This window comes from Stenotrophomonas geniculata (assembly GCF_034508895.1).
Lineage (GTDB): Bacteria > Pseudomonadota > Gammaproteobacteria > Xanthomonadales > Xanthomonadaceae > Stenotrophomonas > Stenotrophomonas geniculata.
Genome location: NZ_CP140571.1, coordinates 2,933,245 through 2,990,915, shown reverse-complemented (window position 1 = coordinate 2,990,915; position 57,671 = coordinate 2,933,245). Strand labels below are relative to the sequence as shown.

Annotated in this window: 46 protein-coding genes and 1 tRNA gene; 15 read left to right on the top strand and 32 right to left on the bottom strand. The window is 67.6% G+C overall.

The genetic code is table 11. The features are described 5' to 3' along the window. Positions 1-55: 55 nt before the first annotated feature. The 7 genes from RI032_RS13690 to pilG all read right to left on the bottom strand — a co-directional run bounded on the left by RI032_RS13690 (position 56) and on the right by pilG (position 12,087). Complete coding sequence (locus tag RI032_RS13690; RefSeq protein WP_010482710.1) at positions 56-520, bottom strand: chemotaxis protein CheW; 465 nt, start codon at positions 518-520, stop codon at positions 56-58. Next, positions 517-1,857, bottom strand: a complete 1,341-nt coding sequence (locus RI032_RS13685) for a chemotaxis protein CheB (protein WP_322547155.1) — start codon at positions 1,855-1,857, stop codon at positions 517-519. Before RI032_RS13685 ends, RI032_RS13690 begins: the two co-directional genes overlap by 4 nt. Then, on the bottom strand, positions 1,844-8,596 hold the full coding sequence (locus RI032_RS13680) for an Hpt domain-containing protein (protein WP_322547154.1): 6,753 nt from the start codon (positions 8,594-8,596) through the stop codon (positions 1,844-1,846). The genes RI032_RS13685 and RI032_RS13680 overlap by 14 nt, the downstream gene beginning before the upstream one ends. 100 nt (positions 8,597-8,696) lie before the next feature. Continuing rightward, complete coding sequence (locus RI032_RS13675; protein ID WP_010482706.1) at positions 8,697-10,733, bottom strand: methyl-accepting chemotaxis protein; 2,037 nt, start codon at positions 10,731-10,733, stop codon at positions 8,697-8,699. A 41-nt stretch (positions 10,734-10,774) separates the two neighbouring features. After that, positions 10,775-11,305 (bottom strand): chemotaxis protein CheW, encoded by a 531-nt coding sequence (locus RI032_RS13670; RefSeq protein WP_010482705.1) that lies wholly within the window; start codon positions 11,303-11,305, stop codon positions 10,775-10,777. Beyond that, positions 11,305-11,667 carry a response regulator gene (locus tag RI032_RS13665; protein WP_005410717.1) on the bottom strand — a complete coding sequence of 121 codons (363 nt, stop codon included), beginning with the start codon at positions 11,665-11,667 and terminating at the stop codon, positions 11,305-11,307. Before RI032_RS13665 ends, RI032_RS13670 begins: the two co-directional genes overlap by 1 nt. Before the next feature lie 18 nt (positions 11,668-11,685). Then, entirely contained in the window at positions 11,686-12,087 is a 402-nt protein-coding gene (gene pilG, locus RI032_RS13660) for a twitching motility response regulator PilG (protein WP_005418455.1), read from the bottom strand. Between the two features lie 240 nt (positions 12,088-12,327). On the opposite strand from pilG, the gene gshB reads away from it, so the two are divergent. Together gshB and RI032_RS13650 are read left to right on the top strand one after the other, a co-directional pair. Next, complete coding sequence (gene gshB / locus RI032_RS13655) at positions 12,328-13,275, top strand: glutathione synthase (RefSeq protein WP_019338700.1); 948 nt, start codon at positions 12,328-12,330, stop codon at positions 13,273-13,275. Next, complete coding sequence (locus RI032_RS13650; protein WP_010482701.1) at positions 13,275-14,159, top strand: energy transducer TonB family protein; 885 nt, start codon at positions 13,275-13,277, stop codon at positions 14,157-14,159. The genes gshB and RI032_RS13650 overlap by 1 nt, the downstream gene beginning before the upstream one ends. 488 nt (positions 14,160-14,647) lie before the next feature. Here RI032_RS13650 and tsaB read toward each other — a convergent pair whose 3' ends face one another. From tsaB to mrcB, 4 genes are all read right to left on the bottom strand, one after another. Beyond that, positions 14,648-15,361, bottom strand: coding sequence for a tRNA (adenosine(37)-N6)-threonylcarbamoyltransferase complex dimerization subunit type 1 TsaB (gene tsaB, locus RI032_RS13645; protein ID WP_049452717.1), 714 nt, complete (start codon positions 15,359-15,361; stop codon positions 14,648-14,650). A 9-nt stretch (positions 15,362-15,370) separates the two neighbouring features. Then, positions 15,371-17,419 carry a DNA repair helicase YoaA gene (gene yoaA, locus RI032_RS13640; protein ID WP_049481811.1) on the bottom strand — a complete coding sequence of 683 codons (2,049 nt, stop codon included), beginning with the start codon at positions 17,417-17,419 and terminating at the stop codon, positions 15,371-15,373. A 571-nt stretch (positions 17,420-17,990) separates the two neighbouring features. After that, positions 17,991-18,527, bottom strand: a complete 537-nt coding sequence (locus tag RI032_RS13635) for a hypothetical protein (RefSeq protein ID WP_071306674.1) — start codon at positions 18,525-18,527, stop codon at positions 17,991-17,993. After that, entirely contained in the window at positions 18,524-20,962 is a 2,439-nt protein-coding gene (mrcB, locus tag RI032_RS13630) for a penicillin-binding protein 1B (RefSeq protein ID WP_322547153.1), read from the bottom strand. Before mrcB ends, RI032_RS13635 begins: the two co-directional genes overlap by 4 nt. A gap of 96 nt (positions 20,963-21,058) precedes the next feature. Here mrcB and RI032_RS13625 point away from each other — a divergent pair, with 96 nt between their 5' ends. Beyond that, positions 21,059-23,158: a glycosyltransferase gene (locus tag RI032_RS13625; protein ID WP_322547152.1), complete on the top strand. Its 2,100-nt coding sequence runs from the start codon at positions 21,059-21,061 to the stop codon at positions 23,156-23,158. Here RI032_RS13625 and RI032_RS13620 read toward each other — a convergent pair. Together RI032_RS13620 and RI032_RS13615 are read right to left on the bottom strand one after the other, a co-directional pair. Further along, positions 23,155-24,720, bottom strand: a complete 1,566-nt coding sequence (locus RI032_RS13620) for a hypothetical protein (RefSeq protein ID WP_322547151.1) — start codon at positions 24,718-24,720, stop codon at positions 23,155-23,157. The two genes, RI032_RS13625 and RI032_RS13620, sit on opposite strands and share 4 nt — an antisense overlap. 30 nt (positions 24,721-24,750) lie before the next feature. Then, positions 24,751-26,907: a RelA/SpoT family protein gene (locus RI032_RS13615; RefSeq protein ID WP_019336379.1), complete on the bottom strand. Its 2,157-nt coding sequence runs from the start codon at positions 26,905-26,907 to the stop codon at positions 24,751-24,753. Between the two features lie 130 nt (positions 26,908-27,037). Between RI032_RS13615 and RI032_RS13610 the strand changes: the two genes are divergently transcribed. Beyond that, entirely contained in the window at positions 27,038-27,574 is a 537-nt protein-coding gene (locus tag RI032_RS13610) for a hypothetical protein (protein WP_322547150.1), read from the top strand. Between the two features lie 107 nt (positions 27,575-27,681). On the opposite strand, the gene hrpA is transcribed toward RI032_RS13610, so the two are convergent. Continuing rightward, entirely contained in the window at positions 27,682-31,764 is a 4,083-nt protein-coding gene (gene hrpA / locus RI032_RS13605; RefSeq protein WP_322547149.1) for an ATP-dependent RNA helicase HrpA, read from the bottom strand. 86 nt (positions 31,765-31,850) lie between these two features. Here hrpA and RI032_RS13600 point away from each other — a divergent pair, with 86 nt between their 5' ends. The 6 genes from RI032_RS13600 to RI032_RS13575 all read left to right on the top strand — a co-directional run bounded on the left by RI032_RS13600 (position 31,851) and on the right by RI032_RS13575 (position 38,762). Continuing rightward, positions 31,851-32,399 (top strand): Dps family protein, encoded by a 549-nt coding sequence (locus RI032_RS13600; RefSeq protein WP_005410730.1) that lies wholly within the window; start codon positions 31,851-31,853, stop codon positions 32,397-32,399. A gap of 554 nt (positions 32,400-32,953) precedes the next feature. Further along, positions 32,954-34,759, top strand: a complete 1,806-nt coding sequence (recQ, locus tag RI032_RS13595; RefSeq protein ID WP_057503046.1) for a DNA helicase RecQ — start codon at positions 32,954-32,956, stop codon at positions 34,757-34,759. A gap of 143 nt (positions 34,760-34,902) precedes the next feature. Next, a complete protein-coding gene (locus RI032_RS13590) occupies positions 34,903-35,283 on the top strand; it encodes a CopL family metal-binding regulatory protein (RefSeq protein ID WP_134731874.1) in 381 nt (126 codons plus the stop codon). A gap of 75 nt (positions 35,284-35,358) precedes the next feature. After that, positions 35,359-37,167: a copper resistance system multicopper oxidase gene (locus tag RI032_RS13585; protein ID WP_322547148.1), complete on the top strand. Its 1,809-nt coding sequence runs from the start codon at positions 35,359-35,361 to the stop codon at positions 37,165-37,167. Further along, positions 37,164-38,168 (top strand): copper resistance protein B, encoded by a 1,005-nt coding sequence (locus tag RI032_RS13580; RefSeq protein ID WP_322547147.1) that lies wholly within the window; start codon positions 37,164-37,166, stop codon positions 38,166-38,168. Before RI032_RS13585 ends, RI032_RS13580 begins: the two co-directional genes overlap by 4 nt. An 81-nt stretch (positions 38,169-38,249) precedes the next feature. Further along, on the top strand, positions 38,250-38,762 hold the full coding sequence (locus RI032_RS13575; RefSeq protein WP_322547146.1) for a GNAT family N-acetyltransferase: 513 nt from the start codon (positions 38,250-38,252) through the stop codon (positions 38,760-38,762). A gap of 54 nt (positions 38,763-38,816) precedes the next feature. On the opposite strand, the gene RI032_RS13570 is transcribed toward RI032_RS13575, so the two are convergent. After that, positions 38,817-39,137 carry a TFIIB-type zinc ribbon-containing protein gene (locus RI032_RS13570; RefSeq protein ID WP_322547145.1) on the bottom strand — a complete coding sequence of 107 codons (321 nt, stop codon included), beginning with the start codon at positions 39,135-39,137 and terminating at the stop codon, positions 38,817-38,819. 149 nt (positions 39,138-39,286) lie between these two features. Here RI032_RS13570 and RI032_RS13565 point away from each other — a divergent pair, with 149 nt between their 5' ends. Both RI032_RS13565 and RI032_RS13560 read left to right on the top strand, forming a co-directional pair. Then, positions 39,287-40,054, top strand: coding sequence for a CPBP family glutamic-type intramembrane protease (locus tag RI032_RS13565; protein WP_322547144.1), 768 nt, complete (start codon positions 39,287-39,289; stop codon positions 40,052-40,054). Between the two features lie 94 nt (positions 40,055-40,148). Beyond that, complete coding sequence (locus RI032_RS13560) at positions 40,149-40,574, top strand: response regulator (protein WP_019337551.1); 426 nt, start codon at positions 40,149-40,151, stop codon at positions 40,572-40,574. Positions 40,575-40,681: 107 nt separating this feature from the next. Here the strand turns inward: RI032_RS13560 and RI032_RS13555 are convergent, their stop codons facing one another. Both RI032_RS13555 and RI032_RS13550 read right to left on the bottom strand, forming a co-directional pair. After that, the gene (locus RI032_RS13555) at positions 40,682-41,620 is read right to left on the bottom strand and encodes an alpha/beta hydrolase (protein ID WP_322547143.1); all 939 of its coding nucleotides are present in this window, start codon (positions 41,618-41,620) and stop codon (positions 40,682-40,684) included. An 82-nt stretch (positions 41,621-41,702) separates the two neighbouring features. Then, complete coding sequence (locus RI032_RS13550; RefSeq protein WP_322547142.1) at positions 41,703-42,542, bottom strand: alpha/beta hydrolase; 840 nt, start codon at positions 42,540-42,542, stop codon at positions 41,703-41,705. Positions 42,543-42,824: 282 nt separating this feature from the next. On the opposite strand from RI032_RS13550, the gene RI032_RS13545 reads away from it, so the two are divergent. Both RI032_RS13545 and RI032_RS13540 read left to right on the top strand, forming a co-directional pair. Beyond that, positions 42,825-43,115, top strand: coding sequence for a hypothetical protein (locus tag RI032_RS13545; protein ID WP_322547141.1), 291 nt, complete (start codon positions 42,825-42,827; stop codon positions 43,113-43,115). A gap of 78 nt (positions 43,116-43,193) precedes the next feature. Further along, positions 43,194-43,511: a hypothetical protein gene (locus RI032_RS13540; protein WP_010481695.1), complete on the top strand. Its 318-nt coding sequence runs from the start codon at positions 43,194-43,196 to the stop codon at positions 43,509-43,511. A gap of 76 nt (positions 43,512-43,587) precedes the next feature. Here the strand turns inward: RI032_RS13540 and RI032_RS13535 are convergent. Next, positions 43,588-43,663, bottom strand: a tRNA-Lys gene (locus RI032_RS13535). Between the two features lie 178 nt (positions 43,664-43,841). On the opposite strand from RI032_RS13535, the gene RI032_RS13530 reads away from it, so the two are divergent. Further along, positions 43,842-44,798, top strand: coding sequence for a DUF2268 domain-containing putative Zn-dependent protease (locus RI032_RS13530; RefSeq protein ID WP_322547140.1), 957 nt, complete (start codon positions 43,842-43,844; stop codon positions 44,796-44,798). Positions 44,799-44,931: 133 nt separating this feature from the next. Here RI032_RS13530 and queC read toward each other — a convergent pair whose 3' ends face one another. The 14 genes from queC to RI032_RS13460 all read right to left on the bottom strand — a co-directional run bounded on the left by queC (position 44,932) and on the right by RI032_RS13460 (position 57,605). Continuing rightward, positions 44,932-45,597, bottom strand: coding sequence for a 7-cyano-7-deazaguanine synthase QueC (queC, locus tag RI032_RS13525; RefSeq protein WP_134957823.1), 666 nt, complete (start codon positions 45,595-45,597; stop codon positions 44,932-44,934). 78 nt (positions 45,598-45,675) lie between these two features. Continuing rightward, entirely contained in the window at positions 45,676-46,377 is a 702-nt protein-coding gene (gene queE / locus RI032_RS13520) for a 7-carboxy-7-deazaguanine synthase QueE (protein WP_134957825.1), read from the bottom strand. A 176-nt stretch (positions 46,378-46,553) separates the two neighbouring features. Continuing rightward, positions 46,554-47,372, bottom strand: a complete 819-nt coding sequence (gene ybgF, locus RI032_RS13515; protein ID WP_010481611.1) for a tol-pal system protein YbgF — start codon at positions 47,370-47,372, stop codon at positions 46,554-46,556. Between the two features lie 3 nt (positions 47,373-47,375). Then, positions 47,376-47,894, bottom strand: a complete 519-nt coding sequence (gene pal / locus RI032_RS13510; RefSeq protein ID WP_005410748.1) for a peptidoglycan-associated lipoprotein Pal — start codon at positions 47,892-47,894, stop codon at positions 47,376-47,378. Between the two features lie 64 nt (positions 47,895-47,958). Beyond that, positions 47,959-49,278, bottom strand: a complete 1,320-nt coding sequence (tolB, locus tag RI032_RS13505; protein ID WP_049411092.1) for a Tol-Pal system beta propeller repeat protein TolB — start codon at positions 49,276-49,278, stop codon at positions 47,959-47,961. Between the two features lie 284 nt (positions 49,279-49,562). Beyond that, the gene (gene tolA / locus RI032_RS13500; RefSeq protein ID WP_109814744.1) at positions 49,563-50,618 is read right to left on the bottom strand and encodes a cell envelope integrity protein TolA; all 1,056 of its coding nucleotides are present in this window, start codon (positions 50,616-50,618) and stop codon (positions 49,563-49,565) included. Further along, positions 50,608-51,036, bottom strand: a complete 429-nt coding sequence (gene tolR / locus RI032_RS13495) for a protein TolR (protein WP_005410751.1) — start codon at positions 51,034-51,036, stop codon at positions 50,608-50,610. The genes tolA and tolR overlap by 11 nt, the downstream gene beginning before the upstream one ends. 24 nt (positions 51,037-51,060) lie before the next feature. Beyond that, positions 51,061-51,840: a protein TolQ gene (tolQ, locus tag RI032_RS13490; protein ID WP_006438802.1), complete on the bottom strand. Its 780-nt coding sequence runs from the start codon at positions 51,838-51,840 to the stop codon at positions 51,061-51,063. Positions 51,841-51,850: 10 nt separating this feature from the next. Next, positions 51,851-52,282, bottom strand: coding sequence for a tol-pal system-associated acyl-CoA thioesterase (ybgC, locus tag RI032_RS13485; RefSeq protein ID WP_010481597.1), 432 nt, complete (start codon positions 52,280-52,282; stop codon positions 51,851-51,853). Beyond that, positions 52,272-53,312 carry a Holliday junction branch migration DNA helicase RuvB gene (gene ruvB / locus RI032_RS13480; RefSeq protein WP_010481595.1) on the bottom strand — a complete coding sequence of 347 codons (1,041 nt, stop codon included), beginning with the start codon at positions 53,310-53,312 and terminating at the stop codon, positions 52,272-52,274. The genes ybgC and ruvB overlap by 11 nt, the downstream gene beginning before the upstream one ends. A 358-nt stretch (positions 53,313-53,670) precedes the next feature. Then, entirely contained in the window at positions 53,671-55,590 is a 1,920-nt protein-coding gene (locus tag RI032_RS13475; protein WP_014038224.1) for a potassium transporter Kup, read from the bottom strand. A gap of 49 nt (positions 55,591-55,639) precedes the next feature. After that, the gene (gene ruvA / locus RI032_RS13470) at positions 55,640-56,233 is read right to left on the bottom strand and encodes a Holliday junction branch migration protein RuvA (protein ID WP_010481591.1); all 594 of its coding nucleotides are present in this window, start codon (positions 56,231-56,233) and stop codon (positions 55,640-55,642) included. 13 nt (positions 56,234-56,246) lie between these two features. Then, entirely contained in the window at positions 56,247-56,768 is a 522-nt protein-coding gene (ruvC, locus tag RI032_RS13465) for a crossover junction endodeoxyribonuclease RuvC (RefSeq protein ID WP_010481590.1), read from the bottom strand. Between the two features lie 105 nt (positions 56,769-56,873). Then, the gene (locus RI032_RS13460) at positions 56,874-57,605 is read right to left on the bottom strand and encodes a YebC/PmpR family DNA-binding transcriptional regulator (RefSeq protein ID WP_010481589.1); all 732 of its coding nucleotides are present in this window, start codon (positions 57,603-57,605) and stop codon (positions 56,874-56,876) included. Positions 57,606-57,671: the final 66 nt, after the last annotated feature.

The window sequence follows — 57,671 nt, the reverse complement described above, 5'->3', positions numbered from 1 at the left end:
GCCGAGCCATGCTCGGCTCGGTGCCGGTCGGCAGCCGGCACTACCGTTTGGTAGATCAGGCCGCCAGTGAATCCAGGGCGGCTTCCAGTGCGTCCAGGTTCGGCAACAGCGCGCTCTGCTCACCCAGCAGCACGCGCATGTGCACGATCTGCGGCAGGGTTTCTTCGGAGGCGTCGGCCAGCAGGCCGTCGCGCGGCACCGAGATCAGCTGCGGGAAATTCTGCGTCAGCAGCGCATAGTAGGGGCGCTGCGCGTTGCCGCTCAGGGCCTTCAGCACCACCACTTTGTTGTGGCCGGCCACCGCCTCTTCGCCCAGCCCCGAAAGGCGTGCGAACGACACCAGCGGCACCTGCCAGCCGTGCCAGCCGATTTCGCCAACCAGCCAGCGCGGCGCATCGGAGACCGGCTGCACCGGCACGCGCGACATCATTTCGGCCACGGTGGCATTGGGCAGCAGTACGCGCTCGTTGCCGGCCTGGATCAGGACGCCGCGGATTTCGTCATTGCTGGCGTAGCTCATGGTGCCTCTCCGATATCGTCTTCCGAGCCCCAGCGCGAGGCGATGGCCTGCGCCAGTTCCTGTGGCTCACCCGCCACCATGCCAGCGGCGACCACCGCCGTGGCTGCGGCAGGGTCATAGCAGCCCTCGCCGACCTGCCCGGCCACCCAGGCGCCGGCGGCGGCCAGATCCAGCGCCGGACCAACATGCGCAAGATCGGCACCGCTGAGCAGGACCAGCGCAGTGTGGTCAGCCGGCAGCGCGGCAATCGAAATACCCTGCGCGTCGCTGACGAAATGCAGGCCGTCACTGGCTGCCTGCACGCCAATGTCATCGGCCAGCACGTGCACTTCACCGGGTGTTGCACGCTGGCCGGCTTCGGCCAGCTGCACCGGCAACGGCGACACGCGTGCCATCTGCTTGACCAAGTTGCCGTAGCGTCCGCCATCCAGGCGCATGTGCACCAGGACCGGCACGCTCAGCGAAGACGGCAGCGCGCCGAGCAGGCGACGCAACGCGTCCGGGCCACCGATGCCGGCCAGCACCAGCAGCGATCCGGCGCGTGCGCCCACGGGCGCTGCGGCATCCAGGTCGACCAGGCTCAGATGACCGGTATCGAAGGAAGGCAGCGATGCCTCCACTGCAGCGTGGTGCGGAGCGGCGGCCGGGGCATCGGCCCCGTCTTCGACCAGGGACCAGGCGGTGTGGTCGAAGGAGACCGGCGGCAGGGGCGCTGCTGCGGGCGCGGTCTCTGCCAGCGACGGCAGTGCGGGCGGCTCCAGCGGCTCGGGCACGACCGGCTGCAACGCCGCCAGCGCCTGTTCCAGCGCGATCGGTTCGTGCAGCTGCGCGGGCGGCGAGTACAGGCTGTCAGCAGGGACCTCGTCGGCCCAGCTCAATGCCTGGTCCAGGTGCGGCTGCAACGCTTCTTCCTGCGGCGCCGGCGGTGGTGCCGGGTGGCCCGGCTCCAGCTGCAGGCCGGGTTCTTCTTCGGCCCCCGGCGGCAACACCTGCTGGTGGCCATGCAGCTTGGCGGCCAGATGACGGCCCCAGCGCTGAGCCTCCCAGCCATCACGACGTGCGGCCAGCTCGGCCTCGTCGAAGACCAGGGTCAGGCCCGGTGCGGACAGCACCGCTTCCAGGCGCTCCAATGCATCCTCGATGGCGGCCTCCAGCGCGATCACCACGAACTGCGGGCGCGCCTCCTGCAGGACCCGCACCTCCAGCGTATTGGGATCATCTTCCAGCACCAGCTGTACATCGGCGTGCGACAACGCCTCGCGCAGGCGCTCACGCGCCGCGCCGGGGCGGGCCAGCAGGGCAACGGCCGGAGCCGTTTGGGTTTCACTCACGGACACGGGCGATCCCCAGCAGGTCGTACACGTTACGCATCAGGTCCAGTTCCTGGTACGGCTTGCCCAGATAGCGCTGGACACCAATCTCGAAGGCGCGCTGGCGGTGCTTGTCGCCGCTGCGCGAGGTGATCATCACGATCGGCACATCCTTGTAGCGCGGGTCGGCGCGCATCGCGGTGGCCAGCTCGTAGCCATCCATGCGCGGCATCTCGATATCCAGCAGCATCAGGTCCGGCACGCGCTCTTCCAGGCGTTCCAGCGCCTCCACGCCGTCGCGGGCAACGCTGACCTCGAAATTGTGGCGTTCGAGGATGCGGCCGGTGACCTTGCGCATGGTCAGGGAGTCGTCCACCACCATCACCAGCGGCACCTGGCGCTCCTGGCGCGGCGCATTGGCCAGTACCGGCAGTGTCGGATTGGCGAGGAAGCGGCGCACCAGCGGCGCCACGTCCAGGATCACCACCACACGGCCATCGCCGGTGATGGTCGCGCCGTAGATGCCCGGCACCGATGCGATCTGCAGGCCGACCGGCTTGACCACGATTTCGCGGTTGCCCAGCACCTGGTCGATTGCCACGGCGGCACGCAGGTCGCCGGCGCGGACCAGCAGCAGCGGCACCTGGTCCTGGCCGTCGGCACGCGCCGGAGCCTGCCCGACCAGGCTGCCGAGGTCGTACAGCGGATAGTCCTCGCCGCTGTAGCGATAGCTGCTGTCGGCCGCTTCGAAACGCTCACGCGACAGGCGGCCGATGCCACTGACCGAGGCGACCGGCACCGCAAAGGTGGTTTCGCCGATCTGCACGAACACCGCCTGGGTGACGGCCAGCGTCTGCGGCAGGCGCAGGGTGAAGCGCACGCCCTGGCCCCGCACCGACTGGATGTCGACCGAACCGCCGAGCTGGCGCACTTCGTTGCGCACCACGTCCATGCCCACGCCGCGGCCGGCCAGCTGGCTGACCTGATCGGCGGTGGTGAAGCCGGACGCGAAGATCAGGTTGTCCAGCTCCTGCTCGTTCGGCTGCGCATCGGCGGCCAGCAGGCCGCGGTCGATGGCGCGGCGGCGGATCGCTTCGCGGTCCAGGCCGGCGCCGTCATCGGCCACTTCCAGCACGATTTCCGAACCTTCGCGGTGCAGGCGGATGGCGATCTCGCCCTCCTCCGGCTTGCCGGCGGCGCGGCGCTGCTCCGGCGCCTCCAGGCCATGGGCCACGGAGTTGCGCAGCATGTGTTCCAGCGGCGCGACCATGCGGTCGAGGACGTTGCGGTCCAGTTCGCCGTGGGTACCTTCCAGGGTCAGATGGACCTGCTTGCCGGTATCCATGCCGGACTGGCGGACCACGCGGCGCAGGCGCGGCACCAGGCCGTCGAACGGCACCATGCGCGCGCGCATCAGGCCATCCTGCAGCTCGGAGCTGACGCGGGATTGCTGCTGCAGCAGCGAATCGTACTGCCGCGACAGATCGTCAAGCACGCCCTGCAGGCCCCCCAGGTCGGCCGCCGACTCGTTCAGCGCACGGCTGAGCTGCTGCAGGGTGGAGAAGCGGTCCAGTTCCAGCGGATCGAATTTCTGGTCGGCCTGGTCCTGTTCGCGCTGGTAGCGGGCGACGATCTGCGCCTCGGTTTCCAGGTCGAGTCGGCGCAGCTGGTCGCGCAGTCGCGCATTGGTGCGCTCCAGTTCGCCCATGGCACCACGGAAGGCACCGAGCTGCTGTTCAAGCCGCGAGCGGTAGATCGCCACTTCACCGGCATGGTTGACCAGGCGGTCGAGCAGGTCGGCGCGCACGCGCACCTGCTCCTGCTGCGGACGCGCCAGCGGATCTTCATCGATCACGCCTTCTGCCGGCAGCGGTGCCGACAACGGCGCATCGAGCAGTGCCGGAGCCGGGCTGGCGACCGGTGCCGAGTCGGTTTCTGCGACGCTCGCGACGTTGGCCGCCGCTGCCGCAGCGATATCGGTGGTGGTACGCACTTCGAACGCGTCGACCAGGTCCTGCGCCGGTTCCACCACGCGATGATCACCGGTGCGGGTAAGCAGCTGGTGCAGGCGATCGAAGCCACGCTCCAGCAGCTGCACATCACGGCGCTCGATCTCGGTGCGACCGGCGGCGACGGCTTCCAGCAGCGATTCGATGCTGTGGCCGAGATCGCCGATGGCGTTGATGCCGGCCATGCGCGCGCCCCCCTTGAGGGTGTGCAGATCACGCTGCAGGCCGGCCAGCACCTCGCGATCCTGCGGTGCATCGCGCAGTTCGCTGATCAGGCCATCACAGTGGTCGAGCAGGTCCTTGCCTTCATCGACAAAGATATCGACCAGCTCGCGGTCGTACACGCTGAAGTCAAGTGCGTCGGCGCCGTCTTCGGCATCGGCCGCATCAGGCGCCTGCTCGAGGTGCGGCGCACGGGGCGTGACGTCGGCCTCTGCAATCTCGGCATCGGCGTCGGCATCGGCATCGGCATCGGCATCGGCGTCGGCATCGGCATCGGCATCGGCGTCGGCATCGGCATCGGCTTCGACCATGCCCTGGCCCGGCGCCTCTTCCATCTCGAAGAAGCGCACCGCAGCAGCGCTGCCCTGCGGGGACTCCGCGGTGATCTCCTCAATCACCGTCGCCGGGGACGGCTGATCGGCGCTCTCTCCTTCACCGACCGCCGCCTCCCCGCCGACGTCCGCATCCTCGGCAAAGGCATCTGCCTCGCCCGGCGCGAGTTCGCTGGCCTGGAGGCCGATCACGGGCCATTGCCCGTCGTCGTCCAGGGTCTGCTCTTCCTCGATCACGTGCAGGCCGGCCTCGAGCGCGGCTGCCAGTGTGACCGGTTCTGCAAAACCCGGCACAGCCATTTCATCCTGCAGGCTCGACAGCTCGCTGTCGAGTGGCAGTGCAGCAGCGTCGTCAATGACGCGGTCATCGCCACGGCCCGAATCAAATGACAGCGACGTATTCAGGTCGATCGCGTCAACATCCGCAGACACCGGCAGCTCTTCCGCGTCACGGTCATCCACCGGCAGCGCACTGGCGTCGAGGTACGGCGACAGATCGTCGGCCATGGTCAGATCAGCGTCTTCGACCGTCGCGATCGTGGGCACGGCATCTACGTCGGCCACTTCGACAACAGGCGCACTCTCGACCGGCTGGATCGATTCAATCGTGCCGATGTCCGCCACGGCAGGTTCATCTTCGCCTGGCACCGACGCCCAGCCGGCGTCGAAGTAACGCGAAAGATCGTCGCTGGCGGTCAGCTCGCCCACGTCCAGGCCGCTGTCGGCCGCGACATCCAGCGCCTGCGGCTCGGCTGCAGCTGGAACCGGTTCCAGCGCATCTTCGGCAAGCAGTTGCGGCTCGGCAATGAGATCGGGCTCCGCATCGAAAGCGGACGGCATGCCGGTTTCGTCCAGCGCGTCCAGCCCAGCCAGCGGCGCTTCGGCTTCGGATGCCGGCTCGACATCAGCCGCCAGCTCGACGCCCTCCTCATCCTCGTCTTCCAGCGCGAACAGCGGCCAGCGTGCTTCCGGCAGCTCGCCGGCCAACGCCTGCAGCCGCTGCACCAACGCGCCCTGCGGAACAATGCGCGGCTGTTCGGCCTGCAGCGCCTCCATGGTCGCGGTGATCGCCTGCGCAGTCGCATCCAGTGCGGCAACGCCTTCGTCGCCAGGCACCACGTCGGCGGCCAGCGCGCGCTTGATGTAGGACTCGGCACCGCCGGTAACCGCCGTGATTTCCGGCACTTCGGTCATCGCGAAGGCGCCGTTCATGGTGTGCACTGCGCGCAGCAGCGCGTCGCTGACCGGCTGCGGTGCCTGCTGCGCCGAGCGCAGCCAATCCTGCAGGGTGGCCTGGTGGACTTCCACTTCGGCTTCGAGGATCTCGCGCAGCACGCTGTCGATGTTGGCTGGCGTGCCCACGGCCTCGGGCACCGGCTCGGCTTCGTCCTGCACCGACGCGATGGCTTCGGCCGCCAGGATGCGGCTGATCTCGTCCTCGCCTTCGGCCTCGGCCACCGGTGCGGCCGCTACCGGCAGCGGCACGTAATAGGTTTCCTCACCGGCGCCGACACGATCGGCGATGGCTTGCATCGCCTGCAGGTCCACGCTGATGCGCTGGCCATGGCGCAGCGCGGCGTTCAGCTGCGGCAGCGCGGCATGTGCGTTATCGACCATCGCCAGCACGGCCGGAGTGGCCGGGCGGCTGCCATCAAGCACGCGGTTGAGCATGCCTTCGATCTTCCAGGCGAACTCGCCCAGGGTGCGCGCCCCCACCAGGCGGCCACTGCCCTTGAGGGTGTGGAAGATGCGCCGGATCGGCCGCAGCCGGTCCATGTTGTCCAGCTGCACACGCCATGCCGGCAGCAGCGTGCCAAGGTTGGCGAGCTCGTCGTCGAACTCTTCCAGGAACACCTCGCGGATGTCCTCGTCGATGTTCTCGGCATCGTCGTCGAAGCCGGCCTCGAAGCCGCCCTCGGTCCCAGCCACGACCGGGATGTCCGCAGCGGGCGGAGCCGCCATGGCCTGCGGATTGAAGTCGGCCGCCGCAGCGCTCAGCTCGGCAAAGAACTGCGCGTCGGCTTCGCTGAAATCGATGGGTGCGATGGTGTCGATATCAATCACCGACACCGCCGGTGCTGGTGCATCGGAGGCCGGCGCCAGCATCTCGGCCATCGGCGCGGGCACGTCCTCCGACACACCCGCCGGAACGGCGTCCACTCCGGCAACCACAGGGCTTTCGTCTACCCGCAGGGGCGTGGCGGCATCGACGATCTCCAGCGACGGATGCAATCCGGCGTCGTCGTCCAGCGACAGCGTCTCCATCGCGTGCAGCGACAGCACGTCGTCGGCATTGTCCAGCGCATCGGCGTCGAAGCGGAATACCACGTCCTCGCCGACGGCAACCGCATCGTGCTCTGCAGCGACCGGGTCGAACACCGGCGCGGCAAAGTCAGCGGTGTCGAAGGGCACCGAGGCGTCGACGTCGCCCTCGACGGCCATCACGGCCGCATCGGCCACTGCCGGCGGCGTTGCCTCCGACAGTGTCCACTGCGGCGCCGATCCCACTCCGGTTTCGACCCGTTCGAAACTGACCGGCTCGAAGCTGGCGAAGGTCGGACTGCGCTCATCTTCGGCACTCGCGGCCGGATCGGAGTCGGAATGGAACGGTGCGAGATCCCATTGCAGCACGTCGGGTGCAGGCGCGCTGGAGGCGGCGAAGACCAAGGGCGCATCTGCGTCGTCCTGCAGCGACAGCGGTGCAGATGCAACGGTCCCCAGCGCACCGAACATCAGGCTGTTGTCCACCACCTCCGGTGCAGGCGTGGCCGGTGGCGGATCAAAGGTAAAGTCCGGCAGCGGCACCGGCACAGTGCCGGCGGCGGGCGCGGCCGGCTGCACCGGAATCTCGATGCGCTCCGGCTGCAACGGCTCGGCCTGCAGCGCGACCGGCTCGCGTTCGATCAGCAGCGATGCGAACGGAATCGGCGCGGCGGCAACAGGTTCCACCGCGTTGCGGTCCGGCAATGGCCAGTAGCGCAGCGCTTCAAGGCTGCTGCGGGTGATGTCGAGAATGTCCTCGCGGCCCGGGCGGCGGTCGCGCAGTGCTTCGAGGTAGTACTCCAGGCTGGCCATGGCATCGGCCAGGGTGTCCAGCTGACGACCACTGGGCACGCGCTGGCGACCGATCAGCTCCGCTTCGATGTACTGCTGCACACCGCGCAGGTAATCGGCAGCCGTGCCCAGATCCAGCATGCGAAGCGCGCCGGAGACATCGCCCAGCAGGCGCGGCACGTCCTGCAGCTCGGCATGGTTCCAGCTGGTTTCAATGAACGCGACGAAGTGCTCGCGGGCGGCGGCGAAGTTGGCGATGGCCTCATGCGCCAGCACCTCAACCGTGCGCCGGTTCTCCACCGCGCTCGGATCGTCCTCGCCACTGCCGCCGGCGCCCAGATGAGCAACCTGGTCATCCAGCGAGGCATCCACGTACAGCAGTGCCCCGGCGATATCCAGCAACAGGTTCTCGTCGATCTGCTGGCGCCCTTCGACCACGCCACGCAGTGCATCACGCTGCTGCACGACCACGCCGCGGGCCACGCCCAGGCCCATCATGCCCAGCGTATCGGCCACCGCACCGAGCTCGTCGGCCTGGGTCTGCAGCTGCTCCGGCGCACCGCCGGTACGCAGGTGCAGGTCCAGTGCATCCTTGATGCGCAGCAGTTCTTCCTTCACTGCACTGCCCACGGTATCGAGCAGCTCGCGGTTGCGCCCGCTCAGACTGCCGCGGGCATGGTCCAGCTCGGCCTCGGTGGCGGTGACGCTGTCCGGTGCGAATGCCAGCAGTACGCTGTCATGCACGCCTTCTTCGCCACGTGCGGCGCGGATCTCGTTGAGCAGCGGCATCAGCACGATCGGGATATCGCGATGCCCGTTCTGCAGGCGCTCCAGGTAGTCGGGCAGCAGCACGCTGCCACGCATCAGGGTCGCGCAGGCTTCATCCCGATCGGCCACACCCCCAGCGCCGATGGCATTGGCCAGCTGTTCAAGCTCCTCGGCCACCATCGCCGGGGCATACAGTTCGACCATGCGCAGGGTGCCCTGCACCTGGTGCAGGTAGCCGGCGCAGATGCGCATGCGGCTGGTATCGGCCGGGTCTTCCGCGTAGTACTCGACCTCGTTGCGCACCTGGCGCAGGGTCTCGTCCAGCTCAGGCTTGACCCAACCCAGCGCTGCGTGGCTCATCGCATCGCGCAGACTGCTCATGGACGCGCTCCGTTCGCCGCCGCGCGGAAGCCGCGCGAGTTCTGGCGTGGGGAATGGAAATGCTTCATCGACTGGTTCCTTGCTCGCCGCCCTGCCCGCGTCACGCCGGCAGCTTGAAGTCGGCGACCGAACGACGCAGGTCGGCCGCCAGCTGCGCGAGGTGGCCGATCGATTCGGCGGTCTGCCCGGCACCCTGCGAGGTCTGGCCGGTGATCTGCCGGATCACGCCCATGGTGCGGGTGATGTCCGAGGCCGCGGCCGACTGCTGCTGGGCGGCGATGGAGATGTTCTTGATGAGGGTGTTCAGTGCATTGGACACGCGCTCGATTTCGGTCAGCGCGGTGCCGGCGTCCTCGGCCAGGCGTGCACCGGACACCACCTCGGCGGTGGTCTGTTCCATCGACGTGACCGCTTCATTGGTGTCGGCCTGGATGGCCTGCACCAGGTTCTCGATGCGTCGGGTCGCGCCGGAGGTACGTTCTGCCAGGCGCTGCACTTCGTCCGCCACGACCGCGAAACCACGGCCGGCTTCACCGGCCGAGGCCGCCTGCACCGCCGCGTTCAACGCCAGGATGTTGGTCTGCTCGGAAATGTCGTTGATCAGTTCCACGATCGAGCCGATTTCCTGCGACGACTCGCCCAGGCGCTTGATACGCTTGGAGGTTTCCTGGATCTGGTCGCGGATCTGGTCCATGCCCTGGATGGTCTCGCGCACCACGCCGGCACCCTCGGCGGCGATCACCACCGAGCGCTGTGCCACGTCGGCCGACTCAGCCGAGTTGCGCGACACCTGTTCGATGCTCGCCGCGATTTCGCCGATGCGGTCCGACGCCGACGTGATCTGGTTGGCCTGGTGGCCCGCCGCCTCTGCCAGCTGCATGGCGGTGGCCTGGGTTTCCTGGGTGGACAGCGCGACCTTGGCCGAGGTGTCGTTGATGGTGGTCACCAGGTGGCGCAGCTCGTCGACGGCGTAGTTGATCGCGTCGGCGATGGCGCCGGTCATGTCCTCGGTCACCGAAGCCTTCACTGTCAGGTCGCCCTCACCCAGCGAGGAAATTTCGTCCAGCAGCCGCATGATCGCCTGCTGGTTGCGGCTGTTGAACTCCACCTGGGTCTGGTAGCGCAGTTCCTGCTCGCGCGAGCGGCTGCGCACGTTGGTGGAGACGAAACCGATGATCGCGATCAGCGACAGCGCGCCGGACACCACGCCAATCCAGAAATTCGGGAACAGGCGGGTATCGGACACCGAACCGAACGAGGAGAACGCCTCGAACAGCTTGCGGCTGTCGTCCAGCATGTGCGCAGAACCCTGGCCCAGTGCGGTGGCCGCCGACTGCGCGGCGAACAGCTGGCGCGAGCTGGCCAGGATCGCGTCGGCGTCCTGCTTCATCGCTTCCCACTTCTGCTGCGACTGCTCCAGCGCGGCCACGGCGGCAGCACCGCGCACGGCGGTGATGCCCAGTTCCTCGTTGCCGTTGCGCAGGCCGTCGAGCACCTGCGAGAACACGGTGATGTCGCGGGCCAGTGCATCGCCCGAGGTGGCAGCGGCGCTGCCACCGGCACGCATTTCCGTCACGCGGCGGGCCATGGAGCCGGCCACCACCACCTGCTGCAGGGCGCTGTACACCTGCGACGACGGGGCGCCGGAAGCGGACATCGCACGCACCAGCTCGTTCAGCTGGGCCTGTAGCCCCGGCACGGCGCCGGTGAAGTTGTTGGCGTTGCCGGCCAGGGCCAGCACCGCCGGTTCACTGGCGACCAGCTGCCCGGCCTGCTTGCCCAGCGGCGCCCAGGTTTCGCCCAGGGTGGCGATCGCACCGGACACGCCCGGTTCCTTGCCGTAGCGCCCCTGCAGGGTCGACACGTTCTGTTCGATCGCGTTGCGGGTGGCCTTGAAGGCGGTGAACGCCTGCGCGTTGCCGCCCACCGCGTCACGGCCCTGGTTGGCCAGCTGCTGTGACAGCACCTGCAGGTCGGCCGCCTTGGAACCGGCATCGGCCAGGCGACTGCCCTGCCAGGTGGCGACGCCGGTGTTGACGCCGAACAGGATCATCGATGCCAGCAGCAGGAACAGCCAGAGGTTGCTGCCGCCCAGCCGCAGCTTGCCGGTCTTGGTGGCGTCCGAAGCAGTACTCATCGTTCAACCTCGATCTTCAATGCAGGGGGCGTTGCCCGGCCTCAGGCCGCGGCTTGCCGGAATTCAGGGGTACGCGACAGCAGCGAGAGCGAGAACACGCCCCAGTCGTGGCCGTCGGCGTGGAAGGCGCGATCGACGAAGTGGCCGTAACGCCCTTCGGCCAGCGTGCCGGCTTCGATCTGCTGGTCCAGTTCGAAACTGCGCTGGCCGAACAGCTCATCGATGGTCAGCGCGACGTCGCCGCCGGCCTGGCGCATGATCAGCACGCGCTGGCCTTCCTGCTGCACGGTACGCGTGCCTTCCAGGAAGTACTTCAGGTCGACCACCGGGAACAGGTTGCCGCGCAGGTTGCCCACGCCCAGCAGCCACGGCTGTGCGCACGGCACCGGGGTGACCGGCGGCATCGGCACGATTTCCACTACTTCGCGGAAATCGGACACCAGTCGACGCTGGCCGACGCGGTAACCCACGCCACGCCAGAGGTCCTGCGCGAACTGCCGCTCGGGCAGCTGCACCGCGTGGGCCAGGCTTCGCCGTTCGTAGGCTTCGAGGATGTCGAAGGGCGAGCGCATCAGGCCACCAGCTCGTTGATCCGCGCGATCAGTTCATCCTCGCGCGGCGGCTTGACGATGTAGTCGGCTGCGCCCTGGCGCAGGCCCCAGGCCTTGTCGGTTTCCATCGCCTTGGTGCTGACGATGATCACCGGGATGTGCTTGATCGCTGCATCACGGGCCATCGCGCGGGTGGCCTGGAAGCCGCTCATGCCGGGCAGGACCACGTCCATCAGCACCAGCTGCGGCACCTGGTCGCGGACCAGCTGCAGTCCATCCTCGGCGTTGTCCGCTTCCAGCACCTCGTGGCCGGCACGGCGCAGCCACTGGGTGAACACCGCACGGTCGGTCGGTGAATCCTCGATCAGAACGATACGAGCCATTGTGCCTTTCCCCCCTGGTCAGGCGTTGACGTATGTGCGGATGGCACCCAGCAGTTCTTCACGCGTGAAAGGCTTCGTCAGGTATTGCTCCGAGCCGACGATGCGTCCCCGCGCCTTGTCGAACAGGCCATCCTTGGACGAGAGCATGATGACCGGGGTCGCCTTGAACAGCTGGTTGCCCTTGATCAGCGCACAGGTCTGGTACCCGTCCAGGCGCGGCATCATGATGTCGACGAAGATGATCTGCGGTTGCTGGTCTGCGATCTTCGCAAGCGCTTCGAAGCCGTCGGTGGCGGTGACCACCTCGCAGCCTTCGCGCTTGAGCAGCGTTTCCGCAGTCCTGCGGATGGTCTTCGAATCATCGATGACCATCACCCGGAGTCCTGCGAGTTCCCCGCCCGCAGTCGTGTTTTCAGTCATTGCCTATCCCCAAGCGCACGGCCCGATCTCTGGCGGGGGCCGCTACGAAAGCGTATCTATATCGCACTTTCCGCGCCCGCTTCAAGGCCGCCCCATGGCGCGGGGCACGGCACCCTCCTGAACGTGACGGGTTTCGCAATGCGTGCGCGGGCGCCGGGCGGACGCTGCGTTGCAGTACGGCGGGGAGGCGCGCGGGCGGCGTTGCCGCTACCATCAACGCCTTGCCTGACAGGTGCGCCCATGCCGTTGAACGTCATCGTGGTGATGGACCCCATCGCCCACATCAAGATCGCCAAGGACACCACCTTCGCCATGCTGCTGGAAGCCCAGCGCCGCGGCCATGCCCTGCACTACGTGCGCCCGGGTGGCCTGGCCCTGGAGGGCGGCGTAGCGGTGGCCCAGACCGCGCCATTGCAGGTGCGCGACGACCCGGCCGGCTGGTATGAGCTGGGCGCATTCAGCCGCACCGCATTCGGCCCCGGCCAGATCGTGCTGATGCGCAAGGATCCGCCGGTCGACGCCGAATACATCTACGACACCCAGGTGCTGGACGTGGCCGCAGCGGCCGGCGCCTGCGTGGTCAACAACCCGCAGGGCCTGCGCGACTACAACGAGAAGCTGGCCGCGCTGCTGTTCCCGCAGTGCTGCCCGCCGACCCTGGTCAGCCGCGACGCCAAGGCGTTGAAGGCCTTCGCGCTGGAGCATGGCCAGGCCGTGCTGAAGCCGCTGGACGGCATGGGCGGCCGCTCGATCTTCCGCAGCGGCCAGGGCGATCCGAACCTGAACGTGATTCTGGAAACGCTGACCGACGGCGGCCACAGGATGGCGCTGGCGCAGAAGTTCATTCCCGACATCACCGCCGGCGACAAGCGCATCCTGCTGGTCGATGGCGAACCGGTCGACTACTGCCTGGCGCGCATCCCGCAGGGCGACGAATTCCGCGGCAACCTCGCCGCCGGTGGCCGCGGTGAAGGCCGCCCGCTGAGCGAGCGCGACCGCTGGATCGCCGCCCAGGTGGGCCCGGAGATGAAGCGTCGCGGCATGCGCTTCGTCGGCCTGGACGTGATCGGTGATTACCTGACCGAGGTCAACGTGACCAGCCCGACCTGCGTGCGCGAACTGGACGCGCAGTACGGCCTGAACATTGCCGGCACCCTGTTCGACGCACTCGAGGCCGGCCTGCGCTGATGCCGTCCGCACCTGCCGTCCTGCCCCCGCCGCCGCGCGAAGCGCAACGGCTGGGGGCGACCATCGCGCTGTCTGTGCTGGTCCACGCCCTGCTGATCCTGGGCGTGGGCTTTGCCGTGAAGGGCGATGCACCGCTGGTGCCGACGCTGGAAGTGATCTTCAGCCAGACCCGCACCGCGCTGACGCCGAAGCAGGCTGATTTCCTGGCCGCGGCCAACCAGGAAGGCGGTGGCGAACACGACCGCGCACAGCGTCCACGCGACAACCAGGCCGGCATCGTGCCGCAGGCCCAGTCCGGGCTGAGCCCGGTGCCGCAGCAGCAGCAATCGGCCGCGCCGGTTCCGCCGCCGCAGGCACGGGTGGTCAGCAGCCGCAATGGCGAAGAGGTGGTGGCGCAGGCACAGTCCCGCCCCACGCCGGATCAGCCCGAACCGGACGCACCGCTGAGCGCGCGCGAGCAGCGCGATGTGGAGATGGCGCGGTTGGCTGCCGAAGTGCATCTGCGCTCGGCGCAGTACGCCAAGCGCCCGAACCGCAAGTTCGTGTCGGCCAGCACGCGCGAATATGCCTATGCCAATTACCTGCGTGCCTGGGTCGACCGCGCCGAGCGCGTAGGCAATCTGAATTACCCGGACGAGGCCCGGCAGCGCCGCCTCGGTGGCCAGGTGGTGATCAGCGTGGGGGTGCGCCGCGATGGCAGCGTGGAGAGCAGCCGGATCCTGCGTTCGAGCGGGACGCCGCTGCTGGATGAGGCGGCACTGCGGGTGGTGAAGCTGGCCCAGCCGTTCCCACCGTTGCCGAAGACCGAAGACGAGATCGACATTCTGCAGGTCACCCGCACGTGGGTGTTCCTGCCGGGCGGCACCCTGCACGACGACCGGTAGGGTTCTGGTGCCCGGGCCTGCGGCCCGGGACCCGCTGAAAGGCTAGAGCAACGGCAACAGCAACAGCGGCGGTTGGTGTACTGAAGCGTGGCGAGGCGGTGTCGGGCGGCGGGGACGCCGCAAGTACGTCCGTGTAGGCTTAGCCGCGGCATCCATGCCGCGGATACCCCGCCGCCCGACACCGCCCCGCCTCTGACAGATCGCGGCGCACCATTGCTTTGGTAGGTGTCGACCTTGGTCGATACACATCCACGCCACGCGTGGATGCAAGCGAAGCGACCCGCTTTTGATTTTGACTTTTCTTTTTTTGATCTTCCGTGGCGGACGCGCACGGAAACTGTCAGAGGCCGGGCGGGTGGGCTGCGCAGGGGCGTGAGCCGCATGGATGCGGCGACCGAGCTTACATGGACGTACTTGCAGCGCCCCCTGCGCAGCCCACCCGCCCGGCCAAACCACGGCTTGTGCTTTCGCGCTCCGCCACGAGGGGCTCAGCCGTTGGCCTTCGCCTTCGCCTCACGCGCGGCCTGCTGCTCGACCAGAGTCAGTGCCACGTTGTCACGCAGGTACGCGGGCTCGACCTTCTCCGGCGCAATCGCCTCGCCACGCGCGAACGCCGGCACCGCGAGTGCCAGCACGTCCGACGCCCGCGGCAATGCCGTGGCATCGAATCCCCGAAGGCCACTGCCCAACTGCGCCACCAGCGCGCCGTCGGCCGCACCGAAGCCGGTGCCCACGCCATAGGCCGACAAACCTTCCGGCAACGCCACTGCATCCGGTGCGCACACACGCTCGCCATCGCGCGCGAGCGGCAGGCCGTCAACACGCTCGAAGCGCGCAACGTACAACTCTCCCATCCGTGCGTCGATCGCCGACAGGATCTGCGTTTCTTCTGCCGGTGCCCGCAGCGCCAGCACCTGCAGCGTCGATACCGGCAGCAGCGGACGGTCCAGCGCCAGTGCGATGCCCTGGGCAATCGCGATCGCCAGGCGCACACCGGTGAAAGCACCAGGACCGCGGCTGAGGGCGATGCCGTCCAGCTGGCGGCGGCTGATGCCGGCTTCGGCCAGCAGCGCCTCGGCCCACGGCAGGCTCAGTTCGGCATGCCGGCGCGGGGCGATCTCGAAGCGTTCCAGTACCTGCCCATCGACATGCAGGGCAACGGAACAGGCTTCGGTGGCGGTTTCAAAGGCGAGCAGTTTCATCGGATCGGGTCAGAACAGGGGGAACGTGGCACCGGGCGCCGGCTCGGGGCCGGTCGCAACAGCGGCCCGGGCAGCCGCATCATCGGCCACGGGCGCCCATTGTGGCGTAAAGAAGGCCTGGACATCGGCCAGGCTGCGGGTACGGCGGAACGGTGGCAGTGAATCGAGAAACACCCGGCCGTAACCCCGGTTGAGCAGGCGCGGGTCGCACAGCACCAGCACACCACGGTCGCTCTCGCTGCGGATCAGGCGGCCGACCCCCTGCTTCAACGCGATCACCGCCTGTGGCAGCTGCTCGTCGCGGAACGGGTTGCCGCCCTGGCTGCGGATCGCCTCCAGACGCGCCTCGTACACCGGGTCGTCCGGGGCGGCAAAGGGCAGCTTGTCGATCATCACCACGCTCAGCGCTTCGCCGACTACGTCCACGCCCTCGCGGAAACTGGCCGAGCCCAGCAGTACGCCATTACCCGATTCGCGGAAGCGCTGCAGCAGCGTCGCACGCGGCGCCTCGCCCTGCACGAACAACGGCCATGGCCCATCACGCAGTGCCTCGGCGGCCTCGCGCAATGCACGGTGCGAGGCGAACAACAGGAACGCCCTGCCCTGCGAGGCCTGCAGCACCGGCCGCAGGGTCTGGATCAGCGCGGTTCCGAAACCACGCGCGGCCGGATCAGGCAGGCCCTCGGGCAGATAGCACAACGCCTGCTCCGGCCAGTTGAACGGGCTGGGTTGGACCAGCGTATGCGGATCATCCAGGCCCAGGCGCGTAGCGATGTGATCGAAGCCCCCGCCAACGGTCAGCGTCGCCGAGGTAAAGATCCATGCGGCTCGGCTGCGCTCGCGGTGCTCGCGCAGCGGGCCGGACACATCCATCGGCGTGCGCTGGCAGCGGAAACCACGCGGCGTGAGCTCGTACCAGAGCACATCGGCGGCGCTGGCGGTCTCCTCCGGATCGGTATCGAAATCGAGGGTGGGTTCGTCATCCCCCAGCCAGCGGCTGAGCCGCGAAACCGCTTCGCGCGCACGCGCATGGCAGGCATCGAGGCCGGCAGCCGCTTCGCGCAGCGGCTGCAGCGCCTGCTCCAGCGTCACCAGGCCAGCCATCACCGTATCGAAGCCATCACGCACCTGCGGCATCGCCAGTGCACGCCATTGCGTGCCACGCGCTGGCAGCCCTTCCATTGCCGAGCGCAGCGCCAACAGCGCCTGCTGCAACTGGTCGACCGGTTCCTGCAGCGCCGACTGCGCGCCCCCGACGCCGCGCGCTTCGGCCAGGCAGTCGCGGCCCAGTTCCTGCCACGGACGCATGCCAAAACCTTCGCCGAAGAACTGCGCGGCCAGTTCGGGCAACTGATGCGCCTCGTCGATGACGAAGGCCTGCGCCCCAGGTAACAACTCGCCAAAGCCGTCCTGCTTCAGTGCCAGGTCGGCCAACAGCAGATGGTGGTTGACCACCACCACATCGGCGGCCTGCGCGCGTTGCCGCGCGCGCACCACGAAGCAGTCATCCCAGAACGGGCAGTCGGTCCCCAGGCAGTTGTCGACAGTGGAGGTGACCATCGGCAGCAGCGGCGAATCATCGGCCAGGCCTTCCAGTTCGGCGATGTCACCGAACTCCGAACGACCGGACCAGGCCAGGATCCGCTGGAACTGCGCGGCTTGTTCAGGGCTGGAGAACCGCGGCTCGCCGCGCGCCTGCTGCAGGCGATAGCGGCACAGGTAGTTCGCGCGTCCCTTCAGCAGCGCACTGCGCAGGCCAACACCGAGCGCCTGGCGCACCCGTGGCAGATCGCGGTGGTAGAGCTGGTCCTGCAGCGCGCGGGTACCGGTGGAGATGATGGTGCGCAACCCGGACAGCAGCACCGGCACCAGGTAGGCGAACGTCTTGCCGGTGCCGGTACCGGCCTCGGCCAGCAGCAGGTCACGCTGCTGCAGCGCATCGGCGATGGCTTCGGTCAGGTGCAGCTGTGCCGGACGCGGGACGAATGCGTCCAGATGCGAGGCGAGCGCGCCGCCGTCGCTGAGGGCTTCGCGGCTGGCATGGACAAGGTCGGACATCAGAGGGAAAGGATACCCGGCCGGGCGCTGCCCGGCACCCGTTTCAAGCCAGAGCACCAGCAAAAGCAACGGCAACAGCTTGGTTCATGGCTCTGGGTTTCTACATGCTGGGCGGGTCGGGAGGGGCAGGCAGGACACGCCGTAAACCCATCCCTGGGGGCTCGATGGCGCCATCCATGGCGCCAACGGTCCTGCCTGCCCCTCCCGACCCGCCTTCGACAGTTTCCCGGTGACGGATGGACGCACGTCGTAAGGTCGAGCTTGCTCGACTGGCAACTCAGAAGCTGTGGGAGGAACGAGGGAAGAAGATGGATTACTGCGAGCGCGCGCAGTGCGCGACCCGCTTTTGATTTTCTTTTTCTCTTCCGTGGCTGGCAGCACACGGAAACTGTCAGAGGCCGGGCGGGGTGGGTACGCGGGGGTGTCCGCGGCATGGATGCCGCGGCCAAGCCCCCAAGGACGGGTTCACGGCGCCCCCCGCGAACCCACCCCGCCCGGCCAAGCGCGGCTTTTGCTTCTGGCTTCAGCGACCAACCCACAGCCACGAGGGGCTGCGCCGTTGGCTGGAAATTCAGTACCGCTTGATCCCCGGCACCGTGCAGCCTTCAATCTGCGCATGCGCCGACACCGCATTTTCCTTCTCGCCGCGCGCCAGGCGCGACTGCTCGATCGTCGCCCAGTGCCGCCGGCACAGCGGCCCGGTCTTCGAGCCCAGATCCACCGCCTTGCGCGCGAACGTCTCCGCCTGCGCCCACTGCCCCTGCAGCAGCGCCAGTTCGGCACGTTCCTGCAGTACCGCCGGGTCGCCGGCGACGATTTCCAGCGCGTGGTCCAGGCTGCTGGCGGCACCGGCCAGGTCGTTCGCCTGCCGTTGCGCCTGCGCGGTCACCCGCAGGTCTTCCACCTGCGAATCACGCAGCGGCTGCACCGACAGCTCCTTGTCGTCCGGACCTGCGGCCGCATCCACCGCAGCCAGGCGCTGTGCCGGCGTAGTGGTATCCACCGGCGTGACCACCGGCGGCGCACTGGTCACGCAGGCGGCCAGGGCCAGGCTGAGGCCGGTCAGGGCCAGGGGCTGCAGCAGGGATCGCATGTTCATCGGCATCATCGGCTCGGGGGAGGAGTGGCGGCGGCGGGCGCCGTGGCAGGTTCGGCAGGCGCTTCCGGCTTGCGGTCCAGGCCGAACCAGCTGCGCCAGCCACCGCCCTCGCCTTCGGCACCCTGCCCGTCCGGCGACACCGCCGGCGCGCACGGTGCATAGGCCGGTGCATAGCCCACCACGAACGGGAAACGACGCGCGCCCGGGCAGCCTTCATCCGTGCTGTTGAGTCCGGTGGGCGCCACCGACTGCCAGTCCAGGCCCTTGTTGCTGACCCGCAGCGGAGCACTCGGCAGGCGCTGGAAGATACCCGACCAGACCCGCATCGCGCCGGTGGCACCGTACAGGCCGGCCTGCTCGTTCTGGTCGTTGCCGATCCAGATCACCGCCAGATGATCGCCGGTGTAACCGGCGTACCAGCTGTCGCGACCATCGTTGGTGGTACCGGTCTTGCCGGCCGGCTGCAGGCGGCCGAGGCCATCAGCGTTGAGCCGCTGCGCGGTGCCGCTGGCAACCACCTGCTGCAGGCCGACACTGATCAGGTTGGCGGCAATCGAGTCGCCCTCCTGCGCCGGTGCCGGGGTCTTGTCGTAACGCTTGAGCAGCTTGCCCTGCGGATCGAGCACGCCACGCACCGCGTGCAGCGGCTGGATCTCGCCGCCGGACGCCAGGAACTGGTACAGCTGCGCCATCGCGTACGGGCTCTGGTCGGTCGAGCCGAGGATCACCGCCGGGTTGGCCTCGGCCTTGATGCCGGCCAGTACGTGGATCAGCTGGGTCACGCGCTCCGGGCCGACCTGCATGCCCACGCGCACCGTGGCCTGGTTGTAGGAATGCGCCAGTGCGTCGATCAGGCGCACCGTGCCGTGGCTGCGGTTGTCCGCGTTGCCGGGACTCCAGTTGCGGCCGCGGCCGAGCTGCACCGTCACCGGCGAGTCATCGACCCAGCTGGCCAGCGAGTAGCGGTCCGGCTGTGCCAAGGCCAGCAGGTAGACGAACGGCTTGAGCAGCGAACCGACCGGACGCTGCGCCTCGATCGCGCGGTTGAAGCCGACCTCGGACACCTCGCGGCTGCCGATCACCGCCAGCACGTCGCCGTTGTGCACGTCGGTCAGCACCATGCCGGCCTGCAGCTCGGGGCGGCGCTTGCTTTCCAGCGACTTGATGGTGCGGGTCACCGCGCCTTCGGCGTAGGCCTGCGCGGACGGCGACATGCCGGTCATCACGCTCAGGCCGGCGCCCTGCAGCGCCGATTCCGGATAGTCGTGGCCCAGCTGGCGGCGGACCAGATCGACATAGGCCGGGAAGCGGTTGGCGGCAACCAGGCCCGGCGTCTTGGGCACGCCCAGCGGGGCCTTCAACGCACGTTGGTACTCGGCGTCATCGATCAGCGTGGCTTCGTGCAGTTTGCCCAGCACGAAGTTGCGGCGATCCAGTGCACGTTCCGGATTGCGACGCGGGTCGTAGAAGGACGGGCCCTTGACCAGGCCGATCAGCAGCGCGATCTGCTCGGTCTCCAGCGACTGCAGGTCGCGGCCGAACCAGAACTCGGCACCGGACGACATGCCATGGATCGCCTGGCTGCCACGCTGGCCCAGGTACACCTGGTTGAGGTAGGCCTCGAAGATGGTGCGCTTGTCGTAGCGCGCTTCCATGATCAGCGCGTACAGCACTTCGTTGAATTTGCGGGTGACCGTTTGTTCCTTGCCGATGCCGAGCAGGCCGCTGCGGGCCAGCTGCTGGGTCAGCGTGGAGGCGCCCTGGCGGCTCTGGCCACCGGAGCGAATGGTCACCCACACCGCGCGCGCAATGCCGGACAGGTCGATGCCGTGGTGGCGGTTGAAGTCCTTGTCCTCCACCGCCTGCAGGCCGGTCACCAGCAGGTCCGGCGCCTCGTCCATGCGGATCAGGCGGCGTTCTTCCTGCTTCTGGCCGTACAGGGTCGCGATGCGGGCCGGGTCAAGGCGCGCGGCCTTCAACGCCTTGCGGTTGTCGGCGTCGCGCAGCGAGGCGACCGCACCATCGGCCAGCGACAGCTCGAGCCGGCGCGGGGCAACCCGGCCATCGACGTCGTTGTAGCCGCGGCTGGAGATGACGAAGCGCCCGCCGTTCACCGCATAGGTGGCCGGCTCCTTGCCCTGGCCGTCATCGCGGTAGGCGGAGGCGGCCAGCTCGGTCTTCAGCGTGGAGGCATCCATCGCCTTGCCGGGGGTGAGCACCAGCGGGCGCGCATAGACACGCGTCGGGATCTGCCAGCGCAGTTCACCGAAACGCTGGGTCACCTGCTGGTTCAGGTACAGCGTATAGGGAATGAGGAAACCCAATCCCAACGCGACCGCAGCCATGCTCCAGGTGATCAGGCGACGCCGCCACAGCGGGCCGTTGTCCTGCTGGTCGTCGTCGTCGAAATCGTCGATGTCGTCGGAATCGTAGCGTCGGGGCACGGGAATGCGAGAATGTAGGGTCTGGCGAGTCTACCCCAGCCGCTGCGGCTGGCGGATTCTCCCGGGTTCCCCTGCTTAAGCTGGAGTTGCAACCGGATGGCGATGTCCCTGGCCGAGATCCGATACCTGATCAACCGCCTCACGGGCCTGGCCCGCCGGAGCCTGGCCAGCCTGCGTACCCGTGGGTGGCGGGCGACCTGGCAGCGCATCCGCGTGCATACCCAGCGCGCCGTTCCCGCGCCGCGAACGCCGCTGTTCCTGCCGCCGGCACAGGATTTCGCCCCCTTCACGGTGCCGTTCAGCGAGACGCCGGAAGTGAGCATCGTCATCCCGGTCTATAACCACGCCGGCCACACCCTGGCCTGCCTGCGCGCCCTGGCGGCACATCCGCCGCTGGCCGCGTGCGAGATCCTGGTAGTGGATGACGGCAGCAGCGACGCCACCGTGCAGTGGATGCCGCAGGTAGCCGGACTGCGCTACGAAGTGCGCGAGCAAAACGGCGGCTTCATCGAGGCCTGCAACGATGGCGTGTTGCGCGCACGCGGCCGCTACGTGGTGCTGCTCAACAACGATACGGTGCCGCAGCCGGGCTGGCTCGACGCTCTGCTGGACACGTTCGCCAGCACGCCCGGCGCCGGCCTGGTCGGCAGCCAGCTGCTGTACCCGGATGGCCGCCTGCAGGAATCAGGGGGGGTGATCTTCGCCAACGGCAGCGGCTGGAGCTATGGCCGTTTCGAGGCCGCGGACGACCCGCGTTTTGCCAGCCTGCGCGACGTCGACTACTGCTCCGGTGCGGCGCTGATGCTGCCGCGCGCCCTCTGGCAGCAGCTGGATGGCTTCGATACCCGCTACAAGCCGGCCTACTACGAGGACACCGACCTGGCCTTCCGCGTGCGTGCACAGGGCCTGCGCGTGCTGGTTCAGCCGGCCAGCCGGGTGATCCACGACGAGGGCACCAGCAACGGCACCGACACCGGCAGTGGAGTGAAGGCCTATCAGGTGCGCAACCAGGCCATCTTCGCCGCCCGCTGGGCCACCGAGCTGGCCCGCCATCCGGCGGTGGGCGAAGTGCCGTCACCGGCGCTGCTGCTGCGTGGCCGACGCCAGGTGCTGATCCTGGACGAGGAAGTACCGCAACCGGATCGCGATTCCGCGTCACTGCGCCAGGTGAACCTGATCCGCCTGCTGCTGCAGGGCGGCGCTCATGTGGTGTTTGTTCCCACCCGCCGCGAACATGGCGGTGCCGCCACCGAAGCACTGCAGCGGATGGGCGTGGAAGTCTGGTATGCACCGTTCCTCGATGGCGTCGCCAGCTGGCTGCGAACGCACGGTGCACGCTTCCACGTGGCGCTGCTGGTCCGCCACCATGTCGCCCACGAGTGCCTGCCGCTGCTGGAGCGCTATGCGCCACAGGCACGCACCGTGTTCGACACCGTGGACCTGCACTACCTGCGCGAACGCCGTGGTGCCGAAGTCGCCGGTGATGCCGGGCTGCTGCGCGCCGCCGAGCGCACCCGCGCCAGCGAGCTGGCGGTGATGGAGCAGTGCGACGTCACCGTGCTGGTCAGTGCCGCCGAGCGTGAGCAGCTGCAGGCCGACGCCCCGTCCGTGCAGGTGGAACTGATCTCCAACCTGCACGACGTCGCCGGCGCCGGCAGGCCGTTCGAACAGCGCCATGATCTGGTGTTTGTCGGCGGCTTCCGCCATCCGCCGAACCTGGATGCCATGGAGTGGTTCATCGGCGAAGTCTTCGCCGGCATCCGCGCCCGTCTGCCCGATGTACGCCTGCACTGCATCGGTGCCGCCACACCCGATTCGCTGCTGGCATTGGCCGCACGCCAGCCCGGCGTGCAGATGCACGGTTTCGTCGAGGACATCACGCCCTACATGGACGGCGCACGCATTTCCATCGCGCCGCTGCGCTTCGGTGCCGGCGTGAAAGGCAAGATCAACCTGAGCATGGCCCATGGCCAGCCGGTGGTAGGTACCACCTGCGCCGTGGAAGGGATGCACCTGCGCCCGGGCCAGGACGTGCTGGTGGCCGATGATGCGGCGGGCTTCGCCGATGCGGTGGTCCGCCTGTACCAGGATCCGCAGCTGTGGCAGCAGCTGTCCGATGCCGGCCTGGCCAACATCGCAGAGCACTTCTCGCTGGACGCTGCCAGGGCAACCGTGCAGCGGGTGTTCTTCACCTAATCCGGGCGCCCGCCTGCGCGGCGCAGGCGGTCTTCGAACGCTGGCAGCTCGGCCAGGTCCGGCTGCAGCAAACGGGCCTGTCCGGCGGCATGCGCCGCGAAAGCCAGGTCGCCGTTGCCGAGCCGTTCGCTGCCGATCGCCAGCCAGCGCTGGGCCAGGCGCAGGCGCGCCGAGGGAAGTCCGGCCGCGGTCGGCGACAGGGTCTGCCAGGCCTGCAGGCAGGCACCTGCGGCCTGCACGCGGTTCTGCCGCAGGTTGTCGTCGAAGCAGCGGCGGCTGGCGGGCAGCAGCCGCGCTGCGGCAGCCTTCACCCGTGCATCGCGTGGCGCCAGTGACTGCGCTTCGCGCAACGCGTCGAACGCACTGTGGCCGGGGGGGCTGATCCATTGCCCGGCACGTTCAGCGCGCTCGATCCTGCGCAGGTGGTCCCGCAGTTGGCGTTCGCGTTGCGTGTTGCTGACCGCCGGCTGCTGCAGCGCCTTCTGCGCCTGTTGTGCGCGCTGCAGGCGTTGCGCGAGCTGCTGTTGCGCGGCCGGCGAAGCACCCAGCTCAGCCGCCAGCGCGGAATCGGCCTGCGCCGCCTCGAACTGGAAGTCGTCGGCCCGCTTCTGGCTGCGCGCCAGCACCGCCTGCAAGGTCTGTTCGCGGCCGCGCTGGGCACTGGAATCATCAACCGCCACTGCCAGCACGGCGAGGAATCCCTTCGCTGCCGATTCCAGCTGCCGCCGCTGCAAGGCGCGCTGGGCCTGGCGCAGGCGCTGGTCGACAGCCTGTGCCAATGCTTCCTGGCTTGCGGGCAGATCGGCGTGGCCGGCATCGAACTGGCGCGCACGCTGCAGTATCGTCGCTGCCTCGGCCAGCTCGCCGCGCCCGGCCAGGATGCGGGCCTGCTGCAGCAGATCGCTCAGTGCGTCCTCGCGACCTTCCAGCGCCGGCAGATTGTCCGGCTGCAATGCCAGGATGCGCTGGAACAGGGGCAGCGCGCTGCTGTCACCTTCGTCCAGCCGGCCCGCTGCAAAGGCGTTGCGCGCCTGCGCCAGCAGTGCACCGATGCCGGTGCCTGCACTGCGACGGGCCTGCAGCTGGCGAGCCACGGCGTCCGCATCGGCCTGCGGCACCTGCAGTTCCCGGGCCAGTGCCAGCGCCTTCGCGCTGCCCTCGAGGTCGTTGGCCTGCAGTTTTTCGCTGGCCTGCTGCAGGGCCGCGGCGCCGGTACGGGCCAGGCCTTCGCGGGCCTGCGGACGATCACCATCCAGCGCCAGCACGGCCTGGTAGCGCTCGCGCGCACCAGTGCCGTCGGCCGCGCTCAACCGGCCGGTGGCAAGCGCGCGGTCACCTTCGGCCAGCAACTGTTCGATCTTCGGCTCATCCCAGAACCAGTCGGCCAATGGCTTGCGCAGCAGCACCAGCAGCACGAACACCGCCAGCGCCGCGACCAGCGCCCAGCGCCACACCCGGCGCGCGTGGCGTGCCTGCAGCCACCACCAACGGCCTTCGCGGCGGACGCGGTCCAGCGCAGGGTGTTCAGCGCCATGCGGGCGATGCGGGGGCTCGCGTTCCATGCGTGCAGGGTAGCCGGGGCAGCGTGAAGCTCAGCCGAGGCGACGCGCCTCGCTCACGCCGGGCAGCGCATCCAGCTTGCCGAGCAGGGTCGACAGCTGGCCGTAGTCGCTCACCTTCAGACGCAGGCGCAGGTGGGCACGGCCACTGTTGCGTACATTGTCACTGTGAATGTCGAGCACGTAGGCGTCTTCCTGGGCGATCAGGTTGGTGATGTCCTTCAGCAACCAGCGGCGGTCGACCGCAGTGACCACCACGTCCACTTCGTAGCCGCCGCCGGCCTGGCCCCACTCCACCGGCAGGATGCGCTGCGGGCTGGTGGCTGCCAGCCGGGCCAGCGCGGCACAGTCTGCACGATGCACGGTGACACCACGGCTACGGGTCAGGTAGCCGACGATCGGCTCGCCAGCCACCGGCTGGCAGCAGCGTGCCAGCTGCACCAGCAGGTTGCCCACGCCCTGCACGGTGAACTTGGACTTGCCCAGGTTCTCGCGGCGCGCGGTCGGCCGCGGCAGGGTCGGCGCGGGCGCCGGCTGGCTCGCTGCACGTTCGGCTTCCAGCAGGGTACGGCTGACCTGGTTCGGGCCGGTATCGCCCAGCGCCACCTGGATGTAGAGATCGTCAACGCTGTCGGCATGGAACTTCTTCGCCGCCACCGCCAGGTCCGAGTGCTGCAGGCCCAGACGCTTCAGCTCGCGCTCAAGCAGTTCGCGCCCGGCCTGCACGTTGCGCGCGCGGTCCAGCTTGTGGAACCAGCTGCGTACCTTTTCGCGCGAGCGGTTGCTGGCCAGGAAGCCGTTGGCCGGCATCAGCCAGTCGCGGCGGGGGTCGGCCTCCTTGCCGGTCAGGATCTCGACGCGGTCGCCGCTGCGCAGGCGATAGGTCAGCGGCACGATGCGACCGTTGACCTTGGCGCCCCGGCAGCGGTGGCCCACCATGGTGTGCACCTGGTAGGCGAAATCGAGCGGCGTGGCGCCCTGCGGCAGATCCAGCACCTCATCCTTCGGGCTGAGTGCATAGACCCGGTCTTCGGTCAGCTCGGCATCGAGCGCCCCGGCCAGCTCATTGCCCTGCCCGTCCTGCGCCTGCTCCAGCAGCTGGCGCATCCAGGTGATCTTGCGGTCGAAGGACTTCTCCGCGCCCTTGCCACCCTCCTTGTACTTCCAGTGCGCGGCCACGCCCAGCTCGGCCTGCGAGTGCATCTCATGGGTACGGATCTGCACTTCGATGGTGCGCCCTTCCGGGCCGACCACGGCGGTATGCAGCGAGCGATAGTCGTTGGCCTTGGGCCGGGCGATGTAATCGTCGAACTCGCTCGGCACCGGCGCCCACAGTGCATGCACCACGCCCAGCGCGGCATAGCAGGCGGCGACGTCGTCGACCATCACGCGCACCGCACGGATGTCATACAGCTGGTCGAACGCCAGACGCTTCTTCTGCATCTTCCGCCAGATGCTGTAGATGTGCTTTGGACGGCCGCTGACCTCGGCCTTGATGCCCTGCGCGACCAGCTCGCGCGACAGCACCTTCTTGACGTTCTCGACGTAACGCTCGCGGGCGATGCGGGTTTCGTCCACCTCCCGCGCAATGCGACGGTAGGTCTCCGGTTCCAGGTGGCGGAACGCCAGGTCCTCCAGCTCCCACTTCAGCTGCCAGATGCCCAGGCGGTTGGCCAATGGCGCGTGGATGTCGCGTGTCAGCTGTGCCAGCGCGCGGCGTTGCTCGTCATCCAGCTTGTCGGCCGCGCGCATCCGCGCCAGCTGCCGGGCCAGCAGGATGGGCACCACGCGCAGGTCGCGGATGATCGCCAGCAGCAGGCGGCGCAGGCCCTCGCTGTTGCGCCCTGCCTCACGGCCGGCATGCAGCGCCCACACCGGGTCGGCGGCGTCCTGGCCATCCAGCAGGCCGATCACCGCGGCCTTGTGGTTGCCCAGCGGCAGCTGTTCCAGGCTAGCCCGCAGGCCCGGCAGGTCGAACAGCAGGGCCGCGACCACCGCGCCTTCGTCGGCGGAGAGCATCGCCAGTGCGTCGAGGGTGTCACCCAGCACCGACCAGCTGGCGCGCATCTGGTGGTCGCATTCCGGCGCTTCCCAGTGCCCGCGCAGGGCCTGGCGCAGCGGAGCAGGCAGCACGGCTGCCGAGGGACGGTTCAACAAGGCATCCAGGCCGGGGACGGAAGCGCGGTTCACAGCATCGAGCAGGCAAGACAGAGGCCTCTACACTAGCGCCGGCGCCGTTCAGGGACAATCACCGCGGCCACCATCACCCGGCATAAAGACATGCCGTTACACTCGCGGTCAAACCCAGGAGAGTCCCGACATGTCCTCGATCGCCCCGCGTTTCCGCCTACGGCTGCTGGCCTGTGCCGCACTGTTGCTGTCCTTGTCGGCGCCTGCGCTGGCCCAGCGTGTGGTGGAGGGGGACCTGCAGCAGCAGATGTCACCGGCCGAGTTCAAGGCTGCTGGCCTGGACAAGCTCAGTGCGCAGGAACTGGCCACGCTGAACCGCTGGCTGCAGGGCAAGGTCGAAGCGGCCACCACCCAGGCGGTTGCCGCCGTACGGGAATCGGCACGCGAGGAAGGCCGTCAGGAAGTGATCGTGAAGAATCGCGGCTTCTTCGATTTCGGCAGCAGCGAGCCGATTGTCGGCGTGCTGCAGGGCGAATTCCACGGCTTCGGCAAAGGCCGCGTCTACGTGCTGGACAACGGCCAGGAATGGGAGCAGACCGATGCAAGCACCCTGGCCGGTGTGCGCAAGCAGTCCCCCGCCGTCAGCATCAAGCCCGGCGTGATGGGCGTGTGGTACCTGAAGGTCGACGGCGTGAACACCCAGCCGAAGGTGCGCCGTACCAAGTAACGCCGCCCATTGTGTAGAGCCGAGCCCACGCTCGGCTGCGATCTGCAGGGGAAGTGACGAGGCATCGAAAAGCAGCCGAGCATGGGCTCGGCTCTACAGCAACGACGTCATGCCTGGCGCAATGCGGTCACCCGCTGCGCCAGCTTCTTCGCCGAGATGCCGGTGCGTGCCCCCAGCTCCTGCGCGAACAGTGACACCCGCAGCTCTTCCAGATCCCAGCGCAGCGCCTGCCATTGCGGGCGCTCGCGCAGTCCCTGCTGCTCTCCCACTTCCAGCGCTTCCAGGAACGGGTGCAGTTCCAGCATGCGCGCCTGGTCACGTGGCGGATCACGCTTGGCACGCTCGGTGCGCAGGATCATCGCCTTCAGGTAGCGCGGATACTGCGCCAGCGCGTCAGCCGGCGTGTCGCGCAGGAAGCCGGGATGGATCAGGCCGGCCAGCTGCGCTTCCATGTCGTCCAGGTTGCCGCGCGCCCAGCCCATCAACGGTGCTTCCAGCATCGGCTTCAGTTCCGCCACCAGGGCCAGGATGGTTTCGGCCAGTTTCAGCCGCGACATCGCCTCACCGAACAGGGCCTTGGCCGCATGCTCGCGTCGCTGCTCGAAGGTCGCCGCATCGCGGATGTCTTCCAGGCCCTCGGCCAGCACCGCGTTCATCGCTGCATCGACCAGGTCGCCGCGCAGGCGCTCCTGCGATTCGATCGCGGCATACAGCAGGCCGGTCTTGGCACCGACCGGCAGCTGCTTGCGCGCCTGTTTCACCTTCTCGGCCAAGGCGATTTCCAGCAGGCGGCGCACGCCGAGCGGATGGGCCTCCAGCGCCTGCTGGCGGTCGGCGAAGATGCGCAACGCCACGCTGTCGCCCTCGTCCAGCAACGCCGGATAGGCCGGCACGCCCGCTTCACCGGGCACCTGCAGCGGAATCGGCGTGGCCGGGAACGTACGCAGGCCATCGGCCGCCATCTCGCGGCCGGCGCGTGCAGCGAACGCATCGCCGGCACGACCGCCGAATTTGGCGCGCAGTGCATCCAGATCGCGCGAGGTCGCCAGCACCTTGCCCTGCTCGTCGCGCAGCCGCAGGTTCATGTGCAGGTGCGGTTCGATCGAACCGGGCTCGAAATCGAGCGCGGTCACGGTCGCGCCGGTTGCGCGCGACAGGAAACGCGCCAGTTCGCCGGTGATGGCATCGGCGCTGGGCTGCGGGAACGCCTCGTAGAACGCGCGGCCGAAGTCCGGCGCCGGCACGTAGTTGCGGCGCATCGCCTTGGGCAGGCTGCGGATCAACGCAGAGGCCTTGTCGGCGACGAAACCCGGCGCCAGCCAACCCAGTTGCACTGGGTCCAGCGCATTGAGCAGGTGCAGCGGCACATCCAGGGTCACGCCATCGTCGTCGGCACCCGGTTCGAAGCGGTAGTGCAGCGGCAAGCGCGCCTGGCCCAGGGCCAGGTACTTCGGATAGCGCTCCTGTTCACCGCCCTCACCCGGTAACAGATCGACCAGCGACCAGTGCAGGGTCTTGCGCTGTTCCGGCGCCAGCCCCTTCCACCAGGTATCCAGCCCCGCCGCCGAATGGATCTGCGGCGGCACCCGGTCCAGGTACCAGCGCGCCTGCCAGTCCTCGTCGGCGACGATGCCGGCGCGGCGCAGCTTGGCTTCTTCCTCGCGGGCGGTCTCCAGCACTCTCTGGTTGTCGGCCACGAAGCTGGCGCGGGTGTTGATCTCGCCGGTCACCAGCGCCTGACGCACGAAGATGTCATGCGCTTCGCCCGGTTCGATGCGACCGTAGTGCACCGGCTTCTTCGGCGCCAGCACCAGGCCGAACAGGCTGATCTGCTCGGACGCCAGCACCTGTCCCTGCGCGCGCGACCAGTGCGGATCGAAGTGCTTGCGCAGCAGCAGGTGCGGCAGTTCGGCGATTACCCAGTCCGGCTCGATCGCGGCCAGGGTCATGCCCCACACCTTCTGCGTATCCAGCAGGTTGGCCACCAGCAGCCACGGCGGCGGCCGCTTGGACAGCGCCGAACCGGGGAACGGCAGGAAGCGGCGCTGGCGTGGTGCCTGGAAATCGCCCTTCTCGGTGCGGTGGCCGATCTGCGTCGGCAGGCCCGCCACCAGCGCCCGGTGCAGGGTCTGGTAGGCGGCGGCGCGCACGCGTTCACTGAAACCGCCGCCAACTGGCGTCTGTTCCTTCTGCGCACGCACGGCCACCGGCATCGGAGCGGCCTCGGCCTTGCCTTCGCGGGCCAGGCGCGCGGCACGGTGCAGCTGGCCCCGGGTGGCTTTCACCGCCGCGGCGTCGTCACGCGCCGGTGCCGGCGCACTGCTGCCGGCCAGCAACGGTGCCATCGAGGCCTCGTTGGCCTCTTCCTTCCAGCCCAGTTCTTCGCACAGCAGGCGAAGCTGGCGATGCAGCTCGCGCCACTCGCGCATGCGCAGGAAGCCGAGGAAATGACGGCCACACCAGTCGCGCAGCTTGGACTGGGTCAGGTCTTCGTGGGCCTGCCGGTAGCCATCCCACAGGCGCAGCACGCCGACAAACTCGGAGCGGCCATCGGCGAACTGCGCATGTGCGCTGTCGGCCGCACCGCGTGCTTCGGGCGGGCGTTCGCGCGGGTCCTGGATGCCCAGGAACGAGGCGATCACCAGCATCGGCCGCAGGCAACCGGCAGCCTGCGCAGCGACCAGCATGCGCGCCAGCTTCACGTCCACCGGCAGGCGTGCCATCTGCTTGCCGATGGTGGTCATGCGCCGCTCGGCATCGATCGCGCCCAGTTCGGTCAGCTGCTGCCAGCCATCGGCTACCGCGCGCTCGTCCGGTGCTTCCAGGAACGGGAATTCCTCGATGCGGCCCAGGCCCAGCTGCAGCATGCGCAGGATCACCCCGGCCAGGCTGGAGCGGCGGATTTCCGGATCGGTGAACTCCGGCCGCGCCTGGAAATCAGACTCGGCGTACAGGCGGTAGCAGATGCCCTCGGCGATACGCCCGCAGCGGCCCTTGCGCTGGTTGGCGCTGGCCTGCGAGATCGGCTCGATGTGCAGGCGGTCCAGCTTGTTGCGCGGGCTGTAGCGCTTGACGCGGGCAAAGCCCGGATCGACCACATAGCGGATGCGCGGCACCGTCAGCGAAGTTTCCGCCACGTTGGTGGCCAGCACGATGCGCCGGTTCGGCCCCGGGTTGAACACCCGGTCCTGGTCCTGGTTGGACAGCCGCGCGTACAGCGGCAGCACCTCGGTGTTGCGGTACTTGCGCCGTTCCAGCGACTGGTGCGCATCGCGGATCTCGCGCTCGCCCGGCAGGAAGATCAGCACGTCGCCGCGCGCATCCAGGCGGGTGATCTCGTCGATGGCCGACACGATGGCGTCGTTGACGGTGCGCTCGCCCTCCTGTTCGCCCTCGCCTTCCAGCGCGCGGTAGCGCACTTCCACCGGGTAGGTGCGGCCTTCCACGCTGATCACCGGCGCATTGTCGAAGTGCTGGGCGAAGCGTTCGGTGTCGATGGTGGCCGAGGTGACGATCAGCTTCAGGTCCGGGCGCTTGCGCAGCAGCTGCTTCAGGTAGCCCAGCAGGAAGTCGATGTTGAGGCTGCGTTCGTGCGCCTCGTCGACGATGATCGTGTCGTAGTTCGACAACCAGCGGTCGCTGGCGATCTCCGCCAGCAGGATGCCGTCGGTCATGAACTTGATGCGGCTGTCTTCGCTGACCTTGTCGTTGAAGCGCACCTGGTAGCCGACCAGCTGGCCCAGTTCGCTCTGCAGTTCCTGCGCCACGCGGCTGGCCACTGCGCGTGCGGCAATCCGTCGCGGCTGGGTGCAGCCGATCATGCCGGCCTGGCCACGGCCTGCGGCCAGGCACAGTTTCGGCAGCTGGGTGGTCTTGCCCGAGCCGGTTTCACCGGCGATCACCACGACCTGATGGTCGCGGATCAGCTTGATGATCGCGTCGGCTTCACGCGCAATCGGCAGCTGCGGGTCCAGAGTAATGGACGGCTGCTGCTGCGCCCGTGTCATCCGGCGCTGCACCGACGCCTGCAAGGCCTGCTCGAAGGTGGCGGCCAGTGCCGCATCCTGTGGCTTGGCCTGGCACCGCGAGAGCATCCCCAGCAAACGGCCCCGGTCGCGGCTCATGGCGCCGTCGATGGCGGCGCGCTGTTGGCGCAGGCGGGGCGATGGATTTTTATCGATAGAGTTCATCAATCGGTTCGTTCAAAACTTTGAAAGCGACCAGTCATCACGACCGGTTTATTGTGAAGGCCAACGATTCCACAAGGAGGAACCCCATGGCGAAGACCAAGAGCACGACCAAGGCCAAGACCGGCAAGCAGAAGCTTGCAGCGGCGGCACCGTCGGCGCCGAACATCGATATCGGGATCACCCAGGGCGACCGCAAGAAGATCGCCGACGGTCTGTCGCGCTTCCAGGCTGATGCGTTCACGCTCTACCTGAAGACGCACAACTTCCACTGGAATGTGACCGGGTCGATGTTCAACTCGCTGCACACCATGTTCGAGACGCAGTACACCGAACAGTGGGCGGCACTGGACGACGTGGCCGAGCGCATCCGCGCGCTGGGCTTCAATGCCCCGGGCTCCTACCGGGAATTTGCTGCGCTGACCTCGATCGCCGAGGAACCGGGCCTGACCGACAGTGCGGACTGGCGTGAAATGGTACGCCAGTTGGTGGTCGCCAACGAAGCGGTCTGCCGTACGGCGCGTGAAGTGCTGGAGGTGGCGGCCAAGGGTGACGACGCCCCGACCGAGGATCTGATGACCCAGCGCCTGCAGACCCACGAGAAGTACGCCTGGATGCTGCGTTCCCTGCTCCAGTAGGGGTTGGGAGTGGTTCGGCAGGGCTGCGCCCTGCACCCGCAGAGGCAACTGCGACGACAACGGCCGGAGCAAAGGCTGGTTTGCTGTGGGTTGGCGGGGTGGGTCCGGTGGCAGGGGACGCCGTAAACCCGTCCTTGGGGGCTTGGCCGCGGCATCCATGCCGCGGACACCCCTGCCACCGGACCCACCCCGCCTTCGACAGATTTCCGCGATCTGCCGGCAAAGCCATTGGGGTCAGATCCGTTTTCCGCAGGAAAACGGATCTGACCCCATTTTGTTTGTCGATATCTGACAGATGTGTCGACCAAGGTCGACACCCACCAACGGCCGCGGGAAACTGTCGAAGGTGGGGCGGTGTCTGATTGCGGGGTGTCAGCCGCATGGATGCGGCTGCCAAGCCTACAGGGACGTACTTGCGGCGTCCCCGCAATCCGATACCGCCCCACCAAACCACGAATCACCCCAGAGCCGGCTGTTGCCTTTGACGTTGCACTGGCTTGCAGCGGGTGCAGGGCGCAGCCCTGCCGACTCCCCCGCCGGGGTAAACTAGCCGGATGGCTTCCCGTCCCGCGCACGACCTGCTTCAACGCGTCTTTGGTTACGACGATTTCCGTGGTCCCCAGCAGGACATCGTGGAGCATGTGGCTGCCGGTCACGATGCCCTGGTGCTGATGCCCACCGGCGGTGGCAAGTCGCTCTGCTACCAGGTGCCGGCCCTGCTGCGTGACGGATGTGGCATCGTCATCTCGCCGCTGATCGCGCTGATGCAGGACCAGGTCGAAGCCCTGCGCCAGCTCGGCGTGCGCGCCGAATTCCTGAACTCGACCCTGGACGCTGAAACGGCCGGCCGCGTCGAACGCGAACTGCTCGCTGGCGAGCTGGACATGCTTTATGTCGCCCCCGAGCGGCTGCTGACCGGCCGCTTCCTGTCGCTGCTGTCACGCAGCCGGATCGCCCTGTTCGCCATCGACGAAGCGCATTGCGTGTCGCAATGGGGCCACGACTTCCGCCCGGAATACCGCCAGCTGACCGTGCTGCACGAGCGTTGGCCGCAGATCCCCCGGATCGCGCTGACCGCCACCGCCGACCCGCCGACCCAGCGCGAGATCGCCGAACGCCTGGACCTTCAGGAAGCACGCCACTTCGTCAGCTCCTTCGACCGCCCCAACATCCGCTACACCGTGGTGCAGAAGGACAACGCCCGCAAGCAGCTGACCGACTTCCTGCGTGGCCATCGTGGCGAGGCCGGCATCGTCTACTGCATGTCGCGGCGCAAGGTCGAGGAGACTGCCGAATTCCTCTGCGGCCAGGGCTTCAACGCCCTGCCCTACCATGCCGGCCTGCCGCCGGAAGTGCGCGCCAACAACCAGCGCCGTTTCCTGCGCGAGGATGGCATCGTGATGTGCGCCACCATCGCCTTTGGCATGGGCATCGACAAGCCGGACGTGCGCTTCGTGGCGCATACCGACCTGCCGAAGTCGATGGAAGGCTACTACCAGGAAACCGGGCGCGCCGGCCGTGATGGCGAAGCCGCCGAAGCCTGGCTGTGCTACGGCCTGGGCGACGTGGTGCTGCTCAAGCAGATGATCGAGCAGTCCGAGGCCGGCGAAGAACGCAAGCAGCTGGAGCGGGGCAAGCTCGACCACCTGCTGGGCTACTGCGAATCCATGCAGTGCCGCCGCCAGGTGCTGCTGGCCGGTTTCGGCGAGACCTATCCCCAGCCCTGCGGCAATTGCGACAACTGCCTGACACCGCCGGCCTCATGGGACGCGACCATCCCAGCGCAGAAGGCGCTGAGCTGTGTCTACCGCAGCGGCCAGCGTTTCGGCGTCGGCCATCTGATTGACGTGCTGCGAGGCAGCGAGAACGAGAAAGTGAGGCAGCAGGGCCACGACAAGCTGAGCACCTACGCGATCGGCCGCGACCTGGATGCGCGCACCTGGCGCAGCGTGTTCCGCCAGCTGGTCGCCGCCAGCCTGCTGGAAGTGGACAGCGAGGGCCACGGCGGCCTGCGCCTGACCGATGCCAGCCGTGACGTGTTGACCGGCCGCCGCCAGATCAGCATGCGCCGCGACCCGTCCAGCAGCACCAGCGGACGCGAGCGCAGCGCACAACGCACCGGATTGTCGGTACTGCCGCAGGATCTGGCCCTGTTCAACGCCCTGCGCGGCCTGCGTGCCGAACTGGCCCGCGAACAGAACGTGCCGGCCTTCGTGATCTTCCACGACAGCACCCTGCGCAACATCGCCGAGCAACGCCCGACCAGCCTGGATGAACTGGCCCGGGTCGGCGGCATCGGCGGCACCAAGCTGAGCCGCTACGGCCCACGCCTGGTCGAGATCGTGCGCGAAGAGGGTTGACGGTTACGCGTTGCCGCGCTGCGCGGCCGCCGGGCATGGCCCCAACGGCGCGCGGGCTCGGCTCTACGCTGGTGCAGGTCCAACCTTGAACCGGCCATTCAGCCGGAAGTGCATCCACAGCCGCTTGCGGCTAGATTAGCGCCATGTCCCTCGCCTCGACCCTGCTCCGTGTCGTGCTCATGCTCAGCCTGTTGCTCAACGGGCTGAACGCGGCCATGGCCAGTGGTCACGAGGAAATGGGCCGGATGGCCCACGCGGTAGCCGCCCTTGATGGCGGCGATGCCGACTGCCACCACCACGCCGCCATGCAGGCCGACGAGGCCCCACAGGCCAAGGCCCCCGCCCACGACGCCCACTGCCAGATCAAGGACTGCGTGCGCAGTTGCGCCCAGCACCCGCTGCTGGTGGTGCAGCCGTTGCCGTATCTGGCGGGCCCGGCACTGTCGCTGGCGCCGCAGCCGATGCCGGCCACTGGCCGGCCGGCGCCGCCGCTGCCGCCGATCTCCCGCCCTCCCATCGGCTGATTCCACACGCACCGTGCGCCCTGCGCACCGTAGCCGGCCACCTGCCGGCGTCTTTACGTGTCTGGAGTCACCACCATGAATACCCGCATTCCCCCCGGCCCGGGCGCCCTGCCCATGCCGTCGCGCCGCCTGTTCGTGCAGGGCCTGGCCGCCGGTGGCGTGGTTGCCGGCATCGCCGCTGTCGGCGTGCCGCAGCGCGCGCTCGCCGCCGCCACGGCCGCCCCACGCCTGGCCGGCGCCCCTGCCGTGCTCAGCGACACCCGCATCGAATTGGCCATCGGCGAATCGCTGGCCAATTTCACCGGCCGCACCCGCCCGGCGATCACCGTCAACGGCTCGCTGCCGGCCCCGATCCTGCGCTGGCGCGAAGGCCAGACGGTGGATCTGTTCGTGCGCAACACGCTGGACCGCCATCCGACCTCGATCCACTGGCACGGCATTCTGCTGCCAGCCAACATGGACGGCGTGCCCGGGCTGAGCTTCAACGGCATCGGCCCCGGTGAGACCTACCACTACCACTTCGACCTCAAGCAGTCCGGCACCTACTGGTACCACAGCCACTCGATGTTCCAGGAGCAGGCCGGCCTGTACGGTGCGCTGATCATCGATCCGGCCGAACCGGCGCCGTACCACCACGACCGCGAGCACGTGATCATGCTGTCCGACTGGACCGACATGGACCCGGGCGCGCTGTTCCGCCGCATGAAGAAGCTTGCCGAGCACGACAACTACTACAAGCGCACGCTGCCCGACTTCCTGCGTGACGTGAAGCGCGACGGCTGGTCGGCCGCGCTGTCCGACCGTGGCATGTGGGGCCGGATGCGGATGACGCCGACCGACATCTCCGACATCAACGCGCACACCTACACCTACCTGATGAACGGCACCGCCCCGGCCGGCAACTGGACCGGTCTGTTCCGCAGCGGCGAAAAAGTGCTGCTGCGCTTCATCAATGGCGGGTCGATGACCTACTTCGACGTGCGCATCCCCGGTTTGAAGATGACCGTGGTCGCCGCTGACGGCCAGTACATCCACCCGGTCAGCATCGACGAATTCCGCATCGCTCCCGCCGAAACCTACGACGTGCTGGTCGAACCGAGTGGGCAGGATGCCTTCACCATTTTCTGCCAGGACATGGGCCGCACCGGCTACGCCGCCGGAACACTGGCCGTTCGCCATGGCCTGCAGGCACCGATTCCCGCGCGCGACCCACGCCCGTTGTTGACGATGAGCGACATGGGGCACGACATGGGCAGTGGTGGCCACGGTGGCCACGACATGGCCGCGATGAAGGGCATGGAAGGCAGCTGCGGCGCCAGCATGGGCCACGGCGCGCACGGCGGCGATACCGCCAGCAAGGCACCGAAGCATCCGGCCAGCGAACGCAACAACCCGCTGGTGGACATGCAGAGTTCGGCCACCGAACCGAAGCTGGACGACCCCGGCATCGGCCTGCGCGACAACGGCCGCCAGGTGCTGACCTACGGCGCCATGCGCAGCCTGTTCGAAGACCCCGATGGCCGCGAGCCCAGTCGTGAAGTCGAGCTGCACCTGACCGGCCACATGGAGAAATTCTCCTGGTCGTTCGACGGCATCCCGTTTGCCAGCGCCGAGCCGCTGCGGCTGAACTACGGCGAACGCATGCGCATCGTGCTGGTCAACGACACCATGATGCAGCACCCGATCCATCTGCACGGCGTGTGGAGCGATCTGGAAAACGCACAAGGCGAATTCCAGGTGCGCAAGCACACCATCGACATGCCACCCGGTACACGCCGCAGCTACCGCGTGCGCGCCGACGCGCTCGGCCGCTGGGCCTATCACTGCCATCTGCTGTACCACATGGAAGCGGGCATGATGCGCGAAGTGAGGATCGAAGAATGAGCCGCTCACTGCTTTCCCCCAGCCTGCTGGCCTTGGGCCTGGCCGCCGCATTGCCGGTGTCCGCGCAGTCGCACGCGGGCCATGACATGGGCGCGATGAACGCGCCTGCGAAGGCCACGAAGTCCGCGAAGACGCCTGCCGAACCGGTCGATCATTCGAAGATGGACCACTCGACCATGGATCACTCGAAGATGAACCACGCCGCGATGCAGCCGGCGACGATGGACCATTCCGCGATGGATCACTCCAGCATGGATCACGCGGCGATGGGTCACGGCACGCCCGCACCCACCGAACCTCGCGAACCGATCCCGGTCCCGACCGATGCCGACCGCGCCGCCGCCTTCCCACCGATCGCGCATGGCGCGATGGAACACGCGCCGGAGATCAACAGCCTGCTGCTGATTGACCGCCTCGAACACTGGGACGGCAAGAGCAGCAACGGCCAGGCCTGGGAAGCCACCGGCTGGATCGGCGGCAACATCAACCGCCTGTGGCTGCGCACCGATGGCGAACGCAGCCGTGACCGCACCGAATCATCGTCGCTTGAAGCACTGTATGGCCGCAGCGTGTCGCCGTGGTGGGACGTGCTGGTCGGTGTGCGCCAGGACTTCCGACCGGCCGACTCCCGCACGTGGGCGGCGATCGGCATCCAGGGCCTTGCGCCCTACAAGTTCGAGAGCTCGGCCACGCTGTACATGGGCTCCGGCGGCCAGATGCTGGCCAAGGCCGAAGTCGAGTACGACGTGCTGCTGACCAACCGCTTGATCCTGCAGCCGCTGCTGGAAGCCACGGTGGCAGCCAAGGATGAACCGGAGTACGGCATCGGCCGTGGCCTGAACAAGGTCGAAGCCGGGCTGCGACTGCGCTATGAGTTCAGCCGCCGCTTCGCGCCGTACATCGGCATCAGCCACGAACGCAGTTTCGGCGACACCGCCGACTATGCCGGTGACCACGCGCGCGACACACGTTGGGTCGCTGGCGTGCGCATGTGGTTCTGAGCAGCGTTACGTGAGCAGTGGCCAGCCCCGGCAACCGCCGGGGCCGGCTACACTGCGCCACGTTCCAATGCAGGCACCGCCATGTCGTTGCAGATCCGCCGCGCCACCCTCGCCGACGTCGACACGCTTTCGGCAATCGCCATCGCCACCTACACCGAGACCTGGGGCGACTCGTATCCGCCGCAGGACCTGCACGATTTCCTGCAGGATCACTACAGCAGCGAACCGCAGCGCATCGAACTGTCCGACCCACGCAGTGCCATCTGGCTGCTGATGGACGGTGACGCCGTGGTCGGCTATCTGGCCGCCGGTGCCAACACCCTGCCGCACACGGATGCATGCGAGGGCGACATCGAACTGAAGCGGTTCTACATTCAGGCTGCACACCAGAACGGCGGCCATGGTGCACGCATGATGGACGCGTTCATGGCCTGGCTGGACCAGCCGCAGCGCCGCACCCTGTGGGTGGGCGTATGGGAAGAAAACTTCGGCGCGCAGCGCTTCTACGCGCGCTATGGCTGCAGCAAAGTGGGCGAGTACGACTTCATCGTCGGCGATACCCACGATCGCGAGTTCATCCTGCGCCGGCCGTGATCATGCGGTCCCTGTAGCGTCGAGCATGGCTATACGCTACAAAGAGCGAAGCGGCTAGAAGTCGAACAGCTCCGACAGGAAGCTGTCCTTCTTCTTTTTCTTGTAGCCCTGACCGTACTGCTGGCCACGGTTGTCCTCGTAGCGCTGGCCCAGATGGCGGGTGTCACGGTGCATCACCGGCGGCGGCGCGGCGGCCGGCTGCGACTGCGCCGGGGCGGGCGGCGGTACCGCACTACCCGCACCCGCGCGCTCGATGATCTTGTCCAGCTCGCCACGATCCAGCCAGACACCACGGCAGCCAGGGCAATAGTCGATTTCGATGCCATGGCGTTCGGCCATCTGCAGGGTCTGGGTCTTGCACACGGGGCACAGCATCGGCATTGCTCCTGTCGGTCTGGCAAGGACTCTACCTGCCCTGTGATGACTGTGCGGCAACACATGACCGATGGCACAGGGACTTCCGGCGCGTGCCAGCGTGCCCGGTCCCTTCCACACTGCATGCTGGTTCCGCAGGGAGTGCGTGCATGACCGTCCTGTCCCGCCTGCCCAGCGCCGCGCGCCTGCTGCTGGTGCTGCTCGGCGTCGGCGTTGGCCTGAATCTGCGCGACATCGCAGCCGCCGCAGGCACGCCGATTCCCGCCTTGCCCATTGCTTACGGCGGCAGCCTGCTCGACAACGCGCTGGCCGTGCTCGTGGCACTCCTGCTGGCCGCGCTGCTGCGGCCACGCGGGATGGGCCTGATGGCCAGCCTGGGGCTGCGCGGCAACGGCTGGAGCGGCCCGATGTGGGTACTGCTGGCCAGCCTGCCCTGCTGGCTGGGCCTGGCGCTGCTCGGTACACCGAACAAGGCACTGACCGTACTGGATGCCACCATGCTGGCAGTGCTGTTCCCACTGGCCGAGGAAGTGCTGTTCCGCGGCCTCGGCTTCGTGCTGCTGGTGAAGATCGTGCGCGCCCCCTGGCCATGGCTCGCACTGCCGCAGGCGCTGTTGTTCGGCTGGGTGCACTGGCTGGGTTTCGGCGGGTTCGACGGCGGCGGCCTCGCGCTGTTCGTCGGGGCGGTGATCGCCCTGGGCGGCTTCATCTTCGCCTGGCTCGACCACCTCGACGGTGACACCTTGTGGTGCGGCCTGGTCCTGCACGTGTCGATGAACCTGGCCTGGAACGTGTTCAGCCTTGATGACGCCGTTGCACTGGGCTGGCAGGCCACCGGCCTGCGCATCGGCACCGCCCTGTTCGCGGTCGCGATCCTGGCCTGGCACGTGCATCGCCGGCGCCAGACGCGGTTGTAACGCCCACTTAGCTTGCCGTGCACGCCGGGATCACTACCGGCTTGCGCATACTTGCGCGCCTTTCGCTCCCCCTGTTGTCCGGAGTTGCCGCGTCATGTTGCTGTCCAAGCGCTTTGTGGAACCGCGCGTCCTGCTCATCGAGGACGCCGAGGAAACCCAGGAACTGAGCCGTCTCGCCCTGGAAAGCCAGGCCTGCCAGGTCACCGCTGTCAGCAGCGCCGAGGCCGCGCTGGGCTTGCTCAACGCCGGTGAACCGTTCGACCTGCTGTTCACCGACGTCTGCCTGGGCGGCATCAGCGGCATCGAAACGGCCAACCGCGTGCGCGAGCACCTGCCGCAGCTGCCGATCCTGGTCACCTCCGGCATGGATCAGCATCGCGTGCTGCCGCAGCTGCGCGCCGGCATCCACTTCCTGCCCAAGCCATACAGCATGAGCGAGCTGCTCGATGCCATCCGCCTGTGCTTCCGCCACGCAGCGGATGCCGCGCTGATGCCGCCGCCGCGGGCCAGCGCGGCCTGAGGGGATCATCCACGCATGGCGTGGATCTACTGATTCCGTTTCTCGTCGGCGTGGACCCACGTCAACAACCCCGGTAGATCCACGCCATGCGTGGATTGAACCTGCGATCAACCGCTGCTGTACGGCCCGCTACCCGGGAACACCTTCAGCAGTGCGCGGGTGATCATGTCCGGGTAGACCGTGAAGTGATCCTCGTCATCGATCACCATGTTCTCCACCTTCAATGATCGCCCGCTGCTGCGCAGCTGCTCGGCGAATTCTGCGTTGTGGCGCAGCATGTCGTTGCGGGTGAAATAACGCGGTTCGGGCTTGACCGTTTCAAAGCTGCCCACCGACAGCACCACCGTGGTCGGCTGCGCCGGCGCCTTGGCCTCGGCCTGCATGCGCGGCACCCGATGGTCGTCGAACCACAGTGATGGGCTGGAGAGGATGTAGGTGCGGAACATGTCCGGGCGCGTGGTCAGCACATAGGCGCCGAACAGGCCACCATAGGAATGACCCGCATAGGCGCGCCGCGCCGGATCAGTGCGGTAGCGCGCATCGATCATCGGCAGCACCCGCTCGGCGAGGAAATCGCGATAGTGCGCCGCGCCGCCGTAGCTCACGTCATCGCTGTAATCACGCGGATCGGTACGCGCCGGGTCGCTGGGCGTGTAGTCGCGCGAGCGGCTCTGCTTGGAGGTCAGCCCTTCCTGCGGCGGCAGCCCGACCAGGATGAAATCCTCCAGGTTGACACCCTTCTGCCCCACCAGGTTGCGCACGCTGCGCACCAGCGGGAAGCTGTACAACGCATCGGTTACGTACAGCACCGGATAGCGCTTTTCCGGATGTGCGGCGTAGTCGGCCGGCAACGCCACCCAGACCGGATAATCGCGGCCGATCGGATCGTGCACGCGCAGCGCTTCGGTATCCGGCAGCACCACGCCCGACACAGCGGCGGCCGGGCTCTCCTTCGCTTCACTCTGCGCTGCCGGCGGCGCCACCGACATCGCACAGCCACTCACGGCCAGGCAGGCCGCCACACTCCATCCACGCACACGCTGCATCCACACGCTCCCATTGCGGGCGGCGCACCGGATGGCGCCGCTGCCGCATCCTTGCATGGTGCGCAACCCGCTGCCAGTGCGGTCAGGGCGAGGCCGGCGGCGCCGGGAACAGTGTGCGCAGCGCCTGCAATGCGGCCGGATGATAGATCGTAGCGTGGGTTTCTTCCGGCAACGGCAGGTACTTCACCAGCGGCGACGGCGAAGCCTGCTGCAGCAACTCGGCCAGTCGTGCAGTGGATGCGGCCAGCTCCGGCTGCCCACTGCTGGCCAGGAATACGCGCGGCTGCGCACGCGTCACCGCCGGCAGCTGCTTGGCCGCCCCGGCCAGCATTGCACCACGGTTCCACCACAGGCTGGGGTCCAGCGCGATGTAGCTGTTGAACAGTGTCGGTTCCTGCAGCAGCGTTTCGACCACGAACAGGCCAGCCAGCGACTCGCCGATCAACGCGCGTTCGTCGGTAGTCGGGTAGCGCTGGCGCACCTGCGGCATCAGTTCATCGCGCAGGAACGTGCGGTAGGCCGCCGAGCCACCAATGCGTGGCGCGATCTTCTGGTCCTGCGGGTCCTTGCTGGGGCCGGTCATGTCGCGGCGGCGCTCGGTGTTCTCGATGCCGACCAGCAGGAACGGGCGCATGCTGCCGTTGCCGGTCAACACCTGCACCAGCCCAGCCACATGCAGGAAGTCCTCGCCGATGCCGCCGTCGGGCATGTAGAGCACCGGCAGCGGCGTTTTCGGGTCCAGGCCCCATGGCTGCGGGCGGTAGACATTGATGCGGCGGGTTTCGCCCAGCGCCTTCGACTTGATGGTGAAGGTCTCGCCGATGACCAGAGGCAAGGCGGCAGCGGGCGGCGCGGTTTCGGCGGCCATCAGCGGCGCGGCGGAGACAGCGGACAACAACAGCGACAGCACGATAAAGCGCATGGAGCGGCCCATCCTGGGAAAGTGCCGAGCATAACGCCAAGGCCAAGGCGTCGGCCGATTCGGCATGCCTGCACGTATGCTACGGCGCTGCGCGATGCTTGAACTGTATCGGGAAATGACTGCAATCGCGTTTGCTAACATTCATCGTTTCCTACAAGGAGTTGGGACATGGGGGGATTCAGCATTTGGCACTGGATCATTCTTCTGGCGGTCGTCCTGATCCCGGTCGGCATCGCAGCCGTCATCGCAGCGATTGTTCTCAGGCGAAAGTAGATCCACGCCATGCGTGGATGCGCATTATGGGGATGCCTCAAGAGCATCCGCGATGGCGACGGCGCCGACGGTCTGCCCTGGCCGGAAATCGATCTGCCGCCCGGGCGGGAACAGGCCATGGCACACGCGGAGCGTGCCGCCATTGGCATGCTGACCGTGGCGGAAATGCTGCACGCCGCGGAACGCTGCCGGTCGAGGGCCACGCCCGACCGCCATCTGGATGAGGGGCTAATCGATGGGTTGTTCTTCGCCTGCCGCGGGCCGGCGGAACGGGTGTACCGGGATATCCGGCCGGCGTAGCCGCCGTTGCACCCAGATCCGGTCCATACTTGGGACGGACTGGTTGCCAGTCCCTTCGAAACCTACAAGGAGGTTTGCATGTTGAGTGCCCTGCTCATCGCCGCGCTGGCCGCCAGCTCGGCCGCGCCCGTACCGTATGCCGATTGCCTGCTCGGCAACATCCAGCCCGGGCTGTCTGATCGTGCCGTGCAACTGGTGCAGGAGGCCTGTGCTGCAAAGCATCCGGAAAGCTTCGCCGCAGCAATGGAACTGGAACGCAGAACCAGTCTGCAGCGGCTCACCTATTTCGAGGCGGCAAGAGCGGAGGCGGCACGTTCTGCGAATGCAGCAGCAACGGCCGCACAGGAGGCTGCTGACGCGGCGGCGGCTAAAGCGAAGACTGCGCGGACGAAGTAGTTGCCGTGGAGAAGCGCAACAAAAAAGGCACCGCATTGCGGTGCCCTTCTGAATGACCTGGGTCATTGGATGCAATTGGTGGGCCGTGAAGGATTCGAACCTTCGACCAAAAGATTAAAAGTCTTCTGCTCTACCGACTGAGCTAACGGCCCATTGCACTGCCCCAGCCTTTCGGCGGGGTGGGCATTCTACCCTACTTTGCCGGGCCGGGTGAAACCCTGGTGCGTCGAGGTTGCCAGCCAGCGGCCGGCACTACCCGATCTGGACCGCCGGCTTAAACCTTCCGGGCCGCCGTCGCATCCCATCTGTGATCCTTCCCCGGAGCCACGGATGCGCCTGCCCCTCTGCCTCGTTGCCGCCCTGCTGCTGCCCTGCGCGGCACTGGCCGCCCCGCCCCAGGTCGTCACCGACGACATCGGCCGCTTCTGGGCCACCTATGACGCGGTGCGCGCCGAGCCCGACGTTGAACGCCAGGCCGCACTCGTGCAGGAGCGCTACATCGATCCAGGCAGCCCCGGCCTGCATGCGCTGATGCAGGTCCGCAACTATAACGCCCGCGAATACGCCGAGGCCATGCGCGCGTGGCCGCGCTTCTGGACGTCGGTTCGGCCGTTGACCGCCAACGCGCAGCAGGCCAGCGCCACACTGGAACGGGATCTTTCCAAATTCCGGGCGCTCTACCCGGCTTTGCGTCCGGCCACCATCACCTACGCAGTCGGTGTGCTGCGCACCGGCGGCACCACGCTGGGTGACAAGGTGCTGATCGGTGCCGAGATGGCGCTGGGCGATGAGCGCGTGGACGTGAGCGAACTGCCGGAGAAGATGCGCGACCGCCTGCGGATCTTCTACGACAGCCGGCCGGGCGCGAACAACGCGCAGAACAACCTGCACGAGTACGTGCACACGCAGCAGCGCGAGACCACCGGCAGCCTGGCCCAGTACGCGGTGCGCGAGGGTGTTGCCGAGTACGTGGCCGAACGGCTGAGTGGGCGTCGGCCGGCGCTTCCGCTGTACAGCTACGGGCCCGCGCATGAGGCGGACATCCGCACGCGTTTCATTGCCGAGATGGACGGGGGTAACCTCGACAACTGGATCTACAACAGCGCCCGCAATCCATTCGGGGTGAGTGATGTGGGGTACTACGCTGGGTACCGTATCGCGCAGGAGTACATGCGCCAGCAGGCCGACGAGAAGGCCGGTATCGCGCGGATGATTGAGTTGGACTATGCCGATCCGAAGGCGGTGCGGGCGTTTATTGACGCGTCGGGATGGTTGCAGCAGCGGTAGCGCCTGGCCATGCCTTGCGGGCCAGGGGGTGCGAACCAAGGTTCGCACCCACCGAGGGAGCGGTTGGCACACACCAGGTCCATCGGGTTCGCACCCACAGGGAAGCCGGCCAGCGGCCGGCTCTACCGAGCGATCAGGCGTACAGCGTCGGGTCCGGCACGCCGGCCTCGGTGAAGCCCTGCGCGCGCAGGCGGCAGGCGTCGCAGTGGCCGCAGGCGGCGCCGTTGGCGTCGGCGTTGTAGCAGGACACGGTCAGGCCGAAGTCCACGCCCAGGCGCACGCCTTCGCTGACGATCTGGCCCTTGCTGAGGAACTGCAGCGGCGCGTGCACCTTGATGCCCGCACCTTCCACGCCCGACTTGGTGGCCAGGTTGGCCAGTGTCTGGAATGCAGCCACGAACTCGGGGCGGCAGTCCGGGTAGCCGGAGTAGTCCACGGCGTTGACGCCGCAGAAGATGTCATTGGCACCGAGCACTTCGGCCCAGCCCAGCGCCAGCGACAGCATGATGGTGTTGCGCGCCGGCACGTAGGTGACCGGGATGCCGGCGCCACCGGCCTCGGGTACGTCGATGTCGTCGGTCAGTGCCGAGCCGCCGATGCTGCGCAGGTCCACGTCCACGGTCTTGTGCGCGACCACGCCCTGGGCCTTGGCCACGCGGGCGGCGGCATCCAGTTCGGAGGTGTGGCGCTGGCCATAGCGCACGCTCAGGGCATGCACGGCGAAGCCCTGTTCCTGGGCCATGGCGATGACGGCGGCTGAATCCATGCCGCCGGAGAGAAGCACGACTGCCTTCTTCATGGGAAAAACATCCGGTTGGGAGGGGAAAGCCAGCACGCTGTCCCGCGCCGGAGCTACATCAGGGAACGCTGCGCAGGCTCATCGGCCCGGCTCGTCGTTCCACAGGATTTTATGCAACTGCATCTGGAAGCGCACCGGCAACCGGTCTTCAACGATCCAGTCGGCCAGCTGCCGCGCGGTGATCTCGCCCTTGCTGGGCGAGAAGAACACCGTGCAGCGCTTGACCAGATCGTGCTCGGCCAGCAGGGACTTGGCCCAGTCGTAATCCTCGCGGCTGCAGATGACGAACTTGATCTGGTCGCGGGCGGTCAGCAGCGGCAGGTTTTCCCACCGGTTGCGCGCCACTTCGGCCGAGCCCGGGGTCTTGATGTCGACCACGCGCGATACGCGCGGGTCCACCGCGCTGACGTCCAGCGCGCCGGAGGTTTCCAGGGAAACGTCCATGCCGGCATCGCAGAGCTTCTGCAGCAGCACCAGGCAGCGCTTCTGCGCCAGCGGCTCGCCGCCCGTCACGCAGACGTGGCGCACGCCCTGGGCCAGCACCTCGGCCACGATGTCGTCGATGTCCCACCAGGTGCCGCCATGGAAGGCATAGGCGGTGTCGCAGTACTGGCAGCGCAGCGGGCAGCCGGTCAGGCGCACGAACACGGTCGGCCAGCCGGCGGTATCGGCTTCGCCCTGCAGCGAGGTGAAGATCTCGGTGATCTTCAGGCGTGGCAGCGGCGACTGCACGATCTCACTGGGGGTGGCGGCGGCGCTGGACGGGGTAACGGCGGTCATGGCGGGGAGTTCTTGGTGGGACACGTGGCGGGTGGGCTACCGTGGCCGGTAACGAAAGCAGCCGAGCATGGCTCGGCTCTACAACAGCAACCGGACGGGTTTGCCGGTCCGGAAACGAAAGCAGCCGAGCATGGGCTCGGCTCTACAGGGCACCCATTGTACGCCCGGTCAGCGGATCAGCGGATCTGCTTGCCGAGGCGGATGGACTGCAGACGGTCCTGCGCGGTGCGCGCGGCGTCCGAGCCCGGGTACTGCGCCACGACGGTCTCCAGCGTCTGCTGGGCCTGGTCGACCTTGCCCTCGCCGTATTGCGAGAGGCCGACCTTGAGCAGGCCGCCAGCGGCCTTGTCGTGGGTCGGATAGCGCGAGAGCAGTTCGCGGAACTGGGTCTCGGCCATCGGGAAATTGCGGGTGGCGTAGTAGCTCTCGCCCAGCCAGTACAGCGCGTTCGGCGCGTAGACGCCGTTCGGATACAACTGCAGGAAGCTCAGGAACAGCTGCGCCGAGTCATCGTACTTGCCGGCCTTCAGCGAATCGAAGGCGACGTTGTAGGAGGTGCGCTCGTCGCCGGTGGCGGCAAGGCTGCCGGCATCACCATGGACGGAAGGCGGCCGCTCGGAAGTGGCCGCCGCTGCGGGTTTTGCCGGAGCCGGTGCGGCCTTCGGCGCGCTCGCCGGAACGGGCGGCAGGGCCGGGGCGGCATTGCCCCCTTCCAACCGGTTCAGGCGGCTGTCCAGATCCAGGTACTGGTCCTGGGCGGACTGCTTGAGCTGGGCGTTGTCGTGCTGCAACTGCTCGATCGAGGCCTGCAGGCTGGTGACCTGCTGCCGCAGCTGATTGATCTGGTTCAACAGGTCCTGGTTGGCACTGTTGTTGTACATCTGCTGCTCGATCGCGCCAACGCGGTCGGCCAGGCTCTGTCGCTGTGCATGCGCCGGTGCGGCAGCCACGAGGGCTGCCGCAACGACCAGCATCAGTTTGATGCCAATGCGCATGGATTACTGCGCGGTGTAGACGATTTCGACGCGACGGTTCTGCGACCAGCAGGACTCGTTCGACTCGGTGCAGACCGGACGCTCTTCACCGTAGGACACGACGGTCAGCTGCGAAGCCGAGCCACCGTTGGCCTGCAGGGCCGAGTTGACGCCGTTGCCACGACGCTCACCCAGGGCCTGGTTGTACGCGCGCGAACCGCGCTCGTCGGTGTGGCCCTGCAGGGTGATGCGCGAGGACGGACGGTCACGCAGGTACTTGGCGTGGCAAGCCATGATGGCCTGGAATTCCGGCTTCACGTCTTCCTTGTCCAGGTCGAAGTAGACAACGCGCTGGCGCAGGCAAGCGTCGGTGTCCAGGTCGCCCGGGCCGTACAGGCCGGAGGTCGACGGACCGGTCGGGGTGGTGGTCGAGGTGCCGGTGTCAACCGGGGCTGCCGGCTCTTCCTTCACCTTCTTCGAGCAACCGGCCAGGACGGCCACAGACAGCAGGGAAACAAGCAGAACGCGGGTGGACTTGTTCATGGCGATACCTTTGTGGCTCCTAGGCCGATGAGGGGTTCAAGACAGCGAAAATATTAACACTCTTTTAGCGCTGGGTACGGTATGGGGACCATGCCGGCTCGCGCACATCACCATCGGCCAGGACCAGGCGCTGGCGAACCCGCGCATCGGCCGAAACGGCATACAACACACCACGGCCACCTTCGCGGGCGGCGTACAGCACCATGCTTGCGTTGGGCGCAAAGCTGGGCGATTCATCCAGCGACCCCGGGGACAGCGTGCTCCAGCGGGGCGAACCCAGCGAGCTGTCCATCATCGCGATCTTGTAGCTGTTGCCCGAGCCCTGGGCGACGGCGATCTTCTTGCCATCGTAGGACACCGAGGGCTTGGCGTTGTAGTTGCCCTGGAAGGTCACGCGCTCGGCGCTGCCGCCGCCCGCACCGACCTTGTAGACCTGCGGACGGCCGCCGCGGTCGGAGGTGAAGTACACCGCGCTGCCGTCCGGCGCCCAGGTCGGCTCGGTATCGATGGCGAAGTGGTTGGTCAGCTGGGTCAGCTGCTTGCTGCCCAGGTCCATCACGTAGATTTCCGGGTTGCCCGAACGCGACAGGGTCAGGGCCAGCTTGCGGCCGTCCGGCGAGAACGCCGGAGCGCTGTTGATGCCACGGAAGCTGGTGACCAGCTCGCGCGCACCGGTGCCGATGTTCTGGATGTAGATGGCCGAATTGCCACGCTCGAAGCTGACGTAGGCCAGCTTGCTGCCATCCGGGCTCCACGACGGCGACAGCAGCGGCTCGGCCGAGCGCACGATGGTCTGCGGGTTGAAGCCGTCGGAATCGGCCACCATCAGCGCGTAGCGCATGGCATCACCCTTGCCGCTGGCGGTCACGTAGGCGATGCGGGTCCAGAAGGCGCCGCGCACACCGGTGATCTTCTCGTAGATGGCGTCGGCCATCTGGTGGGCGACGTCGCGCATGGCATTGCCACGGGCGGTCATCGCCAGGCCCAGCAGGCGCTCGCCCTTGGGCACGTCGAACAGTTCGTACTCGACGCGGTAGGCACCGGCACCGGCGTCGAGCACGCGGCCGACCACGATGTAGTTCTGCTTCAGCGCGCGCCAGGTGGCGAACTGGATGTCGCCGCCGCGCACCGGCTTCTCGACGATCTGCGCTTCCGGCAGCGTGCGGAACTGGCCCGAACGCTCCAGGTCGGCACGGACCACGCCAGCGACGTCGGTCTGCGGTGCAGCCGCCGAACCCTGGTAGGGCATCGGCACGATGGTGATCGGCAGCGCGGAGGCATTGCCGCCGATGATGTCGATATCCAGCCCCTTCTGCTGCGCGACGGCAGCAAAGGGCAGCAACAGGGCCGCAAACACGGCAAGCCAGCGAGGCATCTTTTTCATGGAGCGCTCAATAGGGGGAAACCGGAACGAGGGATAGCAAAGCGGGAGTGAACCGCTTCGCAATCATGAACCAAGGGTACGTGAATTCCGGGTCAGTTCCAGCCCGTCCTCTCACGCACCGTTAACGTCGTGGCTAACATCGCACCGTCTGCCCCGGTCACGCCGCCCTGCAGGACGGTGTTCGACAGCAGCCCACAGCCTGCCCGGTCGAAACCAGACCTGCCAGAGGCGAGCGCGACATCCGTGGGCGCAGGTGGCCCGGAAGCCACCCTGCCCTGCCCGCCTCAGCGATCCTGGGCGGTAAAGGTGAAGTTGAGCGTGCGCGCGAATACCGACTCGAAGCCGCGGTACGGCAGCGGCTGCGCATTGAGCACGGCGGCCTCGATCGAACGCTTGCCGGCCTCGTCGTACGGGCAGTTCGGGCTGACCTTGGCCTGCATCACCGTGCCACCCGGAATCTGGGTGATGGTGATCTGGCAACGCTGACCCAGCGGCACCGTATCCGGGCGCACCCACTGCGACAGCACCTTGGCCTGGATCGCGGCAGCGTACTTGGCCGATAGATCGTCGCTGTTACCGCCACCACCGGCGGCTGGCTGGGATGCACCGCTGGCACCGGCGGCGGCACTGCCGGCGGCATTGCGCGCGGCGGCGACCTCGCGCAGCTTCCGCTCGGCCAGCTTGGCTTCCTTCTCGGCCTGCTCGCGGCGGGCACGGATCTCGGCGATCTTCTTCTGCTTCTCGGCCTCGGCCTTGTCAGCGGCCACGCGTTCCTGCTCGGCCTGCTTCTTCTTGGCGTCCGCTTCCTGCTGCTTGGCCAGGCGCAGCTTCTGCTCCGCTTCTTCCTGGCGCTTGCGTTCGGTCAGGTCGATCTGCTCCTGGCGGCGCTTGGCTTCCTGCTCCTGCTTGGCCTTCTCCTGCGAGATGGCCAGCGCGCTCACTGCTTCCTGGTCCTTGGTGTCCGGCTGTGCGACGCGCTCCTGCGCCTGTTGCTGCTGGGGCGTGGGAGCGTCCTGCGGGCGCGGTTCGGGAATCGGCTGCGGCGGCGGAATGGTGTCTTCCGGTACGGGGATCGGTTCGGCCACCGGCGGCGGCAGGTCCTCCAGCTTCTCCGACTGGCGCAGGGCCTGGCGCGCGGCGGAGGCCTCCGACGCAGACAGCGCCAGGCTGGCCTCGACCGAGGGATCGCCTGCGGCGGCGTCGGTGTTGCGCTCGGGCGACCAGAACCAGGCCACGATGAAGACCAGCGCGACCAGCAGGTGCACCAGCAACGCCAGCGCCAGGGGCAGGCCCCAGCCGGGTTCGCGCTGCTGTGGAGGTGGCAGGGCGTCAGCGTGCATCGGTGGCCAGGCCTACCTTGTCTACCTTGGCGCGCTTGATCACATCCATCGCAGCGATGACCTTTTCATAGGCCACGGCACGGTCGGCGGCGACGATCACACGCACGCCCTTGTCCTGGGCGGCGATGCCGGCCAGGCGGCCTTCCAGTTCCTCGGCCGACACGGCGGTCGGTTCCTTGGCGTCGGGCAGCTTCAGGCTGAGCTGGCCGTCCTGGCGCACCGAGACGATCACCGGGTCCTGCTTGCTCTCCAGCGCCTTGGCGTTGGATTGCGGCAGGTCGACGTCGAAGCTCAGCGTGAGCAGCGGCGCGGTGACCATGAAGATGATCAGCAGCACCAGCATGACGTCGATGTAGGGAACGACGTTGATTTCCGATTTCAGCTTGCGGCGCTTGCGGCGACCGATGGCAGCGGACATGGCTTGGACTCCCGGGTCAGGCGCTTACTCGTCGCCAGCGCTCTGGCGCTGCAGGATGGAGCTGAACTCTTCGGCAAAGGTCTCGAACCGCACCGACATGCGCTCTACGCGGGTGGTGAAGCGGTTGTAGGCCCACACTGCCGGAATCGCCACGAACAGGCCGATCGCGGTGGCGAACAGGGCTTCGGAGATGCCCGGAGCGACGGCGGCGATGCCGGCCTGCGCGCCGCTGCTGATCATGTCGTGCATGGTCACCATGATGCCGAACACGGTGCCGACCAGTCCCACGTACGGCGCGGTCGAGCCGATGTTGGCCAGCAGCTCCAGGTTGCGCTCGAGCTGGTCCACTTCGCGGGTGTAGGTGGTGCGCATGGCACGCTGCGCGCCTTCCAGCTGCGCGCGGCCATCCAGGCGACGCTTGTCGCGCAGGCGGGTGTACTCGCGGAAACCGGCTTCGAAGATGGCTTCCAGGCCGCCGACATTGCGGCTGCGGTCGGTGGCCGAGCTGTACAGCTTGCCCAGGTCCGCACCGGACCAGAAGCGGTTCTCGAACTCGTCGGCTTCACGGGTGGCCTGCTTGAACACGCGGGCCTTGCGGAAAATGATCACCCAGCTGACGAACGAGCCGACCAGCAGCAGCAGCACGATGATCTTCACCGGCAGGCTGGCCTTGGCCATCAGTTCGAGGTAGTTGATGCCGCCGCCGGTGGTGGCCTGGGCAAGGGTCTGTGTCGCGGCGTTGCTGACGTCGGCCGGCAGTGCCTCGGTGACCGTGGCCTGCAGGGCCAGGAGCGTTGCGATCATCCGTTGTTCCTCAGTGTTCGGATTCGGGGTGGAGGTGGGGTTGCAGCACGGCAAGGACGGCCTCGTCCATGCCACGCGGGCGGAAACTGGCCGCTTCCAGTGCGGCGATGCGGACCTGCGCCGACAGCAGCAGTTCGCCGTCGCGCAGGATCTGCTGGTCGAAGACCATGCTGGCCTTCTTCAGCTGGACCAGGCGGGCACTCACCTGCAGGGTGTCATCCAGCCGTGCCGGCCTGATGAAATCCATCTGCATCGAGCGCACCGCGAAGACCATCCCATGCTCGGCGCGCATGCGCTCCTGGCCGTAGCCCAGCGCACGCATCCATTCGGTCCGGGCCCGTTCCATGAAGGCCACGTAGCGGGCGTGGTAAACCACGCCACCTGCGTCGGTATCTTCCCAGTAAATGCGTGTCGGCCAACTGAATCGGGGCTCAACCGACATCGGGAACCTCCGCGAACAGGTCCTGCGGCGGGTTCTTCGGCTTCAGGCCCATGTGCCGGTAGGCCTTGTGGGTGGCCATGCGGCCGCGCGCGGTACGCACCAGGAAGCCCTGCTGGATGAGGTACGGTTCAACCACGTCTTCCAGCGTACCGCGCTCTTCGGACAGCGCTGCCGCCAGCGATTCGATGCCGACCGGGCCGCCATCGAAGTAGTCGACCATGGTCTTCAGCAGGCGCCGGTCAAGCTCGTCGAAGCCCTCCGGGTCGACCTTGAGCATCTTCATCGCAGCCTGGGCCACGGCCTCGTCGATGTGGCCGCCGGCCTTCACCTGCGCGTAGTCGCGCACGCGGCGCAGCAGGCGGTTGGCGATACGCGGGGTACCACGCGCGCGGCGCGCGATCTCCCCTGCCCCGTCGGCGGTGCAGTCGATGGCCAGGATGGCCGCCGAACGGCGCACGATGCGGGTCAGCTCCTCGACGCTGTAGAACTCCAGGCGCTGGACGATGCCGAAGCGGTCGCGCAGCGGCGCGGTCAGCAGGCCGGCACGGGTGGTGGCACCGATCAGGGTGAACGGCGGCAGGTCGATCTTGATCGAGCGGGCGGCGGGGCCTTCGCCGATCATGATGTCGATCTGGAAATCTTCCATCGCCGGGTACAGCACTTCCTCGACCACCGGCGACAGGCGATGGATCTCGTCGATGAAGAGCACATCGTGCGGCTGCAGGTTGGTCAGCAGCGCGGCGAGGTCGCCGGCCTTCTCGATCACCGGGCCGGAGGTCACGCGCAGGGCCACGCCCAGTTCGTTGGCGATGACGTGGCTGAGGGTGGTCTTGCCCAGGCCCGGCGGCCCGAAGATCAGTACGTGGTCGAGCGCGTCGCCACGCCCCTTGGCCGCCTGGATGTAGATCTCCATCTGCTCGCGCACCGGCACCTGGCCGAGGTAGTCGGCAAGGCGCTTGGGGCGGATGCTGGCGTCGGCGGCGTCATCCTCGCGGGTGGCGCCGGCGCCGATGATGCGGTCGTCGGTCATGTGCTGATTATGCGGCAAAAGTACGGGTTTCGGCCGGGCTGCGCCCGGCACCCGCAGAGGCAACGTCAACATCCAGAGCAACAGCCGAAGCGGTCTTCCTGGGGATTGGCGGGGTGGGTCCGGTTGCGGGGGACGCCGTAAACCCATCCATGGGGGCTTGGTCGCGGCATCCATGCCGCTCACACCCCCTCAACCGGACCCACTCCCGCCTTCGACAGATCGCCGCAGTCTGTCTGGATGGCGTGGCCTGCTCTGCCTGCTCCTGGCGGGTGTCGACCTTGGTCGACACGGTATGGCCTGCTCTTGGTGGGTGTCGACCTTGGTCGACACGGCAGGTTGGATGGATCGACGGTGGAGATTAAATCTCCACCTGCGCGCCGAGTTCCACCAGCCGGTTACCCGGAATCCGGAAGAAGCCGGTCGCCGGCGCGGCATTCCGGTGCATCAGCGCGAACAGCTTGTCGCGCCAGATCGGCATGCCGCGGTTGGCGGTGGCCACGATGGTCTCGCGGCTGGCGAAGAAGGTGGTGTCCATCGGGTCGAAGTAGATGCCACCGTGGTCGCACGAGCGCATCAGCGCCAGTGGGACGTCCGGGGTCTCCATGAAGCCGAAGCGCACATAGACCCGGTAGAACTCGTCGCCCACCGATTCGATCTTCAGTCGCTGCCCTTCCATCGCATACGGAATCGGCAGGGTTTCCACGTGCAGGAACACGTTGCGCTCGTGCAGCACCTTGTTGTGCTTGAGGTTGTGCATCAGCGCATGCGGGGCCACGGTCGGGTCGGCGGTGAGGAATACCGCAGTGCCCGGCACACGTACCGGCGGTGCCAGCATCAGGCCCGGCAGGAAGGTATCCAGGCGGATGCCGTCCTTGCGGATCTCATCGCGCAGCAGCTCGCGGCCACGGCGCCAGGTGCGCATCATGGTGAACAGGAAGATGCCCAGCACCACCGGGAACCAAGCGCCCTGCAGCAGCTTGGCACCGTTGGCGATGACGAAGCCGAGGTCGATGATGAAGAACACCACGCACAGCGGCAGGATCCACTTGCGTGCCTTCGGCCACAGCGAGCGGGCGACCAGGGCCAGCAGCAGAGTGTCGATCAGCATGGTGGCCGACACCGAGATGCCGTAGGCCACCGCCAGGTTGGACGAGCTGCGGAAGGCCAGCACCAGGCCGATCACCATCACCGCGATGCCCCAGTTGATGCCCGGGATGTAGATCTGGCCGATGGTGTCGTGCGAGGTGTGCTTGATGCGCATGCGCGGGATGTAGCCCAGCTGCATGGCCTGGCGCGAGACCGAGAACGCACCGGTGATGACCGACTGCGAGGCGATCACCGCGGCCATGGTGGCCAGGATGATCATCGGATACAGCGCCCACGGCGGCACCGCCTCGAAGAAGGGGTTCTTCAGCGCCTCTGGATGGTTGAGCACCAGTGCGCCCTGCCCCAGGTAGTTCAGCACCAGGCACGGCAGGACGAAGAAATACCAGGCGTGGCGGATCGGCTTGGCACCGAAGTGGCCCATGTCGGCGTACAGCGCCTCGCCACCAGTCACTGCCAGCACCACTGCGCCGAGGATGAAGATGCCGTGCCAGCTGTGCTCCATGAAGAAGCGGATCGCCCACCAGGGGTTGAAGGCCTTCAGCACTTCCGGCGCGTCGACGATGTTGTAGATACCGATCGCGGCCAGCGAAATGAACCAGACCGACGTGATGGGGCCGAAGGCCTTGCCAATCTTCTCGGTACCGAAGCGCTGCGCAGCAAACACCATCAGCAGCACCACCACCGTGATCGGCACGATGAAGGCATGCAGGCCCGGCGCGGCCACCTCCAGGCCTTCGACGGCACCCAGCACCGAAATCGCCGGCGTGATCACGCCGTCGCCGAAGAACAGCGAGGCACCGAAAATGCCGAGGATGCCCACCACATAAGCCGAGCGCGAACCGTTGCGCAGCGTGCGCTGGGTCAGCGCCATCAGCGCCATGATGCCGCCCTCGCCGTCGTTGTCGGCGCGCATGATGATGGTCACGTACTTCAGCGTGACCACGATGTTCAGTGCCCAGAAGGCCAGCGACAGCACGCCCAGCACGGTATCGTGGTCGCTGTTGAGCCCGTAGTGCGGCGAGAACGCCTCCTTCAGGGTGTACAGCGGGCTGGTACCGATATCGCCGAAGACCACGCCGATCGCACCGATGATCAGCGCCATGCCTCCGGCGGGAGGGGCGTGACCATGGCCGCCTGGGGCGGCGGCGTGCGGGGTTTGACTGCTGGACATGGGACTCCTGGCGAAGCTCAGGCGGTGGGTTGGGGGAAAGAAAGGCAGGTCAGCGCAGCGCCGACTGCAGCGCCTTGCGGATCACGGTGGCCACTTCGTCGCCCTCATTGAAGGCGTCGCGGGCCATGCGCGCGGCTTCGGCCGGCTTGTAGCCCAGCTGCTGCAACGCCACGGTCGCATCGGACAGCGGGTCGGCCGGGGCCGGGCCACTGCCGGTGGGCAGCGCGCCGCCGGCACCGAACTGGGCGGCGCGGTCACGCAGCTCCAGCACCATGCGCTCGGCGGTCTTCTTGCCGATGCCCGGAATACGGGTCAGCGCGGTGATGTCACCGGCCTGGACCATGCGCGCGAACTCCTCGACGGTGACGCCGGACAGCACGGCCAGCGCGATCTTCGCGCCGATGCCACTGACCTTCTGCACGTCGCGGAACAGGCGCCGCTCGCCCTCGCGCAGGAAGCCGTACAGCGAGACGCTGTCTTCCTTCTGCGCGTAATGGGTGTACAGGGTGACCTCGCGGCCGAGCTCGGGCAGGTCATAGAAGGTGCTCATCGGCGCCTCCAGCTCGTAGCCCACTCCGTTCACGTCCACCACCAGCCACGGCGGCGCCTTGTAGGCGACGATGCCGCGCAGTCGACCTATCATTGCGTGCAGCTCCTCATTTGCGGCCCCACGCCTGGCGGGCACTGAGCCCCAGGCGGTTGGCCGTTGCCCTTACGTGGGCATGGGTGATCGCCACCGCCAACGCGTCGGCCGCGTCGGCCTGCAGCTTGGTTTTCAGGTTGAGCATGAGCCCGACCATGTGTTGAACCTGTTGCTTTTCGGCGCCACCACGACCGACCACCGCCAGCTTGATCTCGCTGGCGGCATATTCATGCACCGGCAGGTCGCGCAGCACCACGGCGGAAATCGCCGCGCCACGGGCCTGGCCCAGCTTCAGTGCTGAATCGGGGTTGCGGGCCATGAACACGCGTTCGATGGCCACTTCCTGCGGCTGGTACTCGCGGCACAGGTCGGCCAGGCCCAGCACCAGCAGCTTCATGCGCTGCGGGAAATCGTCGGCGCCCAGCAGCACCAGCGGCTGGTGATGCACGTGGCTGACCTTTCCGGTGGCGTCGACATCAATGATGCCGACCCCGGTCCGCTGCGAACCGGGATCGATGCCGAGGATGCGGGTCATGCGGCACTCCTGGCGGGGCGGAACGGGAGGCGCTGGCAGGCGTATGGGCTCATGACTGTCCGCGGTGACCGTTCAACGGCCCGCGCCCAGGCCGTCGAAGACGGCTCAGGCGTAGGCGTCGGCGCCGAGTTCGGCGTTGGAGTACACGTCCTGCACGTCGTCCAGGTCTTCCAGCATGTCCAGCAGCTTCTTGACCTGCAGGGCGACGTCGCCTTCGACCTTGATGTCGTTGTCGGCGCGGAAGGTGATCTCGGCGTGGTCGGCGACATGGCCCGCAGCGGTCATTGCATCCTTGACCGCGTTGAACGCGTCAGGGCTGGTGACCACATCGATCGAGCCATCGTCCGGATAGACCACGATGTCATCGGCGCCGGCCTCGATGGCCGCCTCGGTGATGGCTTCCTCGTCGACGCCCGGGGCGAAGCTGAGCACGCCCAGGCGCTTGAACATGAAGGCCACCGAGCCTTCGGTGCCCATGTTGCCGCCGCACTTGCTGAACGCATGGCGGACATCGGCCACGGTGCGCACGCGGTTGTCGGTCAGGCAGTCGACGATCACGGCCACGCCGCCCGGGGCATAGCCCTCGTAGCGGATTTCCTCGTAATCGACGCCTTCCAGTTCACCGGTGGCCTTCTTGATGGCGCGCTCGATCACGTCCTTGGACATGTTCACGGCCAGGCCCTTGTCCATCGCCACGCGCAGGCGCGGGTTGTTGTTGGGGTCGCCTCCACCGCCGCGCGCGGCAACGCCGATCTCACGGATGATCTTGGTGAAAATCTTGCCGCGCTTCGCGTCGGACGCGTTCTTGCGGGCTTCGATGGAGGGGCCTCTACCCATGGGTGCTACCGTCTGGCTGCTTCAGGATCAAGGCGCGGATTCTACCTGATCGGGCGCTGCAACCGT

Coding starts and splice junctions, on each gene's coding strand:
- RI032_RS13530 (WP_322547140.1), top strand. CDS start 43,842: ATGCGCCTGCCCCTCTGCCTCGTTGCCGCCCTGCTGCTGCCCTGCGCG.
- tsaB (WP_049452717.1), bottom strand. CDS start 15,361: ATGAAACTGCTCGCCTTTGAAACCGCCACCGAAGCCTGTTCCGTTGCC.
- RI032_RS13460 (WP_010481589.1), bottom strand. CDS start 57,605: ATGGGTAGAGGCCCCTCCATCGAAGCCCGCAAGAACGCGTCCGACGCG.
- tolB (WP_049411092.1), bottom strand. CDS start 49,278: ATGAAAAAGATGCCTCGCTGGCTTGCCGTGTTTGCGGCCCTGTTGCTG.
- RI032_RS13670 (WP_010482705.1), bottom strand. CDS start 11,305: ATGCGCTCGCCCTTCGACATCCTCGAAGCCTACGAACGGCGAAGCCTG.
- RI032_RS13675 (WP_010482706.1), bottom strand. CDS start 10,733: ATGAGTACTGCTTCGGACGCCACCAAGACCGGCAAGCTGCGGCTGGGC.
- RI032_RS13560 (WP_019337551.1), top strand. CDS start 40,149: ATGTTGCTGTCCAAGCGCTTTGTGGAACCGCGCGTCCTGCTCATCGAG.
- ybgF (WP_010481611.1), bottom strand. CDS start 47,372: ATGCGCATTGGCATCAAACTGATGCTGGTCGTTGCGGCAGCCCTCGTG.
- RI032_RS13550 (WP_322547142.1), bottom strand. CDS start 42,542: ATGCGCTTTATCGTGCTGTCGCTGTTGTTGTCCGCTGTCTCCGCCGCG.
- queE (WP_134957825.1), bottom strand. CDS start 46,377: ATGACCGCCGTTACCCCGTCCAGCGCCGCCGCCACCCCCAGTGAGATC.
- tolA (WP_109814744.1), bottom strand. CDS start 50,618: ATGCACGCTGACGCCCTGCCACCTCCACAGCAGCGCGAACCCGGCTGG.
- RI032_RS13570 (WP_322547145.1), bottom strand. CDS start 39,137: ATGCTGTGCCCCGTGTGCAAGACCCAGACCCTGCAGATGGCCGAACGC.
- RI032_RS13580 (WP_322547147.1), top strand. CDS start 37,164: ATGAGCCGCTCACTGCTTTCCCCCAGCCTGCTGGCCTTGGGCCTGGCC.
- RI032_RS13475 (WP_014038224.1), bottom strand. CDS start 55,590: ATGTCCAGCAGTCAAACCCCGCACGCCGCCGCCCCAGGCGGCCATGGT.
- RI032_RS13575 (WP_322547146.1), top strand. CDS start 38,250: ATGTCGTTGCAGATCCGCCGCGCCACCCTCGCCGACGTCGACACGCTT.
- RI032_RS13600 (WP_005410730.1), top strand. CDS start 31,851: ATGGCGAAGACCAAGAGCACGACCAAGGCCAAGACCGGCAAGCAGAAG.
- RI032_RS13665 (WP_005410717.1), bottom strand. CDS start 11,667: ATGGCTCGTATCGTTCTGATCGAGGATTCACCGACCGACCGTGCGGTG.
- tolR (WP_005410751.1), bottom strand. CDS start 51,036: ATGTCCGCTGCCATCGGTCGCCGCAAGCGCCGCAAGCTGAAATCGGAA.
- RI032_RS13610 (WP_322547150.1), top strand. CDS start 27,038: ATGTCCTCGATCGCCCCGCGTTTCCGCCTACGGCTGCTGGCCTGTGCC.
- RI032_RS13540 (WP_010481695.1), top strand. CDS start 43,194: ATGTTGAGTGCCCTGCTCATCGCCGCGCTGGCCGCCAGCTCGGCCGCG.
- recQ (WP_057503046.1), top strand. CDS start 32,954: ATGGCTTCCCGTCCCGCGCACGACCTGCTTCAACGCGTCTTTGGTTAC.
- RI032_RS13625 (WP_322547152.1), top strand. CDS start 21,059: ATGGCGATGTCCCTGGCCGAGATCCGATACCTGATCAACCGCCTCACG.
- RI032_RS13565 (WP_322547144.1), top strand. CDS start 39,287: ATGACCGTCCTGTCCCGCCTGCCCAGCGCCGCGCGCCTGCTGCTGGTG.
- tolQ (WP_006438802.1), bottom strand. CDS start 51,840: ATGATCGCAACGCTCCTGGCCCTGCAGGCCACGGTCACCGAGGCACTG.
- RI032_RS13635 (WP_071306674.1), bottom strand. CDS start 18,527: ATGATGCCGATGAACATGCGATCCCTGCTGCAGCCCCTGGCCCTGACC.
- queC (WP_134957823.1), bottom strand. CDS start 45,597: ATGAAGAAGGCAGTCGTGCTTCTCTCCGGCGGCATGGATTCAGCCGCC.
- RI032_RS13545 (WP_322547141.1), top strand. CDS start 42,825: ATGCGTGGATGCGCATTATGGGGATGCCTCAAGAGCATCCGCGATGGC.
- pilG (WP_005418455.1), bottom strand. CDS start 12,087: ATGACTGAAAACACGACTGCGGGCGGGGAACTCGCAGGACTCCGGGTG.
- RI032_RS13555 (WP_322547143.1), bottom strand. CDS start 41,620: ATGCAGCGTGTGCGTGGATGGAGTGTGGCGGCCTGCCTGGCCGTGAGT.
- gshB (WP_019338700.1), top strand. CDS start 12,328: ATGCCGTTGAACGTCATCGTGGTGATGGACCCCATCGCCCACATCAAG.
- RI032_RS13585 (WP_322547148.1), top strand. CDS start 35,359: ATGAATACCCGCATTCCCCCCGGCCCGGGCGCCCTGCCCATGCCGTCG.
- ruvC (WP_010481590.1), bottom strand. CDS start 56,768: ATGACCCGCATCCTCGGCATCGATCCCGGTTCGCAGCGGACCGGGGTC.
- hrpA (WP_322547149.1), bottom strand. CDS start 31,764: ATGAACTCTATCGATAAAAATCCATCGCCCCGCCTGCGCCAACAGCGC.
- RI032_RS13590 (WP_134731874.1), top strand. CDS start 34,903: ATGTCCCTCGCCTCGACCCTGCTCCGTGTCGTGCTCATGCTCAGCCTG.
- RI032_RS13690 (WP_010482710.1), bottom strand. CDS start 520: ATGAGCTACGCCAGCAATGACGAAATCCGCGGCGTCCTGATCCAGGCC.
- RI032_RS13680 (WP_322547154.1), bottom strand. CDS start 8,596: ATGAGCAGTCTGCGCGATGCGATGAGCCACGCAGCGCTGGGTTGGGTC.
- yoaA (WP_049481811.1), bottom strand. CDS start 17,419: ATGTCCGACCTTGTCCATGCCAGCCGCGAAGCCCTCAGCGACGGCGGC.
- pal (WP_005410748.1), bottom strand. CDS start 47,894: ATGAACAAGTCCACCCGCGTTCTGCTTGTTTCCCTGCTGTCTGTGGCC.
- ybgC (WP_010481597.1), bottom strand. CDS start 52,282: ATGTCGGTTGAGCCCCGATTCAGTTGGCCGACACGCATTTACTGGGAA.
- ruvA (WP_010481591.1), bottom strand. CDS start 56,233: ATGATAGGTCGACTGCGCGGCATCGTCGCCTACAAGGCGCCGCCGTGG.
- ruvB (WP_010481595.1), bottom strand. CDS start 53,312: ATGACCGACGACCGCATCATCGGCGCCGGCGCCACCCGCGAGGATGAC.
- RI032_RS13650 (WP_010482701.1), top strand. CDS start 13,275: ATGCCGTCCGCACCTGCCGTCCTGCCCCCGCCGCCGCGCGAAGCGCAA.
- RI032_RS13620 (WP_322547151.1), bottom strand. CDS start 24,720: ATGGAACGCGAGCCCCCGCATCGCCCGCATGGCGCTGAACACCCTGCG.